We start from the raw sequence: 46,573 nt of genomic DNA, 5'->3' as shown, positions 1-46,573 counted from the left end.
GTCACCCCAACCCACAACCCAATTCGGGCCGGCCCCGCGCAAACCCCCCCCCATCCCGCCCTAACCGCACCGCGCGCCCCCCCCCCCCCCCCCCCCCCCGCCCCCCCCCCCCACCGGGGCCGGGGCTCGATGATCAGAGTGGGCTGGCGTTGCGCGTTTTGTCGCGCTCGGCCTCGATGTCGGTGTAGGGGTCGGCATTGGCATCGAAGCCGGTCCAGCCACCGGCTTCGTAGGCGCGTCGGCGGTCTTGCAGATCGACCGAGTTGGATTCGCCAAGAATACGCTCTGCCTCGTCGGCGAGTTCGTCGCTGACCCTGGCGGTCACCATCGTGCCACCGCGGCGAACGCCCTCCGCATAGACATGCGCATCCCTTTCGGGGACGCCTGACTCGGTCAGCGCCCCGACGATGCCGCCGGCAGCGCCACCGACGACCGCGCCGCCAACGGCGCCGACCGCGGTGGCGGCCAGCCATCCCGCGGCCACGACCGGACCGACGCCCGGAATGGCCATGATGCCGAGCCCTGTCAGAAGCCCGCCGGCGCCGCCAATGACGGCTCCGAGACCGGCGCCGCCGGCTGCATCCTCGGCGGCGTTGGAGGTGTCGCCATCGTCGTACCAGTCGTCCGAATTGTTGGCGACGATGCTGATGTCGGCCTGCGGCACGCCGATTGCCTCCAGTTCGCCGACGGCATCGGAGGCATCATCGTAGTTGTCGAAAAGTCCGGTTACGGTTTTCATGGTCTTGATCTCCTCGATCTGGTTCAGAGGTTCAGTTGGCGCCGGCAACGACGTTGCCCTGATAATCGAGCGCCACGGTCGTGGTCTTGCCATCCTTGGTGGCCTGACCGCGCCAGATGCCCTGGTCGTCTTTGGTCAGCTTGGACACGCCGGAGAAGCCGGCATCCTGAATGCGGCTCTTCGCCTGATCCTCGGTGAAGCTGTTGGCACCCGGGACCGGGGCGGCCGGATTGGTGGTGTCGGTCGTGCGCACGGCCGGGGTGGTGGAGCTGGTGGTCGACGATGCATTGTCGGTGGAAGCGATCTTCTCGACCATTTCCTGATGCATTTTGAGCGTCGGCAAGGTCTCGGAGGCGAAGGTCTTCAACTGCGCGTTGTCGCCGTCCTTGGCATAGCTCTCGAACAGCGTGACCGCCTCCGAATGCGCATCGCGCTGCATCTGGACATAGGGCTTGTCGACGGCATCGTTGGCATTCTGCAGAGCCTCCAGATCGGCCTTGTGCTTGGCATCCAGCTCCGTCGGCACTTTCAGCTTCTGTTCGCCGGCGATGGTCGCAAGCTTGGCGTTGGCGGCCCCGTGATCGTCGATCATCTTCTTGGCGAAATCCTTGACGCCTTGATCCTGGGCCTTGCCTTCTGCGATCTTGCTGGAGTCCACTTCGAACAGGCCGCCGATGGCAGCCTTGTCGACAAAGTCCTGAGCACTGTCGGCGGCGAAGGCGGGCAGGGCGAAGACCATGGCTGTGGCGCTGGCCAGCGAAGCTAGAAGAACACGTGTTTTCATGGACAGAAATCCTCGTTGGGGCACACATTGTGCTGTGAGCCTAACCAGTGCGGCCAAGCTTTGTTCCGCCGCCCAAGCGTTATAGCCGGGAGGGTCGATGCCGCGATGATGGCCCCTCGTCAGCGGCTTTTTGCGCCTTTGCCATGCCGACGCTGAGGACGGCGACCCGCTCGATGGGCGCCTTGCAAGTCGATCAAAAAGGGAAACGAGGCCCTTCGCCGCCGGCAAGTGAACACCGCCCGCGGTGACCTATCGAGGTTCAGCGATCGTTGCGTTCGAGGCGGCGCGCAACCTCTGTTTGTGCGACCTGCAGCAGCGTGTCTATTTCGAACATCGCCGCCGCATGGCCGCCGTCGCGAATGACACGGCGGGCGCGGTGGAGCAGGTCGGAGACCGTCCGCAGCGTTTCAGCATGGCTCGATCGATTCGACAAATGCGTGCCCTCCATCAGCCACAACCGTTGGATCGGGAGAGTGTTCCCAAAGTTGGCGGCCGGCCGGGTGAATGACTGTGAGCGCAGGCGGCGGAACCATCCTTGTCCGTTGGCCGTTCCCCCTGCCTCAACGAGAGGAACAGCCATGGCCGACAACGACACCCCGAAGGATACCGCGAAGGAAACCCCGAAGGACACCCCGAAGGACACCCCGAAGATGTCCGCCCGAGAGGCCCAGGAGGCCCTGGAGAAGCAGGTTGCATCGCTGAAGCGCGAGATCAGCAAGATCAACCGGACGCTTGCCGACCGTGCAGAAGATGCCGTCGGCGAAGCCGGCGGCTGGTATGGCAGCGCGACCGAGCGCGCGGCACGGGCAACGCAGCAGCTGAGATCGCAGGCGCAGACGGTGTCCGAAGCCGTCCAGCAAAATCCCGGCACCATCAGCAGCGCTTTCGTGCTTGGCGGCATTGCCGGGTTGTTTATCGGCATGCTGCTCGGGCAAAGCCAGGAACGCGACCGAAGCTGGTTCTAGCGGCGTATCTTATGAATATTGCGCCCGCCGGCTTTGCTGGCGGGCTTTGTATGGACGCCAGATCACTGTGGCTTTGAGTGAAAAACTCCCCGCTCGGGTAAACGGGATTTGTGGTCGGCGCCGCCCGCGCGGCGCCCTCGACAGGTGAGTTGAGTTTCCCTGCCGCGGTCGTATGTTGTTGACCGTAGTGGAGGATCACAAATGCCCATTCGACGCAAAGCCACCGAGGCCGGCGTTTTGCAGCCATCCGAACTCGAGCTGTTTGGCCGTGTATTCGAGCAGCTTAAGCGCGACGGTCAGTCGCCCGAAGCACGCGACGCCATCGCATCCCGGATTATCGCGAACTATATGGCCGGCGTGGTCGACGAAGCCGAGCTCGTCAGTCTTTCGAGGCAACCGCTGGGCCGGTAGTGCGCTTTCCATCCCGGGTTCAGAAGAGTTTCAGGTCGTCAAATCAGAGGGATAAGGCAATGCCGGCTGACCCACCGATAGAGCGACGGTCGCATATCCGTGATCTTGTTCTGAAGGAAGCGACAATCCGCGTTGGCGACGCCAGTATCAATTGTCTGGTTTGCAACCAGCACGCCCACGGCGCGGAGCTACGGGTCAAGGCCGATATCGCAATCCCCGACCGTTTCGTGCTTCACGTGCCAGTCGATCATACCAGCTATCGCGCCGTGGTGCGGTGGAGACGGAACGAGCGACTTGGGGTGCAGCTTGATTCGGGAAGGCAGGCGTAGATGGCGGTAGCCGGACGGATCACCCAGCTGTTCAAGTCCAGGGTTGATGGGACAAGGCAGGGCGCGTTTGCGGCACGAACGCTTCTTTCCATGCTGCTTGCGATTTGCAATCAGTTGCTATAGCGTCTCACTGCTTGCAAATTACAAGCGGTTAATCCGTGAACCGACTATGTGAAGGCGCTGCTTATGGCCAAACTTATCTTGGGAATGAACGTTTCCATCGATGGCTATGTCGATGACCTTGCCGGAAATCTGGTCATGGGCGCACCAAGCCAGAAGCACTTCGAGTACTGGATCGAGACGATTCGCAACCATGCCGGCGCTGTGTATGGCCGCCGGATGTACGAGGTCATGCGCTATTGGGACGATGATCGCGCGGAATGGGATGCTTCGCTTCGCCAGTTCGCGACACTCTGGCGCAAGCTGCCCAAATGGGTCGTTTCGCGCACACTTTCACGGGTCGGCCCCAACGCCACCCTCATCTCCGGCGATATTGAAACGCAGATTCGCGAGATCGCGGCCCGCACGGAGGGTATCCTGAGCGTTTCCGGTCCGGAACTGGCCGGTCTTATGACCGGGCTGGGCCTGATCGAGGAATATCACCTGCACGTGAGGCCGTTCGTGCTCGGCAAGGGCAAGCCTTTCTTCCACGAGGCAAGGCCTCCGCTGCAACTGGTGTCGAGCACATTGATCGATGACGATACGGTTCATATGATCTATGTGCCGCGAGGCTGAACGATAAGGCGCTTCAGCGCCAACATGCGAACCAACACGTACGTTCGCAGTGGGCCTGGTCCCGGCCTTCGCACCGAGGTCTCACATGTCAGCTTGCGTGCTGGGTACCCAAGCAGCAGAGGGTCTGCTGTCGGCCGAAAATCTGCCGGTCAGCAATGCGCCCCATGCCGGTCAAAGAGGCCTTGCCGCCGTTACTCCATAAGCAGACATTGCAGACCTACAAGGACATCGCTTTTACGCCCGAAGCGCCGCTTCGGTTGGTCCTTCAGTGACCTGGCGGCCCAAGGGCGTCGTCCTCCACCGCCCGCCCTCGTCCGCAACTCACCGTTGCCAGCGGCTCTGCTCCTGGCCTTCCCGCGATGACCGAGCGGGTAGTGAAACATCATGGTCAAGCCTGAAAAGCAAGGTCCAACCTAGCCGCCTTTCCAGGCCTGCGTCATCATCGTCCAGCAGTTCAGGATCCTGCGTGCGCCAGCCGGGTCCGTCGGGTCGGCCGGCCGCACAGTTTTTTTCATCCCGCTGGAACATTGGCGAAGGAATGCAGTTGGGGTCGCTGCAGATGCCGCCGCGTGGTGCCTGTGGGCGATTGGTGGCAACACCTGATCGGCCGCCGCTCCTTTACGAGGCGGCTTAGCGTGTGAGCCAATCCTGCAGCAAAGGCCTTGGGATTGGAACGACCAACAGGAGGCAGTCATGAAGCACCAGACACTCGATCAACTCCAGTCAGTCGCGGACATCAGTCCACTATCGCCGGCTCTGCTGGCTACAAGGACGCAACGGATAGAGCGGTGGGCGGAACTGCTCTATCGAAATCCGACGCGCTCCCTTGTGGCTCTCACCGGGACTGAGCATCTGCATCCCTCTGTCCGCGGAGAAGCGCGCGCGGTCGGATCGGCGATCAGTGTCGCTTTTGACGATCCACTGCTGCGTGCATCGGGCATGCAATCGGATACCTACGGGGAAGCCAGACGCTTCTTCGAACTCTCCGATTGGCAGTTGCATGAGATCGTCTGCAGTTGCCACACCGGCGCCACCATGCAGGCTGGCTGGGCCGCCGGGCGTGTCCGCAGGGTTCTCAATGGGAGCAAGATATTGGCTTGGCTGAGAAAAGGATTCATGCCGCACTGAGACACAGCGCTTGCGCCTGAAGAAGCATGCAGGCTCCAGCAGAGATTGCGTCGGCTCCGCGAAGGCATGGCTGACCTCAATGGAGTAGGGCGGCCGAGTTGCTTGCGACTTCAGAAATGACGTTCACCATTGCTTAGTGGACCTCGTCAGGGTGATCGGCAAGTTCGTGAATAGCGAGTACCAGCGCCAGTTTCGACCAACCGGTCGGCAGCGCCCTCGTGACCAAGCGGGGTTACTTATCCTCGGTGCGTCACATGTGCGCTTCGTCAGCGGTATAGCCTGCCAATCCCTCCACAGCCGTTTTGACGCTGCGAAAAGCTCGAGGCGTGAGGGGGCAATTTAACCCAGGAATCCCGAAAACGGACCTTCCGCTTTCGGCCCCGAAATTGAAATCCGAGGCACCCCGCCATCACCCCGGAAAGATCGTAAACCCGCCATCGACGCGGAGCACCTGCCCATTGATAAATCGTGCGCGGGGGCCGGCTAGAAAGGCCACCGCCTCGGCGATCTCCTCCGGCTCGGCATAGCGGTTCAGCGACTTCTTGCTCGAATCCATGCGCTCCGGATCGACCGTGCGGGTCGCCTGGAAGCGTGCCGTCTTCGTGGCGCCTGGGCTGACCGCGTTGATGCGCACGCCGTCGTCGATCAGTTCCTTGGCGAGACAGCGCGTGTAATGCACGACCGCGGCCTTCAAGGTGGAGTAAACGACCTCGGGCGAGCAGCCGAGATGTGCCGCCGCGGAGGCGATGTTGATGACGGAGCCGCCGCCGCGCTGCTTCATCGGCGGCACGAAGGCCTGGCAGACCAGCATCGTGCCGATCAGATTGTTCTCGGTGAGCACGCGGATGTCGTCCAGTTCGATGTCGAGGGCGTTGTTCGGGTTCGGCTTGCCGCCCTTGGCGCCGATGTCGCCGCCAGCGCAATTGACCAGCACATGGACGTCGCCGAGATCGGCCTCGATCCTGCGCTTCATCTCGGCCACCGCCTTCTGGTCGCCAATGTTGCCGGTCACCGACGTGACCTTCGTGCCGTGCCGCTTCAGGCGCTCGACCACTTCGCCGAGATTGGCGAACTCGCCGTACTTCGCCGGCGCTTCCTCGTCCATGTCGTGGATCGCGACATTGGCGCCGAGTTCGGCCAGGCGCTCGGCCATCACGCGGCCGAGGCCACGGCCGGAGCCGGTTACGAAGGCGGTCAATCCATCGAGTTCACGTGCCGTCATCGGATATTCTCCATCAAACCAAATTTGCGCATGTTGGCGGCGCTGCGCCGGATCATGTCGAGCTCATAGGAAACCAGTGAGACGTCGGCTTCGCGCTCCCAAGGCGTGCGGTAGTCGGCATCGTCGGGCAGCCGGTTGCGCTGCGCGGCCGCCAGGCAGGCGGCAAATTCGCGTGCCGTCTTCGGGGGATAGCCGCGCCACCAGTCGTCGCTGAGATAGCGGACATGCCGCGCCTCCAATGCGCCCGGTTCGAGGACGGCGGTCAGGCGATCATGGTGCTGGGCAAGAATTGCAAACAGCTCGGCGAACGGCACAGCACCGTCACCGATGGCGCAGCGGATCAGCCGGTAACCTTCGGTCGTGAACTGCACGCGGTAATCCTTGAGGTGGACATGGCGGACATGGGGGGCGATCGCGCGCGTGAAATCGAGCGGCGCTTCGCCGACCGGGAACGTGTTGCCGGTGTCGAAGGTGACGCCCACACTGTCACCACCGAGGGCGCAGAAATCGACGAGTTCCCGGCTGGTAAAGTCCTGGTGGTTTTCGATCGCAAGGACATACCCTTCGGCATTCGCGCGGGGACCCCACTCCACCAATCGCCCCCGAATGATGCCGGCGTACTCGCTCCATTTTTCGCCGGCGGCGTTGCGGTCGCCGCAGAGAATGGGCGTCAGCGCCGTGCGGATGATTTTGGCCTTGAGCAGGCGCGCGGCCCGAAAGGCATCGTCGAGCGGTTCGCCCACCAGCAGGCCGCCGCTGACGACCGGCGCGATGCGAAGGCCGGCGAGCCGTTCGCGCAGCGCGATCACCGCGTCGTCGGAAAGCTCGGTCAGCCATGGCACCCAGATCTCCAGCACGCGCGCGCCGAGATCGGTCGCGAGCGCGATGAAACCTTCGAGCCCCGCAGGTCTAGGATTGGCGCGTGGCGTGCCGCGGCCCTGGAGGCCGAGATGATAGGTCAGGCCGTAGGGGTTCAGGCCGACCTCGAGCATGAAGCGATCCTTTGAGTCAGGTGTGGTCATCGCAGGCCGGCATCCACGGTGATCGACTGCTTGGTGATCATGCGGCTGTCGTCGGCGGCGAGGAACAGCACCGTGCGCGCGATCTCCTCGCCGAGCAGAATCTTGCGGATCACCTGGCGCTGCACGACCTGGTCGACCGAACCTTCGGTCTTGTACCAAAGCTCCCGCTGCCGGTCGGTGATGACGGCGCCCGGCTCGATGGCGTTGACGCGGATGTTGTCGGGGCCAAACGCCCGCGCCAGCGCGAAGGTCAGCCCGACCACCGCAGCCTTGGCCGCCGCATAGGGGGCCATCTCTGACGCGCCGAAACGCCAGGCGATCGAGGAAAAATTGACGATCGAACCAAAGCCCACTTCCTTCATGTGCGGATGCACGCCCTGGGCGGCAAAGAAGTGGTGCCTGAGGTTCACATCCTGGGCATGGTCCCATGTCGCCTGGGTCACGTCGGCGACCGGCTGGCGATTGTCATCGGCGGCGTTGTTGACCAGCACCGCGACAGGCCCTAGGCGGTCGCGCACCGTGCCGATCGCGGCCTGGAGGGCGGGGATATCGGTCACATCGCAGCGCAGGAACAGGGGCGCGTGCGCTGCCGCGGCGGCGAGTTCCCGCGCGAGCGCCTCGCCGGCCTCCTGCTGCAGATCAAGAAACGCCACTCGTGCGCCATTGGCGGCGAAGGCGCGGACCGTGTCGGCGCCGATGCCCGACGCACCGCCGGTGATCAGCACGACGCGCTCGGACAGGCTCGGATAGGTGGCGAAGGACAAGGCGGAACTCTTTTCAAATCAAGCTTTGGTCAGATCGGGTCAGATCAAGCGTTTGGTCGTCGGGTCGAACAGGCACGCACGCGCCATGTCGATGCCGAGCGTCACCGTCTCACCCATAAGCGGCGTGCCGTCGGGGTCGAAACGACCGGTGATCTCCTTGCCGCCCAGGCGCAGGACGGCCATGGTCTCCGCGCCTGTCGGCTCGACCAACTCGACCACGGCATCGATCTGCGCGATGCCCGGCTTGCGGCGCGCAAGATCGGGATCGAAGCGGTAGATGTGCTCGGGACGGATGCCGAGCACAAGCTGTCGCGGCGTGTCGGATGGGAGCGCCTGGACGATCGGCAGGCTGGCCGTCTTGCCGTCGGCGGTCTGCAGGACAACAGTGCGGCGACCGCCTTCCTGGCTCAGTTCGGCGGCCAAAAAATTCATCGCCGGCGACCCCATGAAGCCGGCGACGAACATGTTGGCCGGACGGTTGTAGATCGTGGCGGGATCGTCGAATTGCTGGACCTCGCCCTGATGCATCACGGCGATGCGCGACGCCAGCGTCATCGCCTCGACCTGGTCGTGGGTGACGTAGACGGTGGTCTTGCCGACGCGGTGATGCAGCTTCTTGATTTCGGTGCGCATGTCGACGCGCAGCTTGGCATCGAGATTGGAGAGCGGCTCGTCGAACAGGAACAGTTTGGGATCGCGCACCAGCGCCCGGCCCATGGCGACGCGCTGGCGCTGGCCGCCCGAAAGCTGTCCGGGCTTGCGCCCTAGCAGCGGTTCGATCTGCAGGAAGGCGGCAACCCGCTTGACGGCCTCGTCCTGCTGCGGCTTCGGGACGCGGCGGCTTTCCATGCCGAAGGTGATGTTCTCGCGCACCGTCATCGTCGGGTAGAGCGCGTAGGACTGGAACACCATGGCGATGTCGCGGTCCTTCGGCGGCACCGAATTGACCAGCCTTCCGTCGATGCGGATCTCGCCGGAGGTAACAGATTCGAGCCCGGCGATCATCGCCAGCAGAGTGGACTTGCCGCAGCCGGACGGTCCGACCAGCGCGATGAACTCGCCGTTCCGCGCTTCGAGATCGATGCCCTTCAGCACCTCGACCGCGCCGAAGTTCTTGCGCAGCGATCGGATGGTCAATGTCGACATGCGATGCCCTTCTTGGCGGACGGGACGATCGGCGACAGGAGACAGGCTCCGCTCACTGGATCGCGCCTCACTTGACGGCGCCTCACTTGATCGCCCCTTGGGTCAGGCCACGAACGAAATACTTGCCGCCGAAGAGATAGATCAGCAGCGGCGGCAGCGCGCCGATCAGCACGGCGGCGCTCATGACATCGTAGGCGCGCACATTGGTGCCGCTTGCCGTCAGCGCGACGAGCGCTGCCGTGATCGGCTGTTGCTGCCCGGAGGTGAAGACGACGCCGAACAGATATTCGTTCCAGATGCCGGTGAACTGCCAGATCACCGTGACGATCAGGATCGGCGAGGAGAGCGGCAGAATGATCTTGCGGAAGATGCGCCAGAAGCCGGCGCCGTCGATGCGCGCCGCCTTGATCAGGTCGTCGGGGATGCTGACGTAGTAGTTGCGGCAAAACAAAGTGGTGAACGAAATGCCCTGGATAACGTGGATGAGGACGAGCCCGTAGACCGAATTGCTGAGGCCGAGATTGCCGAGGATGAACGCCCACGGCATCAACGAAATCTGGCCCGGAATGAAGACGCCGAGCAGCATGCAGGTGAACAAAGCTTCCGAACCTCTGAAGCGCCATTTCGACAGGATGTAACCGTTCATCGCGCCGACCGCCGTCGAGATGATCGTGGCCGGGATCGTCATCTTCAGGGAGTTGTAGAAGTTGCGCTGCATGCCCTCGCAGGTGCCGCCGATGCAATATGTGCTCCAGGCCTGGCCCCAGGCATCGAGGCGGAAGCTGCGCGGCAGCGAGATCAACCCGTTGCGCGCGATCTCCTGCTGGTCGCGGAATGAATTCAGCACCACCACCAGCAACGGGACCAGGTAGATCGCCGCGAAGACGACCAGCAGCCCATAGATGGCGAAGCGGGTGAGAAAATGCCGGCGCGACGCGACTGCGGCAGCGCGACGGTCGAGCGACTGGTCCAGGGAGACGTCAGCCATGGCCGGCTTCCTTGCGCCGGCGCCAGACCACCCAGAATGAATAGGGCACCAGCACCACGGCAACAGCGGCAAGCATCATGATGGCGGCGGCCGCACCTTCGCCGATCTGGCCGCGTTGGAACATCAGGTCATAGACGTAGATGGCGGGGAAGGTGGTCGAGATCCCCGGGCCGCCTTTGGTCAGGGCCGCCACGAGGTCGAAGGTCTTGATGGCGAACTGGATCTGGATGACGGCGACCGCCAGGAAGATCGGCGCAATGGTTGGCAGAAGCACCTTGCGATAGATGCGGAACGTCGATGCGCCGTCGATCTGCGCGGCCTTGACGAGGTCCTGATCCACCGAGCGCAGGCCGGCCAGGAACAGCGCCATGGCAAAGCCCGAGGCCTGCCAGACACCGGTGATGATCAGCGCGTAGATCGCATAGTGCCGGTCGCTGGCGAGTGCGAAACTGAAGCTCGCCCAGCCGAAACCGCGCACCATGGCCTGGATGCCGTCGGTCGGATTGTAGAGCCAGCTCCAGACCGTGCCGGTGACGATGAAGGAGACGGCCAGCGGATAGAGGAAGATCGTGCGCCAGGCCGCTTCGCCGCGCACGCGCTGGTCGATCAGGATCGCCAGCAGCAGTCCCACCGCCATCGAGCCGACGATGTAGAAAGCACTGAAGAAAAACAGGTTGTTGTAGGCGATGTTCCAGCGCCGGTTCGCCCACAGCGACGCGTAGTTCTCCAGGCCGACGAAGCCGTAGGTCGGCAGCAGCGAGGAGTTCGAGACAGAGATGTAGAGCGTCCAGCCGGTGAACACGAAGACGTAGACGAAGCTCGCCACGAGAGAGGGGCCGAGCACCAGCAAGGGCATCGCGGAGCCCAGCCGCTCGCGCCAGGGGCGGGCGGGTGCCGGTACCGACAGGATCAGGTCGTGATTTGACATTCAGGGCACGGAAATTGGCAGAGCACGGGACTGGAAGGGAGGACGGCCGGGCGGATAGGCATCGCGCCCGGCCGTTGCCATCTATTTCTGTGCTTCCGCCGCGTCGGCCATCGCATTGGCGCCATCCTCGGGCGACATGTCCGGCGTCGCCACGAACTCGGTAATGGAGTCCATGATCGCGCCGCGCATCTTCTGCGGGATGGTCATGTTGTGCGCCATCGAGCGGACCAGCGTGCCCTCCTTGATCGAAGCCTGCAGATCCTTCTGCGAGAGCTGCTGGCACGGATTGAAGCCCTTCGACAGATCGATATCCAGGCGTGCGGGGATTGAGCCCTTGGCCTGGTTGAAGACCGTCTGGAAGTCGGGCGACAGGATCAGGCTGGCCAGCAGCTTCTGGCCGTCGATGTAATCCTGGTCCTTCTGCTTGAAGAACACGACCGAGTCCGAGTTGAGGATGAAGCCGGGTTTGCCCCAATCGGTCGGCGCCTGGGCGCAGACATAGTCGGTGCCTTCCTTGAAGCCAGCGGCGGTCAAAAGGCCGATCGTCCAGTCGCCCATGATGTGGAACGCCGCGTCGCCCTTGCCGACGAGCGCCGACATCGAATCCCAGTCGCGGCCGACCATGCCCGGATCCATGTACTTGCTCGTCATCAGGCGCATCTGCGTGAAGGCCTTGACCATCCCCGGGCTGCGCATGGACTCGACATCGCCTTCGACGAAGGCCTTGCGGTAGAGATCGATGTCCTGGCCGTAGAGCACGACCTCGAACACCGTCGAATCCGTCCAGTCGGCGGTCGAATGCGAGATGCAGATCTTGCCTGTGGCGACGATCTTGTCGCAGGCCGCATTGAACTCGGCCCAGGTCTTCGGCATTTCCGCCACGCCGGCCGCCTGCATGACCTTGGGCGAGGCCCAGAGCCAGTTGATGCGGTGGATGTTCATGGGCGCGGCGACCCATTTGCCGGTCGGCTTCATCACCGGAAGCAATTCCGGCGCCACCACTTTCTCCCACCCTTCCGAGGCCGCCAACTCGTCGAGATCGGCGGTCATGCCGGTCTCGTTCCATTCGGCGATTTCCGGGCCCTTGAGCTGCACGGCAGGCGGGGCATTGCCGGCGATCACGTCGGCGCGCAGCTTGGCCAGCGTATTGGCGGTGTGGCCGGCGATCGAGGTCTGTTCCCATTTGCCGCCCTTGGCGGTGAACATCTCGCCGAGCTTGGCGATCGCCTGGGCGTCCGATCCGGTCGCCCACTGGTGCAAAAGGTTCGTCTTGGGTTCGGCGAAGGCTGCCCCGGCGAAAAATGTGCACGCAGCAGCGGCCGCAAGCGCGGTCATGACGGACTTCATCGTTTCACTCCCATATCGTGTTGCACGGTTCGTCTCGACCGCTTATGGCCGCGGTTTGAAGCCGCCGCCGGCGAGATGCGTCAATCTCGAGTTCTTTCCAAGATGACATATTGGAGCTATCAGTCAACGATGTTTATGTTGAGCCATGACAAAACCTTCGCTTAGAACCTGGCTGATCGACAGACCCTCCGCGTCGCCGGAGAGCATGATCGTGCGCTGCCTGAGCGAGCGCGGCGCACTCTCGGCGTTGCAGATCGCACGCGCCACCGGTCTGGCGCGCTCGACGGTGTCAACCGCGCTTAACGGCTTGAAAAAGTCTGGAATGGTGATCGAAGCCCCGACCAGCCGCGACGGCATCAGAGGCATCGGCAGGCCAGCCGCGGCGGTGACGCTCAATCCGACAGCGGGCACCTGCGTCGGCATTCACCTGGCTCTTCAGCAGATACGGCTCATCGTCGCCGATGTCTCGCATTCCGTCATTGCCGAACAAAATATTCCGATGGCGCTGGACTACCAGCCGCAACAGGCGGCCCAGGCGGTCAAATCGGCGATTGCCCAATCCTACAGGGAAAATGGTCTGCCGATGGCGGGGCTCCTGGGGGTTGGTGTCTCCGTCTCCGGCCCTGTCAGCCGCGATGGAGTGGTGCTGCGCGCAAGCATGGTTCCAACATGGGCCGGCGTCAACATACGAGATGTGTTCGGACCCGTCCTGGAACAGCCGATCTTCGCCGACAACGAGAGCAACTGCGCGGCCATTGCCGAGCTGATGTGGGGTGCGGCCGTCGGCCAGGACGATTTCGTGCTGTTCAAGATCGATCTGGGTGTCGGCGGCGCCATTGTCCAGCATGGCCGGCTGGTGACGGGCGTCGCCGGCGGCGCCGGCGAATTCGGGCACATCAGCATCGATCCCGGCGGCGACCTTTGCCGCTGCGGCAATCGCGGATGCCTGGAGCTCTACGCGAGTTTTACCCGGCCGCTGGAACAGATTTCGCGTGTCGTTGGGCGGCAAGTCACCATGGACGATGTCATCGCCATGGCCGAGCAGGGCGACGTCAGGGCGTTGCGGATGATCGAGGATACCGCCGAGATCGCCGGCCGGGGTCTCGGCCTGATCGGCTCGGTGCTCAATCCGCCGCTTATCATCATCGGCGGCCACATGGCTTTGGCAGGGGACATTCTGTTGACGCCGCTGATCGCGTCCTATGAACGCCATACGCTGATCAAGTCCCGCGATATCGCTCCCGCCCTGCGCACGCGCATCATCGTTGGCAAGCACACCGAGAACGATGCCTTGCTGGGCGCGGTCGGCCTCGTTTTGAGACACCAGACGAAGGAACTGTCGCTGGGGTGATCGTCAGGACCTGCCTGTGCTTGTTCAAGTCAATTGCACGTGTCAGCAGCCTTGAGCGCTTCGGCGCGGGACGATTTGGGCAAATCCGCGATCCGCCGGACAGAAGCGTAAAACCTTGGATAGTTGCCCGAACACAGGTCGAACAAGCGAAGAAAGGCCGGAACCTGTTCACCGTAGACAGAAGTTGCCGCGAGCTTGGCGTTGTTTATCGGGGCAGCGAACCAGGCGTCGTATCCCCGGTATCCCGCCCAGTGCCTGTCGCGCATCTGCCGGTAGCGCGCCCGCATCCTCTCGATCGCGGCTTTCTTTGCAGTCGCCATCTTTTCCGGGGTGCGGGGACTACCATAGACCTGCCTTAGCTCGTCGCGCGTCTTCGCCACCAGTCCAAGAAAATCGGCGCTGCGCTTGCGATCGGCTTCGTAGCGGCGCAATCCGGCCCGGTCGCCGGCGGCGCGGAGCCATTTCCTGACGCCGCTGGTTTCGACGGCAACGGCGAACGCCTCGTTGAATGCGGAATCGCCATCCACATAGAGGCGCTGATGCGCCAGCTCATGAAAAACAAGGCTGGCGAGATAGGTGTCGTCCTGACGCAGCATGGTGCTCAGCAGCGGGTCACTCGACCAGCCAAGCGTGGAATAGGCGGTGACGCCCGAGACATAGACGTCCAGCCCCTGTCTTTGAAGTTCGACTGCGTTCTCAGTCGCGGATTTCCGGGAGAAATAACCCCGGTATGGAACGCAGCCGAAGACCGGAAAGCACCATGTTCGTGGCGCAAGCGAGAATTGCGGCGCGGCAAAAACGGCCCAGGTCACGGCATCGCGATGGATGTCGACATAGCTGCGGTAGCTGTTGTTTTCGGGCAGTGCCAGCTCATCTGTCGCAAACCGTCTTATGGCGCTGGCCGACGTCAATTTGGCGCGCAATGCTTCAGGCGTCGAAGGATCACGGATGAGTTTTGCAATATTTTTGCGGGCGGCCATGATCTGCGCGTGACCCTGCAACGACTGCGCGTAGTAGGAAATGCTCGTGCAGCCGGTCGCCCCGGACGCGATGATCGCCGCGGCAAGCATCCGAAGAACGCGCTTCACTGTTTGCCCACCCTTGCCCATCTCCCCATGCAGCAAACGTCCTGGTCACCCTCAAACAGGAGGCACCGGTTTCCGTCAAGAGCTGCAGGGGCAGGGGGCGACACCGACCTGGGCAGGGCGATGCGGCCATTCGCCTACGATTGACGAAAGTCCGCCGCAGGGCGGAGCGAGCGAGATACGGACCGTCCGTCGAGGCGCGGTTCCCCCAAGCTGCCGCGCGCTACTGGTCCGAAAACCTCACGCTCACGCCGCGCTGGCGAAAATAAGCCTGCATCAACTTACGGCCCGAGCGGTTGTTCTGGGCCAATTTGGCCGGATTGAACACCGCCTGTTTTGCGCCCTCTCGTGTCAGCGCAGCCTTGAGCTCCGCGATATGGGCGTCGATGTCGGCATTGTCCGCCCGCAGCGAGGCATAGATACTTTCGGTCGCTTCAGCCACAGTCGGTTCGCTCACAGATGTCGTCCTTTGGTTGGTTGGGCGGCGGCTTTACCACAGATTTGCGGCTCCGACGATATCGACTGAACCGTCAGAGCACAGCGCCCAGGGCGCAAAACCGCAAAACGTATGTATTCGGCCCTGCTAAACATTGCCCGGCAGGCGAATGGGTCTAACTATCGCTAGGAAACGGGGGGAATCACGTGGCTGCCAATCGTCGAAACGACATCTCATCGTCCGAGCGAGGGCTAGGACGGATTCTTGCGGCAGGCAATGCCCATCCGCGCACAGCTCTGCCTACCGTGGCAACCATCGTCACGACAGTAGCTGCGCTGTATTTCGGTCGTGAGGTGTTCCTTCCCATTGCCATCGCGCTGCTTTTGACCTTTGCGCTGGTGCCGATGGTCTCCGCACTGAAGCGTGTCGGCTTGCCTCGGCTGCCCGCAGTGCTTCTGAGCGTGATTGGCGCATTCGCGGCCCTGGGCCTGTTCAGCTTCATTGTTGCGACCCAGGTAAGCGAGCTTGCTCAGAACATTTCCGTCTACCAGACAAACATTCTGACCAAGGTACGTTCCCTCAAGGAGACGGGCGTTGGTGGCGGCATAATTGCCAGGCTGAGCGGGGTGATCGAGCGTGTCGGTCAGGAGATCGACAAGCAGGATGTGGCGCCGCCTGCGGCCGACAAGCCCCGGCGCGAGCCTGTTCCCGTCGAGATCGTCGCCCGCGAGAGACCTCTGGAGGTATTGCAGAACATCATCGGACCGTTGATCAGCCCGCTGGCATCAGCTGGCCTGATCATCATCGTCGTCATCTTCATGTTGCTTGAGCGCGAGGATCTGCGCGACCGGTTTATCCGCCTCGTCGGCTATGGCGACCTCCATCGCACAACGCAGGCATTGCAGGATGCCGGCAAACGGGTTGGCCGCTATCTGATCATGCAATTGGTGGTCAATATCGTCTACGCGATACCAATCGCAATTGGCCTTTGGGTGCTCGGCATTCCCAACGCGCTGCTGTGGGGGTTGCTGGCACTGGCGCTGCGCTTCGTTCCCTATATCGGCCCTGTTATCGGCATGCTGCTGCCCTTGTTTCTGGCCTTGGCGGTTGCGCCCGGCTGGTCGCTGGTGCTGTGGACCGCCGCACTGTTTGTCGTCATGGAATTGGTAACCGGCAACGTCATCGAACCGTGGCTCTATGGCTCGCGCACGGGACTTTCTCCTTTGGCAATCATCGTTGCGGCAATTTTCTGGACATGGTTGTGGGGGCCGCTCGGCCTGGTCCTTTCGACGCCGCTGACAGTTTGCCTCGTCGTCCTCGGGCGACATGTTCCGCAGTTCGAATTTCTCGACGTCCTGTTTGGCAACGAGCCCGTCCTTGAATCTCACGCCCGGCTCTATCAACGGCTCCTGGCCGGCGATCCCGACGAGGCCACTGACCATGCCGAGGAGATCCTCGAGGAGAAGTACCTGATCGATTTCTACGACACTGTCGCCATTCCTGCTCTCCTGTTGGGCGAGCAGGACCGCATGCGTGGCGTGATGGGCGATCAACAGCGAAGGCAGGTGGCGGCGAGCGCCCAAATTCTTGTGGCAAATCTTGCCGACGATGCACAGGAAGAGGCAAGCGAGGAAGATGCGCCGGCAACCACCGCGGAAGGGAGCGCGAGCAGGGAAACAGATGGCGTCGAAGAGGAAGAGATCGAGCTGCCCGACGGCAAGGACATGTCGGTGCTTTGTGCCGGCGGTCGCGGCGAACTCGACGATGCCGCTGCCGCCATGCTCGCTCAGGTGCTGGAGGTGCAAGGTGCTACGGTGGCGAAGGCCAGTTTTGTCGATATGGAGCCGGCAGGTATTCGTCGTCTCGAACTAGAGGCGATCGACACCGTCGTGGTCGGTTTCCTGAACCGGGATTCGCTCAAGCATGCCCGCTTTCTGGTCCGGAGACTGAAGCGCGCCAAGGCAGGTTTGAGAATTGGGATTGTGTTCTGGTCAGACGCGGAGCAGGGCGATGTCGGGCAAGAAAGGCAAGCTTTGGCCGCCGACATCAGCGCCGATTTCGTAGCGCACGGCATGGTCAACGCTGTGCTTGGCGCACTTTCTCCAGCGCCGGCCGTTCCCCTCAAAGTCGTTTCGAAACGCCGTGATCGACGCCGTCCGGCCCCTCGAAAACGGATCCCGGCCCAGGCAACGGCCGCAACAGCCTAGCCGCACCGCCATGTCTCAGATTGCCGCGCCGGCGCTGGAATGCCTGGTGCGACGGCAAGATCGTCCCCACTCGCAAACCATGGAACAATCTCGCGGCCTTGCGGTTCCTAACATCGAAGGAGAACCCCCATGCTTAGATTCCTTATCCGCCTCGGCGCGATCTACGCGGCGTTCCAGATCGGCCGAGAGTTCGGCCGCAAGGAGACCGAAATCATGCTCCTGCCGCCGCCCGTTGACTACGAGCGGCAACCGACGTCAAGAAACGAAACCGATTTCGGAGAGGCATAGGACCGGTCAATCTGTCTGGTCGATCTGGCCCATGCTGGCGCCGTCCCTGCGCGGGGCGCTTTATCGTACGAACGGACCCGGCCACTTGGCTGTTGCCAGGATCGTTTCTGGCAACGCAATAATTGAGCCGCTATCTCTGTCGCTCAAACGCGGCACAGCGAGGTTGACCGTGCGTCGAAGAATGAGTCTCAGATCCTGGCGTTGAGCCGATGGAGAAGGCATGATCAGCACGGGCAAGGACGAGCACAACCCTAAGAAAGTGGAAGGGAATGAAGCACTGGTGCTGTCAACTGCCAAAGAGACCGGCATCACCGAGGATCAAGCGCGCGACCTTGTTCGCCTGATCGGCACCGGCCGCAATTCGCTGCTCCGTGAGGCACGGCAGCTGCTCCGGCAGCGCCTGGCTAGTTTAGACCGAAGGTGCTCAGAGCACGGCTATCCCGTCGCCTTCTGCTGCCCGGCGGTCATCGCTTTGAGAGCCCGGACCACCTCTGCAGGTCCGGCGGGTTTCATCACTCTTACGCCGGACGAGAACGCTTCGGGGGTTTCCTCGAGCCCCAGGCCGGAATAGACGATGAAAGGAACCGCCCGCCCTGCCAAGGTTTTTGCCGCGTCAACAGCCTCGCCGTCCGACAGCCTTACGTCCAGGATCGCTGCGGCGGGGGTATGGTCCGCAAGAAAACGTTTCGCCTGGGAACATGTCGCCGCCAATGCCACGGCAAAGCCCGCCTCCGAAAGAGTGGACTCCATATCCAGTGCTATCAAGGCTTCGTCGTCGACGACAAGGACCAAGGGTTTGCCCATGCGCGGATGATCGCACGTTTGTAGATGGAAGACGAGTCGAGGCTACGACCCTTTTAGGGTCCGGTTCCCGTACGCAGCGGGTCGAGACCGCGAGCAATGGGAACCAACTGATCCAAGCCGCATTATATTTGGTTGGACTGGACAAGGTGTTTGGGATGCATGAAGCAACACAGGCGAATGTTGTCGCCTTCGAAAACCCGGGGGTGTCCAGCAATGACGGTCTGGATTTCGATTACAAGGATTTCTTCGAAAACGGCGCCGTTGCCCTCCATCTGGTGAACGCAGACGGCGTAATCGTGCATGCCAACCAGGCTGAGCTCGACCTTCTCGGCTATCCCGCAGAGGACTACCTCGGTTGCCACATCGCCGAGTTCTATCCCGACCGGGACGTCATAGAGGACATTTTGGGTCGCCTTGCCAATGGCGAGAAGATCGTAAGATATCCGGCGCGATTGAGGGCCAGCGATGGATCGATCAAGCACGTCGAAGTCACCTCAAGCGGACATTTCCGGGACGGCAAGCTGATCAACACCCGGTGCTTCACGGTCGATGTAACCGACTTGGTGCACACCCGCTCGGAGCTCAGGCAGCATGACAGTACCTATCACCAGATACTCGACGGCCTACCCGTCGCCATCTACACGACCGATCAGGATGGGACGATCACCTACTACAACCGCGCCGCGGCCGATCTGGCAGGCAGGGAGCCTGAGGTCGGCAAGGATAAATGGTGTGTGACGTTCAAGCTGTTCAGTGCCGACGGCAAGGAATTGCCGCACGATGAATGCCCGATGGCCATCGCGCTCAAGGAGAACAGGCCGGTCCGCAATCAGCAAGCTGTTGCGCAGCGTCCCGATGGATCGTTTTTTCCGTTCCTGCCCTACCCGACACCGCTGCGGGACGAGCACGGCGCTCTGATTGGCGCCGTCAACATGCTGCTGGACCTGACGGACCGCCAGCGTGCCGAAGAAACCAGGCAGCACCTGTCAGCGATCGTGGAATCCTCATTTGACGCTATCGTCAGCAAGGATCTCAACACCATCATAAAAAGCTGGAACCACGGCGCCGAACGGCTTTTCGGCTATACCGCCGACGAAGCGATTGGCCGGTCGGTGACCATGCTGATCCCCGAAGACCATCAGGACGAGGAACCCCGCATCCTCCAACGCATTCGCCGCGGCGAGCGCGTCGAACCATTCGAAACGACCCGCCTGCGCAAGGATGGCAGCCTGGTTCCGGTTTCGCTGACGATATCGCCCGTGCGTAACGCAACCGGGCAGATCACCGGCGCATCGAAGATAGCGCGAGACATCACGTCGGCGAAGGAGAATGAATACCGCATCCGCATGCTGATGCGCGAGGTCAACCACCGGGTGAAAAACCAGTATTCGGTCATCCTGTCGATGATCCGGGAGACCAACAAGCGATCGGAGACGCCAAAACACTTTGAAACCCAGGTGCGCGAGCGCATCATGGCGTTGTCGCGATCTCACGACCTGCTTGTTTCGGCGGATTGGAAGGGTGCCACGATCAGCGACCTCTTGGCGGCCCAGGTCGAGCCTTTCCCGCGGGGGGATGTGATCGAAATGTCGGGCCCATCATTGGTGCTCAGTCCCAACGCAGTTCAGTATCTCGGGATTGCCTTCCACGAACTGGCGACCAACTCGGCCAAATACGGCGTGCTCTCAGGGGACAAGGGCCGGATTTCGGTCACATGGGGCATCACCGGTTCCGGTGCTTCGAGGCTCTTTCACCTCACCTGGGCCGAATCCGATGGTCCGCAGGTCCAGACTGTCGGACAAGGTGGCTTTGGAACCGTTGTGCTGAAGCGGGTTGCGCCCGCAGCGGTCAGTGGGCAGGGAATTCTCGAACACGGTCCGCATGGCATAACATGGAGCCTGGAAGCGCCTTTGGTTTCCGTGGCAGCTTCTGCCGACCATGAAGCTTAGAAGCAGGAAGCAGCCCTGCAACGAGCATTCGTCAATTGGAAGCCCTTGATGCGGCCTTTGCCGAGCGAAAACCCCGTTTCCGCTAAAGATCGCCAGAGCCATTGCTAAAGTCGGCAGAGCAAATCACCGGCAGAGGGCGCATTTCGTTGCACGGAACGGGACAGGACCGGCGTAGCCAGAGGCGAGGTAACTATGGACATCGACGAGTTCCGTGCGACCCTTCAGGGTGTAGAGCCCCCGGCGAATCTTGGGATGGCGCTCCACGCTCTATGGTGGGATAGACAGGGCGATTGGGAGCGGGCGCATGAGTGTGTGCAGGCCAACGAATCTGATCCGGCCTCTGTATGGGTTCATGCCTATCTGCACCGCAAAGAAGGCGACCTTTCTAATGCAGCCTACTGGTACCGCCGCGCCGGGCAGCCTGTGGCAACTGGCAAGCTAGACGCAGAGTGGGAGTCGATTACAGAATCACTTCTTGCAGGATAGTGAGGGTCGCCCAAGGGGCAGCCTAGCGCCTCATCGCCCCGTAGAGGCGAAACTCACCTCCGCCCGATGGGATCGGCTGGGCCCAGGAGGTCCGAACGTTTCCGCATAAATTCATGCAGCGAGATTGTTCTCGCGATTCCGTAAGGTCTCTGTTTAATAAGCTATATCTAATATTGACTATTTTCTGTCGCTCAAAAGTCGCAGACTTCATTTTACTGATCACCGTTAGCTTCTTGGTAGCTCTCACGACTATAAACTTCTTGCGGGCGAATAGCTTTCATGCTGCCTTCGCGCACTCAGGAATCAGGGAGCTTAGGCATGGCGGAGCGGATTGCGCGTGATGGGTTTTGGGTTTTGCATCTCGCGCGCTTGCCGCAAGTCGTGTCGCTTCGCTCCGGCACTTCCGCCTTGACGATCCTAACTGTTGCCCTTGCGCTGAGCGCCGCGCCGGCTCGGGCCGATGGCGGCAATGGTAGCAGCGCAGGCGCTGGACAAGGTGGCGTTGACGGCGCGCTCGCGAGTGCCACGGGTCAGAATGCCGCCAATGGCGCGACCGCTGGTGGCGGTGGTGGCGGCATTGACCTCACGACGGGTGACGGGGCGCCAGGAGGATCGGGAGCGGTAAGTGGGACAGCCAACAACCCAAATGGCGTTGCCGGTGCCACTGGTGCTACGGGTCTGGTCATCTCGACAGACGGGACCATTGCAACCAGCATCAGCGGCGGGGCCGGCGCTTTGGGCTCCCCTGGCACGAATGGCGTCGTCAGGAGCGGCGGCGGTGGCGGTGGCGGTGTGGGCGTCAGTGCCACGGCCGACGTTACAGTCACTGGCACAGGATCGGTGAGTGGTGGCACTGGCGGCCGAGGTGGGACCAATGGCAACAGCGGCAGCGGTGGTGGCGGCGTCGGCATATTCTCGTCCGCAAACGTGTTTGTAGAGGCGGGCGGCAGCGTTACCGGCGGCACGAGTCTTTCCACAATTGGGGTCCAAGCAGGTGGTGGCGGCGGCGCAGCTGCCATCGTCCTGATGGGCGGCGGGACAATCCAGAACAGCGGGAATCTGCTCGGGGGTGCCGGTGGAAGAACAGTTCTCGGCGGCGGTGGGGACGGTGGCGCCGCTGTTCTGCTGCTTTCAGGTGGAACCGTCATCAACAAGCTAGGTGCGACGATCGTTGGCGGCAGTGGCGGTCAGGGCTCCTTGGCAGGCGGCGATGGCGCCGCAGGGATCAAGGGCGCCAACATCGCGGTCATCAATGCGGGTACGATCAGCGGCGGTGCCGTCGGCACCGGTGGCGGAACGCCGGCAGCCGGCAAAGCCATCCAGTTCACCGGCGGCGTCAATTCGCTGGAGATTCAGGCCGGCTCCACCATCATAGGCAATGTGGTCGCTTTCAGCGCCGCGGATACATTCAAGCTGGGTGGCGATATCAGCGCCAGTTTCGGTGTGTCGCAGATCGGCGCTGGCGCCAAATATGACGGGTTTGGGTTCTACGAGAAAACCGGAAACAGCACCTGGACCCTAACGGGGACGACAACTGCCGTCACGCCTTGGACCTTGTCCGGCGGGACCCTGCAAATTTCGAGTGACAACAATCTGGGCGCCCTCTCGGGCGGCTTGACCTTCGACGGCGGCACGTTGCGCACGACCACCAGCTTCGCCACCAATCGCAATGTCCTGATCAATTCGACCGGCGGGTTCGACACGGTGGCAGGCACGCAGTTGGACGTGTCAGGCCAGGTGACCGGCACCGGCACACTGGTCAAGAGCGGCGCCGGCACGCTCAACGTCAGCAATTTGTCCAACAGCTATACGGGTGGCAACATCGTCAATGCAGGAACGCTTGCCGGCAACACCGTGGCGATCCGTGGCGACATCCTGGACAACGGCGCTGTCTCGTTTCTCGACCTCGGCCCCCACACCTTCGGCGGAAATATCTCCGGCTCGGGCAGCGTCGACATCGAAGGCTTCGGCACGCTGACGCTGACCGGTGCCAACACCCACAGCGGCGGCACCAAGGTCGGGACCGGCAAAAGCATCTCGGTCGCGTCGGACCAGAATCTGGGTGCCGCTACGGGCCTGCTGACACTCGACGGCGGCGAACTCGGCACGACAGCAAGCTTCGCCATGAGCCGCGATGTCAAGCTCACTTCCGCCTATGGCTACTTCCGCGCGGCGGCGGGTACGACGCTGACCGCGAATGGCGAGCTGAGCGGCGTGGGCGGCGTCTACAAGGAGGGCGCCGGCACCCTGGTGCTCAAGGGCGACAGTACCTATTCCGGCCGCACCACCGTCGACAGCGGCAAGCTTATCGTCGAGGGCTCGCTCGGCAGCACCGAAACGACGGTCAACAGCGGCGGCACGCTGGGCGGCTCCGGCTCGATCGGCGGCGCGGTGATCGTCGCCGATGGCGGTGTGCTGGCGCCGGGGTCCAGCCCTGGCACGCTTACGGTCGGATCGCTCAGCCTGAGCTCCGGTTCTATGCTCGACTACGAGCTCGGCCAGGCGGGCATTGTCGGCGGCGGTGTCAACGACCTGATCGAGGTGACCGGCGCGCTGACGCTGGACGGCAGCCTCAACATCACCGATGTCGGCGGCTTCGGGCCTGGCGTCTACCGGCTAATCAATTATGGCGGCGCACTCACCGACAATGGTCTCGAGCTCGGCAATCTGCCGGCCGGTGTCACGGCCGCCGACCTGACGGTGCAGACCTCCGTCGCCAACCAGGTCAATCTCGTCAGCAGCGTCGGCACCGACTTGCTCTTCTGGGATGGTGACGCGGCCGGCAATGCCAACAATGATCTGGTCGACGGCGGCAACGGCACGTGGACGGCGACAAGCCTGAACTGGACGACGAGCACCGGCCTGGTAACTGGCGCGATGAAGCCGCAGCCCGGCTTCGCCATCTTCCAGACGCTCGGCGGCACCGTCATCGCCGACGGCAGCGCCGGCGCGCTTGCGATTACGGGCATGCAATTCGCCGCCGATGGCTACCGCATCGAAGGCGACGCCATCACGCTTGATGGCGCTGGCGGCGAGAGCATCATTCGGGTCGGCGACGGCACGGTGGCCGGAGCAGGTTACACCGCCACCATCGCCTCCGTGCTAACCGGGACCAGCAGCCTGACCAAGACCGATGCGGGCACGCTGGTGCTGTCCGGCGCCAACACCTACACGGGCGGCACCACCGTCCTGGGCGGCGTGCTATCTGTTTCAGCCGACAACAATCTCGGCGTTGCCGCTGGCGGCCTGACGCTCTCCGGCGGGACGCTGCGCAACACAGCGGCGTTCAGCTCGGCGCGCGACGTCACGCTTTCGTCGGCCGGCGGCACCTTCGACACTGTGGCCGACCTGACCTTGTCCGGTGCGATCTCTGGCGCTGGCAGCCTTGCCAAGACCGGCGCCGGCACGCTGACGCTTACGGGAACGAACAGCTATGGCGGCAACACGTTGGTCAGCGCTGGCACGCTGGTCGGCGATGCAACCTCGATTCGTGGCGACATCGGCAATTCCGGCACTGTCGTGTTCGACCAGGCGGCGGACGCCAGCTTCGCCGGCGATATCTCCGGCACCGGCGCAATGATGAAGGATGGCGCCGGCGTGCTGACGCTGTCAGGCACGTCGCTGCTGGACTGGACCGTCAATCAAGGCGGCCTCGTCTCGGCGGCCGAGCGCTTCGGTGGCGATGTCGCGATCGGCGCCGGCGCCTCCTTCACATTCGACCAAGTCGCCTCCGCCAGCTATGCCGGCGTGCTCTCGGGCGCCGGTACGTTCATCAAGGACGGCCAAGGCACGCTGCTGCTTGCGTTGGACAACTCAGGCTTTACCGGCGCCACTGCGGTCAGCGGCGGCACGCTTGCCGCGGGCGCTGCGAACGCGTTCAGTTCCTCCTCGCAGTTTTCCGTCGCCTCGGGCGCCACGCTCGATCTTGCCGGCACGTCCCAGACGATTGCGGGGCTGAGCAACGCCGGAACGGTGCGCATCGCGGGTGGCGTCCCAGGCGACACACTTACCGTAAGCGGCGACTATGTCGGCAATAGCGGCGCCGTCGTTCTCAACGCTGCGCTCGGTGGTGACGGTTCGCCGACAGACATGCTGGTGATCGCCGGCAACACGTCAGGGACGGGTACCCTTCAGGTCGTCAATTTCGGCGGGTCGGGCGCCCAAACGGTCGGAGGCATCAAGATCGTCGACGTCGGCGGCGTCTCGAACGGCAGCTTCTCGCTCGACGGCAATTATACCTTCGAAGGCGATGCAGCGGTCGTCGCGGGCGCCTATGCCTACAGGCTTTACCAAGGCGGCGTCAGCACACCGGCCGATGGCGATTGGTATCTGCGCTCGGCCCTGGTCAACGGCGATCCCGATCCGCAGCCGCTCTATTCGCCCGGCGTGCCGCTGTACGAGGCCTATGAAGGGGTGCTGCAGGCGTTCAATGAACTGGGCACCATGCAGCAACGCATTGGCAATCGGTCGTGGGGCGAGGGTGCTACGCCGCAAGGTGCGGACCTGCCAGGCCAGGGCTCGGTCGACGGCAAGGCGATATGGGCGCGCATCGAAGCTGCCCATGCCGAGATCAAGCCGGAGACGTCGACCTCCGGCACGAACTATGATGTGACCACCTGGAAGCTGCAGGCCGGCGTCGATGGCCTGCTGCACGAAAGCGACGCCGGTACCCTGATCGGAGGGATTACGGCCCACTACGGAACCGCGTCGTCGGACGTCTCCTCGATCTTCGGGGCAGGGTCGATCGCTGCCACCGGCTACGGCGTCGGCAGCACGCTCACCTGGTTCGGCAGCGGTGGCTTCTACGTCGACGCGCAGGCCGAGGCGACATGGTATGACAGTGACATCCGGTCGGCCACGCTGGGCACCACGCTTGCGGACGGCAACAACGGTTTCGGCTACGGGCTGAGCATCGAGACCGGACAGAAGATCGCCCTCAACGGCAACTGGTCGCTGACGCCCCAAGCCCAGCTTGTCTATTCGTCGGTCGACTTCGACACGTTCACCGACCCGTTTGGCGCCGTCGTGTCGCCCGGCAGCAGCAACAGCCTCGTTGGCCGCCTCGGCCTCTCCGCGGACTATGAAGACCAGTGGGTGGACGAAGCGGGGCAGGTAAGCCGTACGCACATCTATGGGCTCGGCAACCTTTACTACGACTTCCTCGACGGAAATGATGTCGATGTGTCTGGCACGAAGCTGGTCAGCGAAAATCAGGCGCTGTGGGGCGGTGTCGGCCTTGGTGGCTCGTTGAGCTGGGCGGACGGCCGCTACGCAGTCTTCGGGGAAGGCACCGTGCGGACAAGTCTCAAGGATTTTGGCGACAGCCATGCCCTGGGCGCCAAGCTCGGGTTCGCTGTGAAATGGTAGCGGCGATCGAGATGGACATGTCGACCTTGGCTTGAGCGTCGTGTCCGGCACGGCTATGGAATCCGGACTAGCGGGCCACCCGGCTCGTCGGCCTCGGACGTTTCCTTACCGGCTGCCGGCATCAAGTACCAGGCTCGCATCCGAAGCACCCTGGCGCTCGATCACAGGGATGCCAGCGCGCTGGACATGCGCTCCAGCCCTTGGCGCAACAGAGCACGCGGGCAGCCGACATTCAGGCGAATGAAGCCTTCGCCGCCAGGCCCATAGACGCGGCCGTCATAGAGATTAACCCCGGCCCGATCGACAAAGAACTTCTGAATTCCACCCACTCGGCCATCGAGCGCGCACGCGTCCAACCACACCAGAAACGATGCGTCGGGCTGCATGGGCGTGATGCCTGGAAGGTGTTCACCGGCGAACTCGCAAACCAGATCGATGTTGCCGGCGATGTAGTGCGTGAGTTGGTCGAGCCATGGCGCGCCGCTGCTGTAAGCAACCTCCAAAGCCAGGCGGCCGAAAAAGTTCGCATTCACCATGAATGACGCCTGCATTGCGGCAAGAAGCGCCTCGCGGCGCTTTTTGCTGGCTACCGAAATGGTTGCCGAAGGAACCCCGGCAAGATTGAAAGTCTTCGTTGGAGCGGTGCAGATGAACGATTTCTCGGCAGCATCTTCCGAGATGGAGGAGAAGACGATGTGGGGGCGATCCGACAACCTTATGTCGCAGTGAATGTCGTCGGATATGACCAGGATGCCATGGCGCTCGCAGATGTCGTTGAGCGCCGCCAATTCTTCGAGGGTCCAGGCCATTCCGGCAGGGTTGTGAGGATTGCACAGCAGGAATGCCTTGGCACCGCCGGCCGCCAGTTTCTCGAAATCCTCCAGATCAAGTTCATATCTGTTGTTCTGCAGCCTCAGCCGGTTCGTAAGCAGAACCCGCCCGTTTCCCTGAACAACTTCGAAATAGGGCGAGTACACGGGCGACTGCACAATGACGCCGTCACCGGGCTTGGTGAAGGTTCGCAGTATCGCAGCCACGGACGGCATGATCGCCGGCGCGGGAAGCAAGGTCTCCAGTTTCGGCGACCAGTTGTGCCGGTGCGCGAACCACGATTGCACGATCTCATAGTGGCGCGGATCGCGGCGTGTGTAGCCGTAAATGCCATGCTCCGCAGCCTCGCGCAGTCGCGCGATGACGGTTTCCGGAGCGCGGAAGTCCATATCCGCCGTCCACAGCGACAGCAGGTCCTGGCCCTCGACCTGGGGAGAGAACTCGTCCCACTGGTTGGCCCATTTGACGGATCCGAACTGCCGACGGTCGTGGATCTGGTCGAAATCTATTCCCGCGATATGTCGCTGCCCATGCGCCGATGCGGGCGTGTCTGCACAAGCCATTTGATAGTCACCTTGCCGCGGGCATTGCTTGTGGCATCATCATCGCCTCCTAGGATTTGTGGCCACGCGCCAATTGGCGCTCCATAGATTGCGAGTAACGCGACATGCCGAAGCAAAAGCTCCAGTAGACCAACCCCGCAAAGAGGTAGCCGGTTGATGAGATCGTCGGGCCTGCCCAGTTCGGATCGACGCGCGCCGTTTCGACGGCCTTCAGGAAATCCGCGATGCCGACGATGGCGACCAGAGTCGTGTCTTTGAACAGACCGATGAAGGTCGAGACGATGCTCGGTATGACGATCGTCAACGCCTGAGGGAGGACGATCAGGCGCATCATGTCGAAGTAGCCGATCCCGAGCGCCTTGGCCGCTTCGTGTTGGCCCTTCGGGATCGCCTGAAGGCCGGCTCTCACGACCTCGGCCATATAGGCGGACGAGAACAACGCTATCGCGATGAGCGGGCGCAACAGTCGATCAGGCGTCAGATAATCCGGGACGAAGAGCGGCATCATGAAGTTCGCCATGAACAACACTGTGATAAACGGCACGCCGCGGACGACTTCGATGAACGTGACGCAAACCGTCTTGACGAAAGGGAGTTCCGACCTGCGTCCAAGCGCCAGGATAACCCCGATCGGAAGCGAGAAGACGATACCCACGATCGACATCAGCAACGTGATCAAGAGACCGCCCCAGAGCGTCGTATCGATGACAGGCAAATGAAGCCAGGCAACGCCGCGCACGAGAACGAACGCGGCCACGGGGTAGACGAGGAAGAACAGCAACGCCGCCACTTTGCGCCGCGGAGCCTTCGTCCACAGGAGCCAACCGATGAGGATGGCGCCGATCGCCTGCGCAAGGTCCACCCGCCACCGCTCGGAAACCGGATACGCGCCGTATCGCAGGTAGTCGAACTTCTCGGCGATGAAAGGCCAGCAAGCCCCCTGGCTGTTCGCACGGCAAGCTTCATGGCCGGCGCTCCAGACCGCGTTGAAGATCGCAAAGCTCAGGAAGTGATGCAGCAGCCACGTGGCGAGGAGGACAAAGCATATTGTCAGCGCGCCTGAAGACGGCGTCGAAAACAGGTTCTTTTTCATCCAGCTCACTGGACCCGGTCGAACGTCCGCGGGAGGCGCCATGGCTGGTATGAGCGCGCTGATCACAATTGGCGAACGCATGGACTGATCGCTCATCCGTCACCTTTCAACAATTGCAAAATGTTGGTTGCACGCGTTCATGACCAACGACGTGGCAAGGGAGATGACGAGATAGACCGACAGAGTAATCGCCATGACCTGGACGGCGGCTCCGGTCTGATTGAGCACCGTGCCGGCAAAGATCTGAACGAGGTCGGGATAGCCGATGAACACGGCAAGCGACGAGTTCTTGATGAGGTTGAGATACTGGCTTGTCAAAGGGGGAATGATGATGCGCAGCGCCTGGGGAACGACGACCAGACGAAGCGTCTTGCCCGGCGCCAGCCCCAACGCATGCGCAGCCTCGGTCTGGCCCTTTGGCACTGCCTGGATTCCACCTCGCACGATCTCGGCGATGTATGAACCGGTGTAGACCGACAGACCGATCAGGAGAGCGGCAAACTCCGGATAGAGCTGATGCCCGCCTTGAAAATTGAAACCCCGCAGCTGCGGAGCGACGAACGAGACCGGCTCGCCAGCCGCCAGGAAAAGGACCAACGGAAATCCTGTCAAGATCGCCAGACTGACCAGAAGCACCGGCAGCTGCTTGCCCGTCCGTCTCTGGACGCTCCTGGCGCGAAACCAGAATGCAACGCAGCAGGAAATGGCCGCAACGAATGCCAGGCCCACCAGACCCGCTCCCGGATGCAAATGAATCTCCGGAACGATGAGGCCGCGATTGTTGAGGTAGATGCCGCCGGGAATGGCGATGGACGCCTTCGGCGAGGGCAACGGCTTGAGGACGGCGTTGTACCAGAACAGCAGCTGCAGCAATAACGGAACATTGCGCACAAGCTCGACATAGGCGGTCGCCACCTTCGAAACGATCCAGTTCGGCGACAGGCGGGCAACGCCGATGACGAAGCCAAGCAAGGTCGCAAACAGGATTGCGAGGACACTGACGTAGAGGGTGTTGACCACTCCCACCCAGAACGCCTGACCGTAGCTGGACAATGCATCGTACGGTATCAGGGTTTGATTGATGTCGAAGCCGGCAGACTCATTCCAAAAGTCGAATGAGAGCGGAATCCCCCGGACCCGCATATTCGATGCAGTCTGCATGCCGATGCCCAGGGCCAAGGCCAGCAGGCAGCCGGCGAGCAAGAGCTGGTAGAAGATGCCCCGCACCTTCGTATCGTGCAGCGACAACCTCCTGCGCGACGGCGCGGGAAGCGACAAATGGGACATGGGCTGTTCCTATCGGGTCCGTGCAAGGCGCTGACGGTAACACGCCAGCGCCTTGCAACCATGCCTTTGCCTAAAGCGCGTCGCCATTGAACGGACTCAGGCGACGCGCTTTAGGGTCTTCGTTATGCATGTCGTGTCTCAAAACCGGGGCCATTTTTGAGCGACATGCGTTAGCGGATCGGCGGAGCGTATTGAACGCCGCCTTGGTTCCAGAGCGCGTTCATGCCGCGCTCCATTTTCAGCGGCGAATCCTTGCCGACATTGCGATCAAACACTTCGCCGTAATTGCCGACCTGCTTGATCACCTCGACCGGCCAGTTATCGCCGAGCCCGATGTCCTTGCCTATGCTGCCGTCCACGCCAAGCAAGCGGCGGATGCTGGGGTTGTCCGACGATTTCATGGCATCGACGTTCTTGGAGGTGACCCCGTATTCCTCCGCGGCCACCATGACGTAGAGCGTCCACTTCGCCACATTGAGCCACTGGTCGTCACCCTGCCGCACGGCCGGGCCAAGCGGCTCCTTGGAGATCAGCTCGGGAAGAACAATGCTGTCGTCCGGCTTGGCCATGCGAAGCCGCGACGCGTTCAAGGTGGAGGTGTCTGCGGACAAGACGTCGCAACGTCCCTCCTCATAAGCCTTCACTACAGCTTCCTCGTCTGCGAAACCAACCGTCGTGTACTTGATCGACTGCGAGCGAAAATAATCGGCAAGGTTCAACTCGGTCGTGGTGCCCTGGGTGACGCATATCGATGCGCCGTCAAGTCCCTTGGCTGACGTGATATTGTCCGCCTTGCGCACCATGAACCCCTGGCCGTCATAGAAATACGTGCCGGCAAACAGTATGCCTAGCGACGTATCGCGGGACGATGTCCAGGTTGCGTTGTGGGCGAGAATGTCGATCTCTCCCGACTGCAAGGCGGTGAAGCGATCCTTTGGCGTCAATGGGATGAACTTGACCTTTTGCGCGTCCCCGAGCACGGCAGCGGCCACGGCGCGACAATAATCGACGACAAATCCGGTCCATTTGCCTTCATTGTCGGGAAGGCTGAAGCCAGCCGTGGCCGAATTCGTGCCACAGGTCAGCACGCCATTTTTCTTGACATTATCGAGGGTTGCGGACCACGCCGAGGAGGCGGTGCACGCGATGGCGAGGGCAAGTAGGCCCTTGAACGTTGATCTCATTTCGGCATTCCCCTGTTATTGTTGAAGGGAATGTGCTCTCCAGCCCAAGTATTCGTCAAATCGATTGTTCTCATGGTGAAAATGAGCGCTGCTCATAGTTGCGAAGCACTCCCAGCTGAAAAGCGGTTGAGTGGTGAAGCAGCGCGCGCGACCTATTTTACGGCCGACCCCGGTGCTCCGACGGTGCCTTGGTGTCTCTTGCTCCGCGATTCGTTGTAGATTCCCACGATGATTTCCCGGAGCCACCTGGTTCCCGGGTCATTCGCCATCTGGCGGTGAACAATAAGCCAGGCATTCACATTCGCTATCGGAAGGGGTGGCGGGACCAACGTCACCTCACTCCTCTCATCCAGCATTTGCAGGATGGCATCACCGCAATGGGTAATCAGTTCAGTGCCGCGAAGCGCCCAGGGCAGCACCGGATAGTTCGAGATGGTCGCAACGACATTGCGGCGAAGACCCATCTGTTTGAGGGCGGCATCCGCGAGGCCTTCCGCCAGGCCATCTGCGGAAATCTGGAGGTGGGAACTGGCCAGATAGGTTTCCAGCGTCATTGCGCTTCTGGCGATCTTGCTTCCGCTCCACACTGCGCAAAACAATCGGTCCTGGCCAAGCTCCACCTTCAAGAGACCTGGGTCGTCGCGTATCGCTGCTCCCGTCAGCGCGCAGTCAACTTGTCTCAGATAGACCGATGAACCGATTTCGGGTCCGTTTGCGGGAATGACGTTCAGCGTCGCGCCAGGAGCTTGCCTGGAAAATTCTCGAATGAGGCCCGGGATGAAAACCATGGCATGATAATCTGTAAGTCCAACGCGAAAGTTGCGCCGCGTCGTTGCTGGATTGAAGATCTGATGCCGGTCGATCGATGCGCGGATCGTTGCGAGTGCGGCGGAAATATTCGACAGCAGCTCAACTGCCCGGGGAGTTGGCCGCATCTCGCCGCCATCTCTGGTGAACAATTCATCCTGCAATAGATACCGAAGCTTCGACAGGGAGTGGCTTACAGCTGATTGTGTTCTGCCCAATTCGGTAGCCGCCCGCGTCACGCTCCTTTCCCGCATCATCACGTCAAAGACCCGCAATAGATTGAGGTCGATATCGTTATAATTCATGGAATTACCTCATCTGCGACCTGAGACCGCACCAGGCGGCACTAACGCGTTGGTTGCGACGGTGACAGATGGGGCACGAAGAGTGAAGACAGAGGTCCGGCTACGCCTTTGAAACTCTGGCGGTTGAACAGGTGACGGCGACCGCCGGATCGCTCCGCGGCATTTCTGCGCCTGGCTTGGCGAGCAAGCCGGCAATCCGCCATGAACCCAGGGCGAGCATGTGAAGTAAAGTCAGCCGCACCCGCTGGGATGGAAAATCGCAGCGGTTTCAATGGCTTGATAATGGCGGAGAGAGCGGGATTCGAACCCGCGTTACGGTCTCCCGTAAACACACTTTCCAGGCGTGCGCCTTCAACCACTCGGCCACCTCTCCGTCCTTGCATTCGCGCCCGGCCGGTTTTGCCACGCGGGTTGGGGAGATGCATCCCTTTGGGATTTGCGGGAAGACCCGCTTGATGGACACCGCCAACCAGCGGATGCCCTTCCCGGCGCCCGTCAATCAAACAGGCGCGGGGCTCATCTAGTCGATCCGGCGCCGAATGCCAAGCCATAACGGCAGTCTATTCGCTTTGCCGGCCATGCATCGTTTCGCGGGGCGTTGAACGGCTCCGCTTCTAAGGCGCTTCGGTTCTGAATGGTGTGCACGGGCAAGGCGGCAGGGCCGGCCGCGCTTGACTTCGCCCCTCGCCACCTGTCGAGTGCGGCGGAGGCTTTGCGGGGGCAACGTCCAGACGTGACATCGAGCAATGAACAGCCGGCCAGCGGAACGCCGGCCGGAGGCATGCCAGGCGGGCTGACGCCCGCAGGGCCTCCGGACAGCGGGCTGTCCTTCGTGCCCGTGGTCTGGCTCCTCTTCGTCATGGCATGGTCGGTCTACTGGCTGGTCTCGGCGCGGTGGCTGTTCGAGAGTTCCCGCGTGCCGGACAGGATCTTCTATTTCGTGCTTGGCGGACTGGCCTTCGACATCGTCACCATCGTGTGGGGGCTTTATCTGCTCGGCCTCGCCTTCAGCCGTTCCGCGCGCTTTCCGCGTCATTTCACCATCTGGCAGATCACCACCATCGCCTGGCGGCTGGCCGAGCAGGTCTATGCGCTGACCGTGCCCGATTTCACCGTCTCCGCCAGGGAGCTTGCGATCGCCGCCACCGAAATCGTCATCGGCCTGTTTTGCATTTACCTGCTGCGCCGCCGCGACGAGGCCAAGGCCTTTTATGCAAGGCCGGAAGCGCAGGCACCGTCAGCCTTTGGTTCGATCGTCGCCGCGCTGGCCGGCATCATCCTCGGCGCCGTCGTCGGCACTGTCGCCGGCTTCGCGCTTGGCGCGGGGATCGCCGAAGCCACCGACATCAGCTGTTTCGAAGGCGGCTGCGGCTACTTCGCGGTGTTCATCGGCCTTGCCGGGCTGGTGGTCGGGGCCATTGGCGGCGGCGTCCTCGGCGTCTGGCTCGTCCATCGGCGGAGCCGAAAGGTGGCCATATAGGCGGGCGATAGGCTTCAAATTCGCGTATGGCGATTGCACGCGGGGCGTGCGCATTCTATTCCTCGCCTTTGACCGGAAGGTCCTCGGGAGGAACTTGAGGACCGGGGAAGATTTCGATGTTGCGTTTTTTGTTTCGCCTCGCGGCCATGATCGCACTCTCGGTCGCCGTCATCATGGCCGTGCTCGACGCGACGCGCTCGGTGGCGGCTTCCACATTGGTCATGACGCCGCTGAATTCGAGCTGGCTGGCGGTTTCGCCCGACACCCGCGCGGCCTTCGAGACCTTCGTGCGCGCCAAGGTCAATCCGACGATATGGGATGGCGGCATCGCCTGGGTGCTTGCCCAGCCGGGGTTTGCCGTGTTCGCGGTGCTTGCCTTCATCCTCTATGCGATCGGCTACCGGCGCCGGCGGCGCGGCGGAGAATTCGCGCCGGGCTGATGGGTTGTCCCAGCGGACTTGCGACGACAACGCGGCAATCGTCCACAGCTGTCACCGCATTGGGCATGTTTTTCCAACGGGGGGCATGCTTTTCCAAAAGGTCAAAATTCCGCGTGAATTTTGTTTCGGGCCGTGCCAGATTGCCTTGAGCGGGAGGGGAGTACACTCCTGGCTGATGCCGCATGCCTGCCGGAGAACCGGGCAGGCGGGCGGCGCGTAACGGAAAAAAATAACCGACAGGGTGTGGATCACATGAAACGTATCGTTCTCGGCCTCCTGGCCGCAACCGCAATGGTTCTTCCGGCTTTCGCCGCGGATGTCCAGCCGGCCATCCTCTACGATCTCGGCGGCAAGTTCGACAAATCCTTCAACGAGGCTGCCTATCACGGCGCCGAAAAGTTCAAGACCGAGACCGGCACCGCCTATGTCGAGTTCGAAGTGTCGAACGCCTCGCAACGCGAGCAGGCGCTGCGCCGCTTCGCCGAGGACGGCCGCAACCCGATCGTCATGGCCGGCTTTGCCTGGGAGGATGCGCTGAAGGTGGTCGCGAAGGAATATCCCGATCTCAACTTCGCCATCATCGACGATGCCGTCGATATGCCCAATGTCCGCTCGCTGGTCTTCAAGGAAAACGAAGGCTCCTATCTCGTCGGCATCCTGGCGGCGATGGCCTCGAAGTCCAAGAAGGTGTCCTTCATCGGCGGCATGGACATTCCGCTGATCCGCAAGTTCGAATGCGGCTATGTCGGCGGCGCCAAGGCGGCCGGTGCGACCGATGTCATCCAGAACATGACCGGTGACACGCCCGCGGCGTGGAACGATCCGGCCAAGGGCGGCGAGATCGCCAAGACGCAGATCGACCAGGGCTCCGACGTCGTCTATGCCGCGGCCGGCGGCACCGGCGTCGGCGTGCTGCAGGCGGCGGCGGATGCCGGCAAGCTCGGCATCGGCGTCGATTCCAACCAGAACGGCCTGCAGCCCGGCAAGGTGCTGACCTCGATGCTGAAGCGCGTCGACGTTGCGGTCTACACCGCCTTCATGGACGGCAAGAACGGCACCTTCAAAGGCGGCCTGCAAAATCTCGGCCTCAAGGAAGGCGGAGTCGACTACGCCATGGACGACAACAACAAGGCGCTGGTCACCGACGAGATGAAGGCGGCGGTCGAAAAGGCGAAAGCCGACATCATCGCCGGCACGATCCAGGTGCACGACTACACCGCCGACAACGCCTGCCCGTATTGATCGGCAAGTTATTTCTTTGTTTTGACGCAATTCCGGACGGAAAACCGCTTCACACTTTTCCTGAAATTGCTTTAGGTTTCGAACCGCCGGGTGAAAGCCCGGCGGTTTTGTTTTTGGAGGGTTGGAAGGACGTTGAAGATTGGCGAAGATCTCGGCGACGTCCGATCTCCCCCCTTGCGGGGGAGATGCCTGGCAAGGCAGAGGGGGGTGCTGTCCCTCGGCCTAACAGCCAATTCACCGTTCATTCCCAACGGAAGCCATTAAGGTTGGCGATCCTTCACACCCCCCTCTGGCCTGCCGGCCATCTCCCCCGCAAGGGGGGAGATCGGCAGTTCCGGCGTTGCGGGCTCGGCGAAGCTGAGACGGAGAGGGGAGCGCCGTATGCGGTTGGCCGTAGGTCAGGGCAGAAGCGCACTTCCTGTCGACAACAGACCGACGAGATAACCCACCGCAAACACCACGATCAGCGCGATGGCGATGACGGCGCCACGCCGGCCGCCGAGCGAATGCACGCCGACGCCATAGGGCTTCCGCTCCAGTCTGCTGATCACCGGCTTTACCTCGTCCTGGCCGACTACACGCATCTGCGGCAGTTCGGCGATGCGTTGCGAGATCAGCTGCCAGCGATCGCTGCCGCCCGATGGCCGCCCCGTGCGATCGAAGACATGCATACGCTCGGCCAGCCGCATCACCGTGTCGCGGAAGGCAGGGTCGATCTCAAGGTCGCGCTCGGCGCGCTCGCGGTCGCGATCGTTCATCAGGCCAAGCACATAGTCGCCGGCCCGCGCAACGCGATCGCTTTCACTGGCCATCGGCTGCTCCTTGCTACCAGTGCGGCGGTTTGGTTATCGGCACGTCGGGTGCCGACTGTTCCTCCAGCGCCATGAAGCGCCCGGTCAGGGCATCGAGCTTGCGCTGCATGCGTTCGATCGCCGTCCACTGTTCGGCGATCTGGCCCGACAGTTCCTCGATGGTCTTTTCCTGCTCGGCGGCGCGGATTTCCAGCGTCGTCAGCCGGTCGACAGGCATGATCATTAAAAAAATCCTTCGGTCCTGACGCACGCAGTCGCAGAATTATGCGACTGTTGAGCCTTGCATATTAGCGAATGTGAAGGTCTCCGGCCACGTTCGAAATTGACAATCGCACCGGGATTTGTCGAGAGTGGCCACTGCGCCGCCAATTGGCACGGGTGGGGCATCATGCTAGGCGTTTTGACCAAGCGATAAAAAAATAAGAGTGGGACAGGCTGCATGGCGCAAGCCGCAATCGAACTGATCGGCATCAACAAGAGTTTTGGCGCCGTTCGCGCCAATCGCGACATCAATCTGGAGATCGCACGCGGCACCATCCACGGCATCGTCGGCGAGAACGGCGCCGGCAAGTCGACGCTGATGTCGATCCTCTACGGCTTCTACCAGGCCGACAGCGGCGAGATCCGCGTCGGCGGCAAGCCGGCGTCTATCAAGACTTCCAACGACGCCATCGCGCTCGGCATCGGCATGGTGCACCAGCACTTCATGCTGGTCGACAATTTCACCGTGCTGGAAAACATCATCCTCGGCGCCGAAAGCGATGCGCTGTTGAAAAAGAGCATCGCCAAGGCGCGCTCCGAACTGGAGCGGCTCGAGCGCGAATACGGGCTGGAAGTCGATCCCGACGCCATCATCGAGGAATTGCCGGTCGGCCTGCAGCAGCGTGTCGAAATCCTGAAGGCGCTTTATCGCGGCGCCGAAATCCTGATTCTCGACGAGCCGACGGGCGTGTTGACGCCGGCCGAGGCCGACCATCTGTTCCGCATCCTCAGGCAATTGAAGGACCAGGGGAAAACGGTGGTGCTGATCACCCACAAGCTGCGCGAGATCATGGCCATCACCGACAATGTCTCGGTCATGCGCCAGGGCACGATGGTGGCGACGCGCGAGACCAGCAAGACGACAGTCGGCGAACTGGCCGAACTGATGGTCGGACGGCGCGTGCTGCTGCGGGTCGAAAAGGGCGAGACGGAGGCCGGCGCGGTCAAGCTCGCGGTCAAGAACCTGACGGTGAAAGACCAGCGCGGCGTCACCATGGTCGACGACATCTCCTTCGATATCCACGCCGGCGAGATCGTCGGCATTGCCGGTGTCGCCGGCAACGGCCAGTCCGAACTGCTCGAGGCGATTTCCGGCATCAGGCGCGCGGTTTCCGGCTCGGTGATGCTCGATGGCAAGCCGATCGACCTGACCGGGGCCGCCGATCCCGGCGAGTTGCGCGACCGTGGGCTCGCCCATGTGCCGGAGGACCGCCATCATGTCGGCCTGGTGCTGGCCTTCGAGGAGAACGAGAATTCGATCCTCGGCTACCATGACGACCCGCGCTACCTGAAAGGGCCGTTCCTCAACATCGACGCCATCATGGCCGATGCCAAGGACAAGATCGAGAAATATGACATCCGGCCCGGCAATCCGCGTCTGAAAACGGCGAATTTCTCCGGCGGCAACCAGCAGAAGATCGTGCTGGCGCGAGAAATGGAGCAGGACCCCGGTGTTCTGATCGTCGGCCAGCCGACACGCGGCGTCGATGTCGGCGCCATAGAATTCATCCACAAGCGGCTGATTGCCATGCGCGACCAGGGCAAGGCGGTGCTGGTGGTGTCGGTCGAGCTCGACGAGATCCGTTCGCTGTCCGACCGCATCCTGGTGATGTTTGCCGGGCGCATCGTCGGCGAACGCGGCCCGGAGGCGACCGAAGGCGAGCTTGGTCTGCTGATGGCAGGCGTCGATCGCCAGGAGGCGGCAGAGTGAGCACGCCTTACGCCAAGCTGCCGGCCTGGGCCGATTATGGGCTGATCCCGCTGATCAACCTGTCAGTGGCTTTCATCGTTGCCGGTTTCGTCGTCATGCTGGTCGGCGAAAACCCGTTTCGTGCCGCCGTCATCCTGGTCGAGGGCGCTTTCGGCAAGGGAACCGGCATTGCCTTCACGCTGTTCTATGCCACCACCTTCATCTTCACCGGCCTGTCGGTGGCGGTGGCCGCGCATTGCGGCCTGTTCAACATCGGGACCGAGGGCCAGGCCTATATTGCCGGCCTTGGCGTGGGCGTGGTCTGCCTCGCCTTCGACACTGTGCTGCCGTGGTGGCTGACCTTTCCGCTGGCGATCGTCGCCGGAGCCGCCGTCGGTGCGCTGTGGGCGCTGATCCCGGCCTATCTGCAGGCCAAGCGCGGGTCGCACATCGTCATCACCACCATCATGTTCAACTTCATCGCGGCCTCGATCATGGTCTACCTCCTGGTCGGGCCGTTGAAGCCGGCGGCGTCGCAGGCGCCGCAGACGCGCAACTTCCTCGCCGGCGCCGAACTGCCCAAACTCAACTGGATCATCGAACTGTTCGGCGCCAAGATCCGCTCGGCGCCGTTCAACATCTGCTTCCTGCTGGCGCTGCTCATGGCATTCCTGGTCTGGCTGCTGATCTGGCGCACCAAGCTCGGCTACGAGATGCGCACCTATGGCCACAGCCCGAAAGCGGCGCGCTATGCCGGCATTTCGGAGACCCGCATCATCATCATCGCAATGATGATTTCGGGCGCGCTGGCCGGCATGATGACGCTGAACCCGGTGATGGGCGACCAGCACAATGTGGCGATCGATTTCGTCTCCGGCGCCGGCTTCGTCGGCATCGCCGTGGCGCTGATGGGCCGACTGCATCCGGTCGGCATCGTGCTGGCGGCGATCCTGTTCGGCATGCTCTACCAGGGCGGCGCCGAACTTGCCTTCGAAATGCCGGCGATTTCCCGCGACATGATCGTCATCATCCAGGGCTTGGTCATCCTGTTTGCCGGTGCGCTGGAGCACATGTTCCGGCCCTACGTCCAGGCGCTGTTCGCCTCGTTCAGTCCAAGGTCGGTCGGCATCGAAGCGGTCAAAGGGAAGGGCGCCTGAGATGGACGTCTTCATCGCCATCGTGCAGATCCTGGACTCGACCATACGCCTGTCGGTGCCGCTGCTACTCCCTTGCCTCGCCGGCCTCTATTCGGAACGCGCCGGCGTTTTCGACATCGGGCTGGAAGGCAAGATGCTGGTCGGCGCCTTTGCAGGTGCGGCCGCCGCTTCGGTCTTCCATTCGGCCTTCCTCGGTCTCGGCATGGCGATCGTGATGTCGGTCGCCTTTGCCCTGGTGCACGGCTTCGCCTCGATCACCCATCGCGGCAACCAGATCGTCTCCGGTGTGGCCATCAACTTCGTCGCCGCCGGCTCGACCATCATTCTGGGCCAGGCCTGGTTCCAGCAGGGCGGGCGAACGCCGGCGCTGCAGCCGGGCGAGCGTTTCGAGGCCATCACTCTGCCTGGTGCTGCCGCGATCCACGATGTGCCCATCATTGGGCCGATCTATTCCGAGCTGCTCTCTGGCCATTCGATTCTGGTCTATCTCGCTTTCGCCATGGTGCCGTTCACCTGGTGGGTGTTGTTTCGAACCCGCTTCGGCCTGCGCCTGCGCGCCGTCGGCGAGAACCCGGCCGCCGTCGACACCGCCGGCATCTCGGTCGCCTGGCTGCGCTACCGGGCGCTGATCTGCACCGGTGTGCTGACCGGCATTGCCGGCGCCTACCTCTCGATGGTGCAGAATGGCGGCTTCGTGAAGGACATGACCGCGGGCAAGGGCTACATCGCACTGGCGGCGCTGATCTTTGCCAAATGGCGACCGGTCAACGCTATGTTCGCCTGCCTTCTGTTCGGCTTCCTCGACGCGGCGGCGATCCGCCTGCAGGGTTCGCCGCTACCGTTGATCGGCAAGGTGCCGGTGCAGTTCATGCAGGCGCTGCCCTATGTGCTGACCGTGATCCTGCTTGCCGGCTTCATCGGCAAGGCGATCCCGCCGCGCGCCGGCGGCGTGCCCTATGTCAAGGAACGTTGATCCGGGCGCCCAGGAGCACTGTGTCGAACATGCGGCTGGTGCTCGAAAGGCGCCAGGAAACGCAAATGGCCGGGTTTTGAACACGATCGTCGGAGAGAACGTCTAGATGTCGCATGATCTGTTCGAAGCCGCGCAGGAGGCCATGGCCAAGGCCTACGCGCCCTATTCGAAGTTTCCGGTGGGTGCGGCGTTGCGCACCGAAGACGGCCGTGTCTTCACCGGCGCCAACATCGAGGTCGCGTCCTATCCGGAAGGCTGGTGCGCCGAGACCACGGCGCTCGGCCATTACATCATGGGCGGTGGCGGCAAGATTGTGGAAATCGCCGTCATTGCCTCACGCATGGCCAAATGCTCGCCCTGCGGCGGCTGCCGGCAAAGGCTGGCGGAATTCTGCCGGCCGGACACAAAGCTCTATCTTTGCGACAACACCGGCGTGGTCGAGACCGTGACCATGGGCGACATGCTGCCCTACGGGTTTCGTGGCGACATTTTGAAGTGAGAGTTGGCTGATATGAAGGAAGCTCTGGACCACCTCGTTGAAAGACTGGACGGGTTGGCGCCAACAACGGCGATGGTGCTGGGGTCGGGCCTTGGCGGGCTTGTCGACCAGGTCGAGAATGCCGTGCGCATCTCTTATGCCGACCTGCCGGGTTTCCCCCGCAGCGGGGTGACTGGCCATGCCGGCGAGGTGGTCGCGGGGCTTTTCGCCGGCACGCCGGTGCTGATGCTGTCCGGCCGCGCCCATTACTACGAGCACGGCGTTGCTGCTGCAATGCGGCCGGCGCTGGAGGTGCTTGCCGGCATCGGCATCACCAAGCTGATCCTTACCAATGCCGCCGGCTCGGTCGATCCCGACATGCTGCCAGGATCGGTGATGCTGATCACCGATCACATCAATTTCTCCGGCTCCAACCCGCTGATCGGCGAACCGAGCGACCGCCGCTTCGTCGGCCTGACCGAAGCCTATGATGCCGGCTTGCGCGCGGCGATCGAACGGGCGGCGAAGGCGACAGGGACGGCGCTGCACAAGGGCGTCTATATGTGGTTTTCCGGTCCGTGTTTCGAAACCCCTGCTGAAATCCGCATGGCGCGCGTCATGGGCGCCAATGCGGTAGGGATGTCGACCGTGCCGGAGGTCATTCTCGCCCGCTTCCTTGGGCTTCGCGTAGCCGCCTGTTCGGTGATCACCAATCTCGCCGCCGGGATGACCGGGGCGGAACTGTCGCACCAGGAGACCAAGGACATGGCGCCGATCGGCGGCGCACGGCTGGCGACGATCCTTGCGCATGTGTTCCAGGATGGGTTGCCGGAGCCGAAGGGCGCTGCCTGATGCTTCCGCAGGAAATCATCCGCCGCAAGCGCGACGGCCAGAAACTGTCCCCGCAGGAGATTTCGGCCTTCGTCGCGGGCGTGACTTCGGGCAGCGTCTCGGACGGCCAGGTCGGCGCCTTCGCCATGGCCGTGTTCTTCAACGGCATGAACCGCGACGAGGCGGTGGCGCTGACGCTCGCCATGCGCGATTCCGGCGATGTGCTCGACTGGTCGGACCTGCCGGGTCCGGTCACCGACAAACATTCGACCGGCGGCGTCGGCGACAATGTCTCGCTGATGCTGGCGCCGATCGTCGCCGCTTGCGGCGCCTATGTGCCGATGATCTCCGGCAGGGGCCTTGGGCATACCGGCGGCACGCTGGACAAAATGGATGCCATCCCAGGCTATATCAGCCAGCCGGATATCGCGCGCTTCCGCAAGACCGTGCTCGAGACCGGCTGTGCCATCATCGGCCAGACCGCCGATCTCGCGCCCGCCGACCGTCGCCTCTATGCGATCCGCGATGTGACCGGAACGGTGGAATCGGTGCCGCTGATCACTGCCTCTATCCTGTCGAAGAAACTCGCGGCCGGCCTGCGGTCGCTGGTGCTCGACGTCAAGGTCGGCAATGGCGCCTTCATGGAGAAGTCGCGCGACGCGACAGCACTGGCCAACAGCCTGGTCGAGATCGCCAACGGCGCCGGCCTGAAGGCCTCGGCGCTGGTCACCGGTATGAACGAGCCGCTGGCGTCGGCGGCCGGCAACGCGGTCGAGGTGCGCAACGCCGTCGATTTCCTCACCGGAAGGTTCCGCGACAAGCGACTGGAGGATGTGACGCTGGCGCTGGCCGCCGAGATGCTGCAATCGGCAGGGCTGGCGTCGTCCAATCAGGACGGTCTCAGGCGCGCGGCCGAGACGCTGGCCGGCGGCCGCGCGGCAGCCGCCTTCGCGCGTATGGTCGCAGCCCTTGGCGGTCCCGCCGATTTCGTCGAGAAGCCGGAAAAATACCTGCCGAAAGCGGCGGTGGAGTTTGCGGTCAAGGCGACAGGCAACGGTTTTGCCACCGCTATTGCCACCCGCGATATCGGCCTTGCTGTGGTCGGGCTCGGTGGCGGGCGCACGCGGCCGGACGACAGGATCGACCATGCGGTCGGCATCACCAGGCTGCTGCCGCTCGGCGCCGAGGTGCGGACCGGCGAGCCGCTGGCGCTGGTCCACGCCCGCACGCAAGTGGAGGCCGAAGCGGCCGCAGCCGCCGTGCTTTCGGCCTATACGATCGGGGCGTCGAAACCAGCCGCCGACAAGACTGTCATCCGGCGCGTGCTGCCGCGCGGGTAGCGGAACGCGCTACTGCACCAGCAACAGTGTGCCGTTTTCGACCTGGTATTTTGCCAGCCGCTGCAAAAAGCTCATGCCAATGAGGTTGGTGCGCAGAGCCTTGTCGTCGAGCACTACCGCCTGGACGTTGTCGACGCTGATCTTGCCGATCTGCAGGCGATCGATGTTGACCACGGCGGCCCTGATCGCGCCATTGGCGGTGTTGACCTGCTGGTTGAAGTCCGACGGGTCGAGCGAGATGCCGATGCGGCGCGCCGTCGAGGTGTTGATGGCGACCAAAGTGGCGCCGGTGTCGATCATGCCGTCGACCTGGCGGCCGTTGAGCTTGAAGGCGGAGGTGAAATGGCCGCGCTCGTCAGCCGCCACCAATACTTTGCGCCCAGTGGGCAGCGGTGCGGCCGGCTTGCCGGGAACCGAGGCCATGTTCAGTTCGGGCTGAGGCTGCGCGGACGCCTTGCCGGCGACGGTCGACTTCAACAGGTTGTCGAGAATCTGCGGATTCGACTGATAGACGATCGGGATCGATGCCGACGTTCCGGCGAACACGCCCAGAATGACAAGCTTGCGCAGCATGAATGGACCTTTGTGAAGGCCCATTCTTGCCCACGTATGGTGTGTGCCGCTTTAACGCCAACCCGAAACCGCGGCTTTGCGTAAACGGGCGGTAAACGACTGGATGTCAGCTGGCCTTGCCAGCCGCCGTCATTTGGTTCCGTACATGCGGTCGCCGGCATCGCCGAGGCCGGGCATGATGTAGCCCTTCTCGTTGAGCTGGCGGTCGATGGAAGCGGTAAAGACCGGGACATCCGGATGCGCCTTGGTGAAGCGCTCGATGCCTTCTGGCGCCGCCAGCAGGCAAAGGAAACGGATGTTGGTGGCTCCGCGCTCCTTCAGCTTGTCGATGGCCGCGATGGCCGAGTTCGCGGTCGCCAGCATCGGATCGACGACGATCACCAGCCGGTCGGCGAGATCGCTCGGCGCCTTGAAGAAATATTCCACCGCCTCCAGCGTTTCGTGATCGCGGTAGAGGCCGACATGCGCGACGCGGGCCGCCGGGACCAGGTCGAGCAGGCCTTCGAGCAGGCCATTGCCGGCGCGCAGCACCGAGGCGAAGACCAGCTTCTTGCCTTCCAGCGTCGGCGCTTCCATGGTTTCCATCGGGGTTTCGATGGTCGTCGTCGTCAGTTCGAGGTTGCGGGTGACCTCGTAGCCGAGCAGCAGCGAGATCTCGCGCAGCAGCCGCCGGAAGCCGGCGGTCGACGTCTCCTTCTTGCGCATGATGGTGAGCTTGTGCTGGACAAGCGGGTGGTCGACGACGGTGACGCCCTGCATGGGTTGCTCCAGTGAATGGTGAATAGTGAATAGTGAATAGTGAGCAGGTTTGCGAGTCCCGATGGATCGATCATTGCGGTTGACAGGCCGAAGAGCCGGCAAACCATTCACCATTCACCATTCACCATTCACCATTCACCATTCACCATTCACCATTCACCATTCACCATTCACCATTCACCATTCACCTCTTCGCATCGAGCCGGGCAAGCAGCGCGCTTTTCGTCTTCCTGTCGACGAAAGCCGCCTCGATCGCGGTTCGGGTGATGGCGGCCAGCGCCTTTTCGTTCATGGCGAAATGCTCGGCGGCGATGTCGTATTCGCGCTTCAGCGAAGTCCAGAAATAGGGCGGGTCGTCAGAATTCAGCGTCACCTTGCAGCCGGCTGCCTGCAGCGCAGGGAAAGGGTGATCGGCGAAACTGTCGTAGACCTTGAGCGCGATGTTGGAGCCGGGGCAGCATTCCAGCACGATGCCCTCATCGGCGATGCGCCGCACCAGATCGGGATTTTCGATGGCGCGCACGCCATGGCCGATGCGCGAGGGGCGGATGTGGTCGAGTGCGGCCTGCACCGTCTCCCAGCCGGTCAACTCGCCGGCATGGATGGTGATGCCGAGGCCCGCTTCGCGGGCGATCTCGAAGGCCCTGACATAATCCTCCATCTCGCCCATGCGCTCGTCGCCGGCGACGCCGAAGCCGGTGACCAGCGGATTTCCGCAGCGCGCCGCAAAGCGCGCCGCCTGCTCGATCGATTCGACGCCGACATGGCGTACGCCGGTGACGATCATGCGGCCCTCGATGCCGGTCTTGGCTTTGGCGCGCAGCATGCCTTCGCCGAGCGCATCGGTATAGGCCTTGGGCGACAGGCCGGCCCTGACGGCATGGTCGGGCGAGGTGAAGACCTCGGAATAGATGGCGCCGTCGCGGGCAAGGCTGGTCAGATAATGGTCGGCGAGGCGGGCATAATCCTCCTCGGTGCGGAACAGGTCGGCGGAAAAATCATAAGCCGCCAGGAACGAGGTGAAATCATGCCAGACGAAGGAGCCGTTCTGGATATAGGGCGAGGTGTCCTTGCCGTATTTCTGCGCCTGACGGATGACGAGTTCGGGCGCCGCTGCCCCCTCGATGTGGCAGTGCAGTTCTGCTTTCAAAGGCATGCAGTTATCCCGTCTCATCAGTCCAGGCCGTAAAGCCCACCACCTGGAAGCGCGGCCGAACACCGCGCCTTAAACAATAGCGCCCGCACCATCGATCGGCTATGGTCCCGCCGGTTTTATGACGGATCAAAATAATGTCAGTTGAGAGAACCACGGCCGCGGGCGGCATGGAAACCTCCTATGGTTTCAAGAAGGTAGGGCCAGGCGACAAGCAGCCTCTGGTCAACGATGTTTTCCACAAGGTGGCGAACCGCTACGACCTGATGAACGACCTGATGTCGGCCGGGCTGCACCGGCTGTGGAAGGATGCCATGGTGACATGGCTCAATCCGCCGAAACGTCCGGGCTGGAAAGTGCTTGACGTGGCGGGCGGCACCGGCGACATCGCCTTCCGCATTGTAGACGCCAGCCATGGCAACACGCATGCCACGGTGCTCGACATCAACGGCTCGATGCTCAGCGTCGGCCGTGACCGCGCGGAGAAAAAGCGCCTGTCCGGCAACACCGATTTCGTCGAGGCCAATGCCGAGGAACTGCCTTTCACCGATAGCACCTTTGACGCCTACACCATCGCATTCGGCATCCGCAACGTGCCGCGCATCGATGTCGCGCTGACGGAAGCCTTTCGCGTGCTGAAGCCCGGCGGACGGTTCCTGTGCCTGGAGTTTTCCGAGGTCGAGATGCCGCTGCTGGACAAGGTCTACGAAGCCTGGTCGTTCAACGCCATTCCGCAGATCGGCAAGATGGTGACGGGCGAGGGCGAACCCTATTCCTACCTGGTCGAATCGATCCGCAAATTTCCCAATCAGCAGAACTTTGCTGCCATGATC

Annotated in this window: 45 protein-coding genes and 1 tRNA gene (1 of these 46 only partly in view); 22 read left to right on the top strand and 24 right to left on the bottom strand. The window is 62.5% G+C overall.

Annotated elements, in window-relative coordinates; all coding sequences use genetic code 11:
* Positions 1 to 133: 133 nt before the first annotated feature.
* From NKI05_RS03505 to NKI05_RS03495, 3 genes are all read right to left on the bottom strand, one after another.
* On the bottom strand, positions 134 to 739 hold the full coding sequence (locus NKI05_RS03505) for a general stress protein (RefSeq protein WP_023671087.1): 606 nt from the start codon (positions 737 to 739) through the stop codon (positions 134 to 136).
* A gap of 31 nt (positions 740 to 770) precedes the next feature.
* On the bottom strand, positions 771 to 1,523 hold the full coding sequence (locus tag NKI05_RS03500; protein WP_352792177.1) for a DUF4142 domain-containing protein: 753 nt from the start codon (positions 1,521 to 1,523) through the stop codon (positions 771 to 773).
* A 259-nt stretch (positions 1,524 to 1,782) separates the two neighbouring features.
* Positions 1,783 to 1,971, bottom strand: coding sequence for a hypothetical protein (locus NKI05_RS03495; protein WP_023671089.1), 189 nt, complete (start codon positions 1,969 to 1,971; stop codon positions 1,783 to 1,785).
* Positions 1,972 to 2,101: 130 nt separating this feature from the next.
* Between NKI05_RS03495 and NKI05_RS03490 the strand changes: the two genes are divergently transcribed.
* The 5 genes from NKI05_RS03490 (at position 2,102) to NKI05_RS03470 (ending at position 5,091) form a co-directional block, all read left to right on the top strand.
* Positions 2,102 to 2,488, top strand: a complete 387-nt coding sequence (locus NKI05_RS03490; protein ID WP_352792176.1) for a hypothetical protein — start codon at positions 2,102 to 2,104, stop codon at positions 2,486 to 2,488.
* Between the two features lie 201 nt (positions 2,489 to 2,689).
* Positions 2,690 to 2,899 carry a hypothetical protein gene (locus NKI05_RS03485; RefSeq protein WP_352792175.1) on the top strand — a complete coding sequence of 70 codons (210 nt, stop codon included), beginning with the start codon at positions 2,690 to 2,692 and terminating at the stop codon, positions 2,897 to 2,899.
* 59 nt (positions 2,900 to 2,958) lie between these two features.
* Entirely contained in the window at positions 2,959 to 3,228 is a 270-nt protein-coding gene (locus NKI05_RS03480) for a PilZ domain-containing protein (RefSeq protein ID WP_023726509.1), read from the top strand.
* Positions 3,229 to 3,414: 186 nt separating this feature from the next.
* Positions 3,415 to 3,963, top strand: coding sequence for a dihydrofolate reductase family protein (locus NKI05_RS03475; protein WP_023698777.1), 549 nt, complete (start codon positions 3,415 to 3,417; stop codon positions 3,961 to 3,963).
* Between the two features lie 693 nt (positions 3,964 to 4,656).
* Positions 4,657 to 5,091 carry a hypothetical protein gene (locus NKI05_RS03470; RefSeq protein ID WP_023671095.1) on the top strand — a complete coding sequence of 145 codons (435 nt, stop codon included), beginning with the start codon at positions 4,657 to 4,659 and terminating at the stop codon, positions 5,089 to 5,091.
* A gap of 409 nt (positions 5,092 to 5,500) precedes the next feature.
* Here the strand turns inward: NKI05_RS03470 and NKI05_RS03465 are convergent, their stop codons facing one another.
* The 7 genes from NKI05_RS03465 to NKI05_RS03435 all read right to left on the bottom strand — a co-directional run bounded on the left by NKI05_RS03465 (position 5,501) and on the right by NKI05_RS03435 (position 12,508).
* Entirely contained in the window at positions 5,501 to 6,313 is an 813-nt protein-coding gene (locus NKI05_RS03465) for an SDR family NAD(P)-dependent oxidoreductase (RefSeq protein ID WP_023710874.1), read from the bottom strand.
* A complete protein-coding gene (locus NKI05_RS03460) occupies positions 6,310 to 7,305 on the bottom strand; it encodes a sugar phosphate isomerase/epimerase family protein (protein WP_023804653.1) in 996 nt (331 codons plus the stop codon). Before NKI05_RS03460 ends, NKI05_RS03465 begins: the two co-directional genes overlap by 4 nt.
* Before the next feature lie 26 nt (positions 7,306 to 7,331).
* Positions 7,332 to 8,099 (bottom strand): SDR family NAD(P)-dependent oxidoreductase, encoded by a 768-nt coding sequence (locus NKI05_RS03455; RefSeq protein ID WP_023726514.1) that lies wholly within the window; start codon positions 8,097 to 8,099, stop codon positions 7,332 to 7,334.
* 39 nt (positions 8,100 to 8,138) lie between these two features.
* Positions 8,139 to 9,245 carry an ABC transporter ATP-binding protein gene (locus tag NKI05_RS03450; protein ID WP_023726515.1) on the bottom strand — a complete coding sequence of 369 codons (1,107 nt, stop codon included), beginning with the start codon at positions 9,243 to 9,245 and terminating at the stop codon, positions 8,139 to 8,141.
* 82 nt (positions 9,246 to 9,327) lie between these two features.
* Positions 9,328 to 10,233: a carbohydrate ABC transporter permease gene (locus tag NKI05_RS03445; protein ID WP_023671100.1), complete on the bottom strand. Its 906-nt coding sequence runs from the start codon at positions 10,231 to 10,233 to the stop codon at positions 9,328 to 9,330.
* On the bottom strand, positions 10,226 to 11,161 hold the full coding sequence (locus tag NKI05_RS03440; protein ID WP_023683164.1) for a carbohydrate ABC transporter permease: 936 nt from the start codon (positions 11,159 to 11,161) through the stop codon (positions 10,226 to 10,228). The genes NKI05_RS03445 and NKI05_RS03440 overlap by 8 nt, the downstream gene beginning before the upstream one ends.
* Before the next feature lie 81 nt (positions 11,162 to 11,242).
* Positions 11,243 to 12,508: an ABC transporter substrate-binding protein gene (locus NKI05_RS03435; protein WP_023683165.1), complete on the bottom strand. Its 1,266-nt coding sequence runs from the start codon at positions 12,506 to 12,508 to the stop codon at positions 11,243 to 11,245.
* A gap of 145 nt (positions 12,509 to 12,653) precedes the next feature.
* Here NKI05_RS03435 and NKI05_RS03430 point away from each other — a divergent pair, with 145 nt between their 5' ends.
* On the top strand, positions 12,654 to 13,859 hold the full coding sequence (locus NKI05_RS03430) for an ROK family transcriptional regulator (protein WP_023683166.1): 1,206 nt from the start codon (positions 12,654 to 12,656) through the stop codon (positions 13,857 to 13,859).
* 29 nt (positions 13,860 to 13,888) lie between these two features.
* Here NKI05_RS03430 and NKI05_RS03425 read toward each other — a convergent pair whose 3' ends face one another.
* Positions 13,889 to 14,929 carry an aminopeptidase gene (locus NKI05_RS03425; RefSeq protein WP_033000351.1) on the bottom strand — a complete coding sequence of 347 codons (1,041 nt, stop codon included), beginning with the start codon at positions 14,927 to 14,929 and terminating at the stop codon, positions 13,889 to 13,891.
* A 238-nt stretch (positions 14,930 to 15,167) separates the two neighbouring features.
* A complete protein-coding gene (locus tag NKI05_RS03420) occupies positions 15,168 to 15,401 on the bottom strand; it encodes a hypothetical protein (protein ID WP_023683168.1) in 234 nt (77 codons plus the stop codon).
* Between the two features lie 185 nt (positions 15,402 to 15,586).
* On the opposite strand from NKI05_RS03420, the gene NKI05_RS03415 reads away from it, so the two are divergent.
* Together NKI05_RS03415 and NKI05_RS03410 are read left to right on the top strand one after the other, a co-directional pair.
* Complete coding sequence (locus NKI05_RS03415) at positions 15,587 to 17,587, top strand: AI-2E family transporter (RefSeq protein ID WP_023686481.1); 2,001 nt, start codon at positions 15,587 to 15,589, stop codon at positions 17,585 to 17,587.
* Positions 17,588 to 17,716: 129 nt separating this feature from the next.
* A complete protein-coding gene (locus NKI05_RS03410) occupies positions 17,717 to 17,875 on the top strand; it encodes a hypothetical protein (RefSeq protein WP_023671107.1) in 159 nt (52 codons plus the stop codon).
* Between the two features lie 435 nt (positions 17,876 to 18,310).
* On the opposite strand, the gene NKI05_RS03405 is transcribed toward NKI05_RS03410, so the two are convergent.
* Positions 18,311 to 18,679: a response regulator gene (locus NKI05_RS03405; RefSeq protein ID WP_023671108.1), complete on the bottom strand. Its 369-nt coding sequence runs from the start codon at positions 18,677 to 18,679 to the stop codon at positions 18,311 to 18,313.
* Between the two features lie 155 nt (positions 18,680 to 18,834).
* Here NKI05_RS03405 and NKI05_RS03400 point away from each other — a divergent pair, with 155 nt between their 5' ends.
* From NKI05_RS03400 to NKI05_RS03385, 4 genes are all read left to right on the top strand, one after another.
* The gene (locus NKI05_RS03400) at positions 18,835 to 20,628 is read left to right on the top strand and encodes a PAS domain S-box protein (RefSeq protein WP_023683170.1); all 1,794 of its coding nucleotides are present in this window, start codon (positions 18,835 to 18,837) and stop codon (positions 20,626 to 20,628) included.
* 192 nt (positions 20,629 to 20,820) lie between these two features.
* Positions 20,821 to 21,114, top strand: a complete 294-nt coding sequence (locus tag NKI05_RS03395) for a hypothetical protein (protein WP_023704064.1) — start codon at positions 20,821 to 20,823, stop codon at positions 21,112 to 21,114.
* Between the two features lie 469 nt (positions 21,115 to 21,583).
* A complete protein-coding gene (locus tag NKI05_RS03390) occupies positions 21,584 to 21,739 on the top strand; it encodes a hypothetical protein (protein ID WP_156033724.1) in 156 nt (51 codons plus the stop codon).
* Positions 21,740 to 21,954: 215 nt separating this feature from the next.
* Positions 21,955 to 26,481, top strand: a complete 4,527-nt coding sequence (locus NKI05_RS03385) for an autotransporter outer membrane beta-barrel domain-containing protein (RefSeq protein WP_352792174.1) — start codon at positions 21,955 to 21,957, stop codon at positions 26,479 to 26,481.
* Between the two features lie 161 nt (positions 26,482 to 26,642).
* On the opposite strand, the gene NKI05_RS03380 is transcribed toward NKI05_RS03385, so the two are convergent.
* From NKI05_RS03380 to NKI05_RS03355, 6 genes are all read right to left on the bottom strand, one after another.
* Complete coding sequence (locus NKI05_RS03380) at positions 26,643 to 27,875, bottom strand: MalY/PatB family protein (RefSeq protein ID WP_352666757.1); 1,233 nt, start codon at positions 27,873 to 27,875, stop codon at positions 26,643 to 26,645.
* A gap of 49 nt (positions 27,876 to 27,924) precedes the next feature.
* Entirely contained in the window at positions 27,925 to 29,049 is a 1,125-nt protein-coding gene (locus NKI05_RS03375) for an amino acid ABC transporter permease (protein WP_502898753.1), read from the bottom strand.
* 18 nt (positions 29,050 to 29,067) lie between these two features.
* Positions 29,068 to 30,255 (bottom strand): amino acid ABC transporter permease, encoded by a 1,188-nt coding sequence (locus NKI05_RS03370; RefSeq protein WP_023686476.1) that lies wholly within the window; start codon positions 30,253 to 30,255, stop codon positions 29,068 to 29,070.
* Between the two features lie 170 nt (positions 30,256 to 30,425).
* Positions 30,426 to 31,439, bottom strand: coding sequence for an amino acid ABC transporter substrate-binding protein (locus tag NKI05_RS03365; RefSeq protein WP_023686475.1), 1,014 nt, complete (start codon positions 31,437 to 31,439; stop codon positions 30,426 to 30,428).
* Between the two features lie 152 nt (positions 31,440 to 31,591).
* Positions 31,592 to 32,551 (bottom strand): LysR family transcriptional regulator, encoded by a 960-nt coding sequence (locus NKI05_RS03360; RefSeq protein ID WP_023686474.1) that lies wholly within the window; start codon positions 32,549 to 32,551, stop codon positions 31,592 to 31,594.
* Between the two features lie 283 nt (positions 32,552 to 32,834).
* Positions 32,835 to 32,924: transfer RNA gene (locus NKI05_RS03355), tRNA-Ser, on the bottom strand.
* Between the two features lie 360 nt (positions 32,925 to 33,284).
* On the opposite strand from NKI05_RS03355, the gene NKI05_RS03350 reads away from it, so the two are divergent.
* The 3 genes from NKI05_RS03350 (at position 33,285) to NKI05_RS03340 (ending at position 35,713) form a co-directional block, all read left to right on the top strand.
* Positions 33,285 to 34,031, top strand: a complete 747-nt coding sequence (locus tag NKI05_RS03350) for a hypothetical protein (RefSeq protein ID WP_023814650.1) — start codon at positions 33,285 to 33,287, stop codon at positions 34,029 to 34,031.
* Positions 34,032 to 34,147: 116 nt separating this feature from the next.
* Positions 34,148 to 34,471 (top strand): hypothetical protein, encoded by a 324-nt coding sequence (locus tag NKI05_RS03345; protein ID WP_023671119.1) that lies wholly within the window; start codon positions 34,148 to 34,150, stop codon positions 34,469 to 34,471.
* Between the two features lie 252 nt (positions 34,472 to 34,723).
* Entirely contained in the window at positions 34,724 to 35,713 is a 990-nt protein-coding gene (locus NKI05_RS03340; protein WP_023683177.1) for a BMP family lipoprotein, read from the top strand.
* Between the two features lie 398 nt (positions 35,714 to 36,111).
* On the opposite strand, the gene NKI05_RS03335 is transcribed toward NKI05_RS03340, so the two are convergent.
* Positions 36,112 to 36,525, bottom strand: a complete 414-nt coding sequence (locus NKI05_RS03335) for a hypothetical protein (RefSeq protein WP_023686472.1) — start codon at positions 36,523 to 36,525, stop codon at positions 36,112 to 36,114.
* Between the two features lie 13 nt (positions 36,526 to 36,538).
* Positions 36,539 to 36,745 carry a SlyX family protein gene (locus NKI05_RS03330; protein WP_196813821.1) on the bottom strand — a complete coding sequence of 69 codons (207 nt, stop codon included), beginning with the start codon at positions 36,743 to 36,745 and terminating at the stop codon, positions 36,539 to 36,541.
* A 219-nt stretch (positions 36,746 to 36,964) separates the two neighbouring features.
* Here NKI05_RS03330 and NKI05_RS03325 point away from each other — a divergent pair, with 219 nt between their 5' ends.
* The 6 genes from NKI05_RS03325 to deoA all read left to right on the top strand — a co-directional run bounded on the left by NKI05_RS03325 (position 36,965) and on the right by deoA (position 43,255).
* On the top strand, positions 36,965 to 38,497 hold the full coding sequence (locus tag NKI05_RS03325; protein WP_023686471.1) for an ABC transporter ATP-binding protein: 1,533 nt from the start codon (positions 36,965 to 36,967) through the stop codon (positions 38,495 to 38,497).
* Positions 38,494 to 39,633 (top strand): ABC transporter permease, encoded by a 1,140-nt coding sequence (locus NKI05_RS03320; protein WP_023686470.1) that lies wholly within the window; start codon positions 38,494 to 38,496, stop codon positions 39,631 to 39,633. Before NKI05_RS03325 ends, NKI05_RS03320 begins: the two co-directional genes overlap by 4 nt.
* 1 nt (position 39,634) lies before the next feature.
* The gene (locus NKI05_RS03315) at positions 39,635 to 40,606 is read left to right on the top strand and encodes an ABC transporter permease (RefSeq protein ID WP_352792173.1); all 972 of its coding nucleotides are present in this window, start codon (positions 39,635 to 39,637) and stop codon (positions 40,604 to 40,606) included.
* Between the two features lie 106 nt (positions 40,607 to 40,712).
* A complete protein-coding gene (cdd, locus tag NKI05_RS03310; RefSeq protein WP_023683183.1) occupies positions 40,713 to 41,105 on the top strand; it encodes a cytidine deaminase in 393 nt (130 codons plus the stop codon).
* A gap of 12 nt (positions 41,106 to 41,117) precedes the next feature.
* A complete protein-coding gene (locus tag NKI05_RS03305) occupies positions 41,118 to 41,936 on the top strand; it encodes a purine-nucleoside phosphorylase (RefSeq protein ID WP_023686468.1) in 819 nt (272 codons plus the stop codon).
* The gene (gene deoA / locus NKI05_RS03300) at positions 41,936 to 43,255 is read left to right on the top strand and encodes a thymidine phosphorylase (RefSeq protein WP_023814649.1); all 1,320 of its coding nucleotides are present in this window, start codon (positions 41,936 to 41,938) and stop codon (positions 43,253 to 43,255) included. The genes NKI05_RS03305 and deoA overlap by 1 nt, the downstream gene beginning before the upstream one ends.
* 9 nt (positions 43,256 to 43,264) lie before the next feature.
* On the opposite strand, the gene NKI05_RS03295 is transcribed toward deoA, so the two are convergent.
* The 3 genes from NKI05_RS03295 to NKI05_RS03285 form a co-directional block, all read right to left on the bottom strand.
* A complete protein-coding gene (locus NKI05_RS03295; RefSeq protein WP_023814648.1) occupies positions 43,265 to 43,828 on the bottom strand; it encodes a TIGR02281 family clan AA aspartic protease in 564 nt (187 codons plus the stop codon).
* A 129-nt stretch (positions 43,829 to 43,957) separates the two neighbouring features.
* Entirely contained in the window at positions 43,958 to 44,587 is a 630-nt protein-coding gene (gene upp, locus NKI05_RS03290; protein WP_023671129.1) for a uracil phosphoribosyltransferase, read from the bottom strand.
* Positions 44,588 to 44,771: 184 nt separating this feature from the next.
* Positions 44,772 to 45,743: an adenosine deaminase gene (locus NKI05_RS03285; RefSeq protein ID WP_023691857.1), complete on the bottom strand. Its 972-nt coding sequence runs from the start codon at positions 45,741 to 45,743 to the stop codon at positions 44,772 to 44,774.
* Between the two features lie 134 nt (positions 45,744 to 45,877).
* Between NKI05_RS03285 and ubiE the strand changes: the two genes are divergently transcribed.
* On the top strand, positions 45,878 to 46,573 hold the 5' portion of the coding sequence (ubiE, locus tag NKI05_RS03280; RefSeq protein WP_023747104.1) for a bifunctional demethylmenaquinone methyltransferase/2-methoxy-6-polyprenyl-1,4-benzoquinol methylase UbiE. 81 nt of this gene lie beyond the right edge of the window; only the first 696 of its 777 coding nucleotides appear in the window; its start codon is at positions 45,878 to 45,880; the stop codon falls past the right edge of the window.

The organism is Mesorhizobium sp. M0771, from assembly GCF_040320155.1.
Lineage (GTDB): Bacteria > Pseudomonadota > Alphaproteobacteria > Rhizobiales > Rhizobiaceae > Mesorhizobium.
The sequence above is the reverse complement of the archived record's forward strand: the minus strand, read 5'-3'. Positions and strand labels throughout refer to the sequence as shown.

What these genes read in the sequence shown, in the direction of transcription:
- NKI05_RS03505 (WP_023671087.1), bottom strand. Translation starts at nt 739, where the DNA reads ATGAAAACCGTAACCGGACTTTTCGACAACTACGATGATGCCTCCGAT.
- NKI05_RS03500 (WP_352792177.1), bottom strand. Translation starts at nt 1,523, where the DNA reads ATGAAAACACGTGTTCTTCTAGCTTCGCTGGCCAGCGCCACAGCCATG.
- NKI05_RS03495 (WP_023671089.1), bottom strand. Translation starts at nt 1,971, where the DNA reads ATGGAGGGCACGCATTTGTCGAATCGATCGAGCCATGCTGAAACGCTG.
- NKI05_RS03490 (WP_352792176.1), top strand. Translation starts at nt 2,102, where the DNA reads ATGGCCGACAACGACACCCCGAAGGATACCGCGAAGGAAACCCCGAAG.
- NKI05_RS03485 (WP_352792175.1), top strand. Translation starts at nt 2,690, where the DNA reads ATGCCCATTCGACGCAAAGCCACCGAGGCCGGCGTTTTGCAGCCATCC.
- NKI05_RS03480 (WP_023726509.1), top strand. Translation starts at nt 2,959, where the DNA reads ATGCCGGCTGACCCACCGATAGAGCGACGGTCGCATATCCGTGATCTT.
- NKI05_RS03475 (WP_023698777.1), top strand. Translation starts at nt 3,415, where the DNA reads ATGGCCAAACTTATCTTGGGAATGAACGTTTCCATCGATGGCTATGTC.
- NKI05_RS03470 (WP_023671095.1), top strand. Translation starts at nt 4,657, where the DNA reads ATGAAGCACCAGACACTCGATCAACTCCAGTCAGTCGCGGACATCAGT.
- NKI05_RS03465 (WP_023710874.1), bottom strand. Translation starts at nt 6,313, where the DNA reads ATGACGGCACGTGAACTCGATGGATTGACCGCCTTCGTAACCGGCTCC.
- NKI05_RS03460 (WP_023804653.1), bottom strand. Translation starts at nt 7,305, where the DNA reads ATGCTCGAGGTCGGCCTGAACCCCTACGGCCTGACCTATCATCTCGGC.
- NKI05_RS03450 (WP_023726515.1), bottom strand. Translation starts at nt 9,245, where the DNA reads ATGTCGACATTGACCATCCGATCGCTGCGCAAGAACTTCGGCGCGGTC.
- NKI05_RS03445 (WP_023671100.1), bottom strand. Translation starts at nt 10,233, where the DNA reads ATGGCTGACGTCTCCCTGGACCAGTCGCTCGACCGTCGCGCTGCCGCA.
- NKI05_RS03440 (WP_023683164.1), bottom strand. Translation starts at nt 11,161, where the DNA reads ATGTCAAATCACGACCTGATCCTGTCGGTACCGGCACCCGCCCGCCCC.
- NKI05_RS03435 (WP_023683165.1), bottom strand. Translation starts at nt 12,508, where the DNA reads ATGAAGTCCGTCATGACCGCGCTTGCGGCCGCTGCTGCGTGCACATTT.
- NKI05_RS03430 (WP_023683166.1), top strand. Translation starts at nt 12,654, where the DNA reads ATGACAAAACCTTCGCTTAGAACCTGGCTGATCGACAGACCCTCCGCG.
- NKI05_RS03425 (WP_033000351.1), bottom strand. Translation starts at nt 14,929, where the DNA reads ATGCTTGCCGCGGCGATCATCGCGTCCGGGGCGACCGGCTGCACGAGC.
- NKI05_RS03410 (WP_023671107.1), top strand. Translation starts at nt 17,717, where the DNA reads ATGCTTAGATTCCTTATCCGCCTCGGCGCGATCTACGCGGCGTTCCAG.
- NKI05_RS03405 (WP_023671108.1), bottom strand. Translation starts at nt 18,679, where the DNA reads ATGGGCAAACCCTTGGTCCTTGTCGTCGACGACGAAGCCTTGATAGCA.
- NKI05_RS03400 (WP_023683170.1), top strand. Translation starts at nt 18,835, where the DNA reads ATGCATGAAGCAACACAGGCGAATGTTGTCGCCTTCGAAAACCCGGGG.
- NKI05_RS03395 (WP_023704064.1), top strand. Translation starts at nt 20,821, where the DNA reads ATGGACATCGACGAGTTCCGTGCGACCCTTCAGGGTGTAGAGCCCCCG.
- NKI05_RS03390 (WP_156033724.1), top strand. Translation starts at nt 21,584, where the DNA reads ATGGTAGCAGCGCAGGCGCTGGACAAGGTGGCGTTGACGGCGCGCTCG.
- NKI05_RS03380 (WP_352666757.1), bottom strand. Translation starts at nt 27,875, where the DNA reads ATGGCTTGTGCAGACACGCCCGCATCGGCGCATGGGCAGCGACATATC.
- NKI05_RS03375 (WP_502898753.1), bottom strand. Translation starts at nt 29,049, where the DNA reads ATGCGTTCGCCAATTGTGATCAGCGCGCTCATACCAGCCATGGCGCCT.
- NKI05_RS03370 (WP_023686476.1), bottom strand. Translation starts at nt 30,255, where the DNA reads ATGTCCCATTTGTCGCTTCCCGCGCCGTCGCGCAGGAGGTTGTCGCTG.
- NKI05_RS03365 (WP_023686475.1), bottom strand. Translation starts at nt 31,439, where the DNA reads ATGAGATCAACGTTCAAGGGCCTACTTGCCCTCGCCATCGCGTGCACC.
- NKI05_RS03360 (WP_023686474.1), bottom strand. Translation starts at nt 32,551, where the DNA reads ATGAATTATAACGATATCGACCTCAATCTATTGCGGGTCTTTGACGTG.
- NKI05_RS03345 (WP_023671119.1), top strand. Translation starts at nt 34,148, where the DNA reads ATGTTGCGTTTTTTGTTTCGCCTCGCGGCCATGATCGCACTCTCGGTC.
- NKI05_RS03340 (WP_023683177.1), top strand. Translation starts at nt 34,724, where the DNA reads ATGAAACGTATCGTTCTCGGCCTCCTGGCCGCAACCGCAATGGTTCTT.
- NKI05_RS03335 (WP_023686472.1), bottom strand. Translation starts at nt 36,525, where the DNA reads ATGGCCAGTGAAAGCGATCGCGTTGCGCGGGCCGGCGACTATGTGCTT.
- NKI05_RS03325 (WP_023686471.1), top strand. Translation starts at nt 36,965, where the DNA reads ATGGCGCAAGCCGCAATCGAACTGATCGGCATCAACAAGAGTTTTGGC.
- NKI05_RS03315 (WP_352792173.1), top strand. Translation starts at nt 39,635, where the DNA reads ATGGACGTCTTCATCGCCATCGTGCAGATCCTGGACTCGACCATACGC.
- cdd (WP_023683183.1), top strand. Translation starts at nt 40,713, where the DNA reads ATGTCGCATGATCTGTTCGAAGCCGCGCAGGAGGCCATGGCCAAGGCC.
- NKI05_RS03305 (WP_023686468.1), top strand. Translation starts at nt 41,118, where the DNA reads ATGAAGGAAGCTCTGGACCACCTCGTTGAAAGACTGGACGGGTTGGCG.
- deoA (WP_023814649.1), top strand. Translation starts at nt 41,936, where the DNA reads ATGCTTCCGCAGGAAATCATCCGCCGCAAGCGCGACGGCCAGAAACTG.
- NKI05_RS03295 (WP_023814648.1), bottom strand. Translation starts at nt 43,828, where the DNA reads ATGCTGCGCAAGCTTGTCATTCTGGGCGTGTTCGCCGGAACGTCGGCA.
- upp (WP_023671129.1), bottom strand. Translation starts at nt 44,587, where the DNA reads ATGCAGGGCGTCACCGTCGTCGACCACCCGCTTGTCCAGCACAAGCTC.
- NKI05_RS03285 (WP_023691857.1), bottom strand. Translation starts at nt 45,743, where the DNA reads ATGCCTTTGAAAGCAGAACTGCACTGCCACATCGAGGGGGCAGCGGCG.